Genomic DNA, 57,671 nt, shown 5'->3' with positions numbered 1-57,671 from the left:
CTTCACCTGGCGCACCGAGCAGGACTACGATGCGCGCTGGGTCCGCCGGGAGTACGACCTGCAGCAGTTGGCGTCGGCCGACCTGGTGATGTCGTATTGGATGGGACCTGCCATCGCCCACACGTTGGTGTCGTTCGGATTCGAGGACGGTCGGCAGCTGGTGTTCTCGCTGGAGATCCGCAAAGAGCAGGGCGAGTCGTTCTCCGCGCTGGGCGGCTTCTTCCGCAAGTTCGAAATGACCCTGGTGGCGTCCGAAGAAACCGACATCATCCGCACGCGCACCAATGCGCGCGGTGAGGATGTCTATCTGTACCGGCTGCATGGCCTGAGCCAGGCCCAGCTGCGTACCTTGTTCGCCGCCTACATCGACGAGGCGCGCACGCTCGATGCGGCGCCGGCGTTCTACAACACCTTGACCAGCAACTGCACCACGATCGTATTTGATCTGGCACGGCATATCGCCCCCGGGCTGCCGCTGGACTACCGCCTGCTGCTGTCCGGGTATCTGGACCGGTACGCATTCGATCAAGGCGCGTTGACGCCGGGGCATTCGTTCAAAGCGCTCCGCGAGCGTGCACGGATCACTGATCGCGCGCTGCAGCCGGCGTCTGACAGGGATTTCTCCAGATGGATCCGCCGTGGCGTGCCCGGCACCGCCCAGGAAGGTGAACAATGATCGACATGAGGGCGCCGGTTTACTGGCCGAAGAGGGTACGCCTGCTGCTCGCTGCCGCCGTGCTGCTTCTGGGCAGTGGCTGCGCGATGGTAACGGTCAAGCAGGTGGCCAACACCGATTACCTGTCCAGCAAGCGCTCGGATGTGCTGACCACCGGCAAGCTCAGTGCGGCATCACAGGAAACACTGAGCGTGGTGGGGCTGGATGCCAGCCAGTGTGGCAAGGACGTAGTGGTCTGCCGCAGGACGTTGCTGGATACCGATGGCATCAGTGCCGAACAGCGCATGTCGGCGTTGTCCGAATTGTGGGTGCAGACGGCGCTGGCCCTCAGTCCGAAACCCAAGCATGCAGACAAGGAGCCGATGAGCGACGCGGCGGTGGATGCGTGGCTGGAGGCGGCGCGCTACGCGTATGCGTACCTGTTCTTCAGTGGCCGCGCGCCCTCTGATCGTGCCTTCGAGGATCGTCAGACGCAGGTGCGCGACTACTACAACTATGCCGCTGAGCAGACGGCGTCGGTGGTGTTCCGTCGGGCACGCGCGTCCGCGCTGGAAGGCGAAGACTACAACGCGCCGGTGGCCGGCGAGCGCTGGACGATCACCTCCGACTACGATCGCCTGTCGATGCCCAGCATGCCCACCCGGCTGGTGTCGGCGGCAACGATCAGCTTCGTTGGCCTGCGCAGCACCTACCGCCGTGATGGGTTCGGTGCCGAGCTGGTGGTGGTGATGGACCCACCCCGGTTGAGCACCCCCTTGCCGGAGGCAGACGCGCCGGTGGATGCGGCCGCGCCCGCCAGGAAGCACGAAGTGCCGCAGTACAGTGAAATGTCCTCGATCAACGCCACCGCGCTGCTGCGCTTCAAGGGCGACTCGCTGGACGACGTGCTGAAGACCAGCCAGGTATTGCTGGATGTGTATTCCCCGGAAGCGACCGAGCGGGTCGACCTGCACGGGCAGCAGGTGCCGCTGGCCGGCAACTTCACTGCGGCGTATGGGCTGTGGCTTGCACAGAGCGGGTTCGCCACGCAGGCGCTGCGCACCTTGTTCGGCTTGGCCGAAGGCATCAAGGAGCCGCACATCTACCTGATGCAACCCTGGGACCCGAACCGCCGCATCATCTTCATGCTGCATGGATTGGGCAGCAGTCCGGAAGCGTGGGTGAACGTGGCCAACGAAATCATGGGCGAAGAGGAGCTGCGTCGCGAATTCCAGGTGTGGCAGGTGTATTACCCGACCAATGCGCCGATTGCGCTGAACCGGTACGAGATCTCGCGCGCGTTCAACAGCACCCTGAAACACTTCGATCCCAGCGGGCAGACGCGTGCGTCGAAGGACCAGGTATTCATCGGCCACAGCATGGGCGGCGTACTGGGACGGCTGATGGTCAGCGCATCCGGCGATGCGTTGTGGAACGACCTGATGGCACGCTACGACCTGAAAGGCGAGCGCCTGCAGCGGGTGAAGACGAAGCTGGGCCCGCTGCTGCAGTTCCAGCCGCAGCCGAACGTGGAGCGGGCGATCTTCATCGCGGCCCCGCACAAGGGAACGGACATCGCGGGCAACCGGGTGGGGCGCCTGATCGGTCGTCTGGTGCGTCTGCCGTTGACGATCCTGGGTTCGTTCGAGGATGCATTCAATACCCTGCAGCAGGCCGATGCGCAACGTAGTGGGAGTGAAAAGCTGCGCGTGCCCAACAGCATCGACAACCTGAAATCCACCGATCCCTTCGTCATGGCAGCCGGCTCGCTGCCGATCCAGCCCGGGCTGAAGTATCACTCGATCATTGCCCAGCGCAAGCCAGAAGTGCCGCTGCTGCAGTCCGATGACGGACTGGTGCCGTACTGGAGTTCCCACCTGGAGGGCGCCGTGTCGGAGAAGGTGATCATCTCCGGCCACAGCGTGCAGGAGACGCCGCAGGCCGTGCTGGAAATCCGCCGCATCCTGCGCGAAGACGTGGACGAGGTGGGTGCAAGGCCGTGAGCTGGAGTCTGGGGGATGACGTCCGCTGGTCGTCACAGGCCCTGGGGGCGCTTCACCGTATGCGGTAGCTGCCTTGGCTCAGGCCACACGCGCGCGGGACGCAGGCGCGCAGTTCAGTGTTGAGAGAACCGGGACGGGTGCCGCTGCAGTTCACACCTGTCTGGGCTGAAAGCTCGAAGGCACCCGCGTGACGCTCGGCACTTTGAGCGTAGCATCGTCTGTCATCGACGCTGACGCTGTAGGACACTGCGCCGGCTACTGAGCTTTTCACGTTCATTGATCCGATGGCGAAGAACGGCTGCCCCGGTGCTGCACTCCCAGAGGGAGCGGCGGTACGTGCATAGTCTGTCCAGTTGTCCTGGCTTGATGCAGGCTCGTCGAACGCGCGCTCGATTTCTTCGATGGTGGCCGGAGTGCCCTCTCGCGTTTCGGAAGATACGCACGACCAAGCGGCTATGGCATTTTCACCTCCCAGTATTCCCCGCCCCGTGCTGGGTCGCATCCCGCTCTCAAGGCACAGCGCTTCATGGTAGGTCTTTGTGGCAGCAGGCTGATCGCTGAAGTCTATGGAAAACTTATTGCCAGAGAGACGGCGCAGCTTTTGTTCCAGACGGATCTTCCCTCCGTTGAAGTCAGAGTGCTCGGATGTACGAAGTATGACGTCGCCATTTGCACGGTGTTGCACAATGCGGTCGATGTAACCGGCCATTGGCAGCGGGGTCAGAGCGGCTGAGAAAAGGAGCGCGGTGGCAAGCATGGCGTTGTCCTCTGTGCTGGACTCGCATGTTTGCGGTTTACCGAAGCGTCGCACGTGGCTGACGTCTCAGAATGCAGCGAAGCTATCGAAAAGCAATCGGGCGTTGTTCTGCTATATCCGCAGAGGTGCAACGCGCGGTCGGAAACGATCGCTATTGGTGGGTGACGACCGTTCGTTGTTACAGAGCCGCCACCCACCAACGGCGTGACAACCCACCGTCGTCACCGACCCTGATCGCATGCGATCAGATGCGCCGCGCGACCACCGTGGCCAGCAGCGCCAGCAGCAGGGTCACCGCGAAGCACAGCAGGTAGCCTAGTGTTTCGCGACCATTGATGAAGGCGGCGAACAGTGCGCCGGACAACGCCAGCGTGGTCGCCACCGCGATGCCTTCGCTGAGCTGCAGCGCCGAGCTGTTCGCGCCCTGTTCGTGACGCGGTGACATCGACAGCGTGAGGACCGACAGACTGGGGTAGATCAGGCCCATGCCGAGCCCGGTCAGTGACCAGCCTGCCAAGGCCAGCAGCAGGGGCACGCCCTGTTGCAGGGTCAGCGAGGTGAGCAGCAGGCCGCCGCCCATCATCCACGAACCGGCCTGCACCAGATGCGCACGGGTCCAGCCAAAACGTTGATGTCCCTGCAGCCATGAGCCGGAGAACCAGCCCAACGCCCCCATGCTGAGTGCAGCGCCTGCCCACAGGGGGGAAAGGTCACGTTCGCGTTGCAACAACAGCGGCAGGAAGGCTTCCGCGGCGAAGAACGCAGACGCGGCGATACCGCGTAGCGCGATCACACTGGGCAAGCCGCGCCGCAGCGCCAAGGTGCCAGTAGGCAGCAGGTGGCGGCTGCATACCACCAGCCCGACCAGTGCGCTGGTCATCAACACAAGCGCGGTGACGCCCTGCTGCTGACCGCCCAGGTACAACAGAAGGGCGGCCAGCGCCGCGCCCACGGCCCACCGCACGACCGGGCGCGCAACGACGTCGGTGCGAATGTCCTGTGCACTGGCGCGCAGCGCGGGCACCAGCAACCAGGCAGCCGGCAGCGCGAGCACCGGAACCGCCAGGAATACCCAGCGCCACCCGGCGTACTGCACGATGAGGCCGCTCAGCCCCGGGCCTACCAGCGATGGGACCACCCAGCCCGCAGAGAAGGCGGCGAAGACTTTCGGCCGCAGCGGCTCGGGGAAGGTGCGCGCGACCAGCACGTACAGCGATACCGATACCGCGCCGATGCCCACGCCCTGCAGCAGGCGTCCGGCCACCAGAACCCCCATGCGCGGGGCGAGGCCGGCGACGATCAGACCGATGACGAAGAACGCGAGACCCAGCCACAGTGGCCGCGATGGTCCGCGTTGGTCGCACAGGCGACCCGCCACGGTCATCCCGATCACGCTGGTCGCCAACGCGCCGCCGAAGGCCAACGCGTACAGGCGCAGACCATCCAGTGCGAACGCGACGGTAGGCATGGCCGCGGCAACGGCCAGCGCTTCGAACGCCACCAGCGCCACCAGTGCGACCATGCCGACCGTCGTGGCGCGATAGCGTGGCGAGAGGATGGATGCCTTATCCACCAGGGCCAGAGAAGAGACGTCGGAGTTCATGTCAGGGCTTGTAATGGGAATGCGGAGGCGGCAGCATCCGCCCTCAACCATGGTTGAGGTCAAGAGATGGCGATGCAGGAGCTTAGTGTAGGCGAGGTCGCCAAGCGCAGCGGCGTGGCGGTGTCGGCGCTGCACTTCTACGAGCGCAAGGGGCTGATCCGCAGCCTGCGCAACGCAGGAAACCAGCGGCGTTACCCGCGCGATGTACTGCGGCGCTTGGCAGTGATCCGGGTGGCACAGCGGGTAGGCATGCCACTGGAAGCAATCGGTGCGGCGTTGGCAGAGCTGCCTGAAGGACGCACACCCACCAAGGCGGAGTGGGCGCGCATGTCCGCGCGCTGGCGCAGCGAACTGGATGAGCGCATCCACCTGCTGCAGTTCCTTCGCGATCAGCTGACCGGCTGCATCGGCTGCGGCTGCCTGTCGCTGAAACGCTGCTGGCTGGCCAACCCCGGCGATGTGCTGGCAGAACAGGGCGAAGGGCCGCAGCGCTGGGACTGAGGACAGCCCTCGGGCTGCTGCTCGCCGCTGGTTCGGTAGAGCCGACTTCAGTCGGCTGCTGCTCGCTGCTGGTTGGGTAGAGCCGACTTCAGTCGGCTGCTGTCCGCTGTTGGTTTGGTAGAGCCGACTTCAGTCGGCTCCGCCTGCGCTAGTCGACTGAAGTCGACTCTACCGGGCATCCTTGGCCTGTTCGATCAGTCGACTGAAGTCGACTCTACCGGGCATCCCCGGGCATCCCCGAGATCCCGTGGACCCCGGACACCCCGGACATCCCATGCCTTCTGGACCTGTTCGGTCCGTCGCCCGCAGCTCACCAGACCGTGAGCGTCTGCCCGCTCTGGATGCCTTCCACCGCCCGTTGGTAGGCCAGCGCGACCCGGCTGGCAGCCGCCGGTTCGAAGCCCGGGAAGTACGGCGCGTAGGCAACTGCGGATTCTTGCAACACCGTAGGACTCACCACATTGATGCGCAGTCCGCGCGCCACCAGTTCGCATGCTGCCGCACGCACGAAGCCTTCCAGGCCAGCGTTCACCGCCGTCGCATTGCTGCCATCGCTGATCGGCTGGGCGCTCACTATGCCGCTGGTGAGGGTGATCGAACCCCCTGCGCGCAGGTGATGCTGCGCGGCCAATGCCAGACGCACCTGGCCAAGCAGCTTGTCCTGCAGTCCGCTGTTGAACTGGGCAGCCGTCATGTCCTGCAGGGGGCCGAAGTGCAACTGGCCGGTGGTGGCGATCACCGCGTCGAGCAGGCCGGTCTGCTGGAACAGGGCGTGCACGCTGGCATCGTCGGTCAGATCCACGCGGTGATCGCCACTTCGACGTCCTGCGGTGACAACGTCATGGTGCTGGCCCAGATGCTGGGCTACCGCCTGCCCCAACGTCCCAGAGGCACCAACGATCAGGATCTTCATGCAGATACTCCTTCAGTAAGTGAGGCCAGTCTGGCGCGGCGATCAGCTTTGGATAAGGGGCGTATGATTCGCTCATTCCTAACCTGGAGTTAGTAATGGACAGGCTCCGCTGCATGCAGGCCTTTGTCGCCGTGGCCGACCTCGGCAGCTTCGCGCGCGCGGCCGAACAGTTGGACGTGTCCGCCGTGATGGTCGGCAAGTACGTCCAGCAGCTGGAGGCGCATCTGGGTACGGCGCTGCTGCAACGGAACACCCGACGTCAGCGTTTGACGGAGGCCGGCACCGCGTATCTGGCCGGATGCCGGCAGGTGCTCGAGCAGGTGCAGCACGCCGAAGCGAGTGTCGCGGGCCTGCAATTGCAGCCACGTGGGCTGCTACGGATCAGTGCGCCCAGCACGTGGGGCAGCTGCGTGCTTGCGCCGGCGCTGGCTTCGTTGCTGGAAGCGCAGCCGCTGGTGAATATCGAGTTGGACCTCAGCAATCGCACTGTCGACTTGATCGAGGACGGCTTCGACGCGGCGATCCGGGTAGGCCCGCTGCCGTCCCGCGAGGTGGTGGCGCGCCCCTTGCCGCCCTACGCGATGAGCCTGTGCGCGTCGCCGGACTACCTGCGGCGGAAAGGGACGCCGCGTGATCCAGCGGACCTCGCCCAGCATGAGTGCCTGAGCCATCTGTCCTGGCGCGGGGGCCATGGATGGCAGATGGCGAACGGCGATCCGGTGGACTGGGAGCCGCGTGCACGGCTGAGCAGCAACGACGGCCAGGCACTGCGGCAGGCTGCGCTGGCCGGTGCCGGGTTGGTATTGCAGCCGACCGCGTTGCTGGGCGAAGACATCGCGGCGGGAAGGCTGGTCACCGTGCTGGCCGATCACGTGCCGGCCGCACGGCCGATGCACCTGATCTACCTGCCGGACCGCCGCCCTCGGCCACGCCTGCAGTGTTTCGTTGATTTCCTGATGGAGCGGTTTCCGGTGACGCCCGAGGTACGGTAGAGAAGACTTCAGTCGGCTGCGCCAACACCAGCCGAACCCCGGTAGAGCCGACTTCAGTCGGCTGCGCCAACGCCAGCCGAACCCCGGTAGAGCCGACTTCAGTCGGCTGCGCCAACACCAGCCGACTGAAGTCGGCTCTACCCGTGGTGGGGCAGCCGACTGAAGTCGGCTCTACCTGTGGGGCGGCAGCTGAAGCTCGGCCGGCGGCCGTCACTACCGGGGGTCAATCGTTGGCGGCGGACAGTTCGCGGCCACGTGTCTGTGCGGCAGCCAGCGCCGTTGCGACCAGCGCTTCAAAGCCGCCTGCCTGGAAGCTTTCGATTGCCGCCTGGGTGGTACCCCCCGGCGAGGTGACGCGACGGCGCAGCTCACCGGGTGCCTCGCCGGCTTCGTCCAGCATGCGCGATGCACCGAGCAGCGTCTGCTGCACCAGCGTGCGTGCCGCTTCCGCGGGCAGGCCCTGTGCAATGCCGGCGGCTTCCATCGCCTCGGCCAACAGGAAAACGTATGCCGGCCCGCTGCCGGATACAGCCGTCACCGAATCCATCAGCGCCTCGTCGTCCACCCAGACCGTGCCGCCTGCGCTGGCCAGGATGCGGTCGGCCTGCGTACGTTGCGCGTCGGTGACCGCTGGCGTGGCGAACAGTCCGGTGACACCGGCCCCCAGCAGGGCCGGGGTATTGGGCATGGCGCGCACCACGGCCACGTCTCCGCCCAGCCAGCGGTCCAGTTGGGTGCTGGTGATGCCGGCGGCGATGGACACCAGCAGCGGCTTCGTTGCTGCGGCAAGCGGCTGCAGCGATGCGCATACATCGCGCAGCACCTGTGGCTTGACCGCCAGCAGCCACGTGCCCGCCTGCGCCGCGGCTTCGCTGGCACCTGCATAGGTCTTGACGCCGAACTCGGCCGTCAACGCTTCGCGCAGCGCAGTCACCGGCTCGGCCACGTGGATCTGGGCCGGTGCCGTGCCCTGGCGCACCAGCCCGGCAATCAGGCTGCGCGCCATGTTGCCGCCGCCGATGAAGGCAATGGAGGTATCGGTCATCTGGATCTTCCTTTCAATTCATGCGGGGCGCGGGCGGGCGCCAAAGAGTGCGGTGCCGATGCGGACCATGGTCGAGCCTTCCGCGATGGCCTCGGCGTAGTCGCCGCTCATGCCCATGGACAGGGTGTCTGCGCCGGGATGAAGGTCGGCAAGCGCCTGCTGCGCCTGATACATGCGCCTGAACGCCTGCTGCCGACGCGCGGCATCGGGCCATGGCGCCGGGATGGCCATCAGGCCGCGCAGGCGCAGGGTCGGCTCGGTCGAAATCGCCGCGGCCAGCGCATCCACTGCCTCCAGCGCGCATCCGTGCTTGCTGTCTTCGTCATCCACGTTCACCTGGATCAGGACATTCAACGGCGGCAAGGTGGCGGGACGGTGGCGGGCGAGCGCCTGCACGAGCTTCAACCGGTCTACGCTCTGCACCCAGTCGAAGGCGCGCGCAACCGCGTCGGCCTTGTTCGACTGCAGGTGGCCGATCAGGTGCCATTCCAGTGCCAGGCCTTGCAGCGCCTCGATCTTTGCCAGGGCCTCCTGCACGTAGTTTTCGCCGAACCCGCGCTGGCCTTGGGCGGCCAACGCGGCGATGGCGTCGGCCGGGTGGGTCTTGGACACCGCCAGCAGGGACGGGGTTGGCCGCCCGGCGGCCTGGGCCGCGTTCTGCAGGTTGCTCAGTATTCCGGGCAGGGGACTTTGCACGTAACGCGTTCCGGTCTGACAGAACGCTATACTGACGCCCGGGGAAAGATCCTTCCAGTCCAAGCCGTTATTGGGGAGTAGCCGCTCATGGATATCGCCGAGCTGTTGGCGTTTTCCGTAAAGAACAAAGCATCCGACCTGCACCTGTCCGCAGGCCTGCCGCCGATGATCCGTGTCGACGGCGATGTCCGTCGCATCAACATTCCTGCGCTGGACCACAAGCAGGTGCATGCGCTTGTCTACGACATCATGTCGGACAAGCAGCGTCGCGATTACGAAGAGTTCCTCGAGGTCGATTTCTCGTTCGAGATTCCGTCGCTCGCGCGCTTCCGCGTCAATGCCTTCAACCAGAACCGTGGCGCGGGTGCGGTGTTCCGTACCATTCCGTCCGAGGTGCTGACCCTGGAGGACCTGGCCTGCCCACCGCTGTTCCGCGAGGTCATCCAGCAGCCGCAGGGGCTGATCCTGGTGACCGGGCCGACCGGCTCGGGCAAGTCGACGACGCTCGCCGCGATGATCGACTACATCAACAAGAACGAGTACGGACACATCCTCACCGTCGAGGATCCGATCGAGTTCGTGCACACCTCGCAGAAGTGCCTGATCAACCAGCGCGAAGTGCACCGCGATACGCACGGCTTCAACGAAGCGCTGCGTTCGGCGCTGCGCGAAGATCCGGACATCATCCTGGTCGGCGAGCTCCGCGATCTGGAAACCATCCGCCTGGCGCTGACCGCGGCGGAAACCGGCCACCTGGTGTTCGGTACGCTGCACACCAGTTCGGCGGCCAAGACCATCGACCGTATCGTCGACGTGTTCCCCGCCGGCGAAAAGCCGATGGTGCGCTCCATGCTGTCGGAGTCGCTGCGTGCGGTCATCTCGCAGGCGCTGCTGAAGAAGGTCGGCGGTGGACGCACGGCGGCCTGGGAAATCATGGTCGGCACGCCCGCCATCCGCAACCTGATCCGCGAGGACAAGGTGGCGCAGATGTACTCGGCCATCCAGACCGGTCAGCAGTACGGCATGATGACCCTGGACCAGCATCTGCAGGATCTGGTCAAGCGCAGCCTGATCACGCGCAACCAAGCCAAAGAGTACGCCAAGGACAAGCGCCTGTTCGAGTAAGGCGCGGCAACGGCAGGGCGGGGCGCGTCCAACCGGCGCGCATCGCACGCCGATGCATCGCGCCTACCGCCCCGCCATCTGGAGTCCGCCGTGAACAGTGCCGCCACCAATACCATCGATTTCACTTCCTTCCTCAAGCTGATGGCGCACCAGCGCGCCTCAGACCTTTTCATCACGGCCGGCATGCCGCCGGCGATCAAGGTCAACGGCAAGATCTCGCCGATCACCCAGACCCCGCTGACGCCGCAGCAGAGCCGCGATCTGGTGTTGAACGTGATGACGCCGGCGCAGCGCGAAGAGTTCGAGAAGACGCACGAATGTAATTTCGCCATCGGCCTGTCCGGTGTCGGCCGCTTCCGTGTCAGTTGCTTCTACCAGCGCAACCAGGTCGGCATGGTGCTGCGCCGGATTGAAACGCGCATCCCCACCGTTGATGAGCTGGCGCTGCCGCCGATCATCAAGACGCTGGCGATGACCAAGCGCGGCATCATCCTGTTCGTCGGTGCGACCGGTACCGGCAAGTCGACCTCGCTGGCGGCGATGATCGGCTACCGCAACCACAACTCGACCGGCCATATCATCACCATCGAGGATCCGATCGAGTTCGTGCACCGCCACGAAGGCTGCATCATCACCCAGCGCGAGGTCGGCATCGATACGGACAGCTGGGAAGCGGCGTTGAAGAACACCCTGCGCCAGGCACCGGACGTGATCATGATCGGCGAGGTGCGCACCCGCGAAGGCATGGACCATGCGATTGCCTTCGCTGAGACCGGCCATCTGGTGCTGTGCACGCTGCATGCGAACAACGCCAACCAGGCGATGGACCGCATCATCAACTTCTTCCCCGAAGATCGCCGCAACCAGCTGCTGATGGATTTGTCGCTGAACATCAAGGGCGTGGTCGCGCAGCAGCTGATTCCCTCGCCGGACGGACGCTCGCGCAAGGTCGCCATGGAGATCATGCTCGGTACGCCGCTGGTGCAGGATTACATCCGCGAAGGCGAGATCCACAAGCTCAAGGAAGTCATGAAGGAGTCCACCCAGCTGGGCATGAAGACCTTCGACCAGAGCTTGTTCGAGCTGTACCAGGCGGGCGAGATCAGCTACGAAGACGCGCTGCGGTATGCCGATTCGCAGAACGAAGTGCGCCTGCGCATCAAGCTGAGCCAGGGCGGCGATGCCCGCACACTGTCGCAGGGCCTGGACGGTGTGGAGATTTCCGAAGTCCGCTGACCACGACGGCACGCCCGTCCTGCTAGAACCGACGGGTAGAGCCGACTTCAGTCGGCTGCTCCACCTGCCCTGGTAGAGCCGACTTCAGTCGGCACCTGCTCTGGTAGAGCCGACTTCAGTCGGCTGTCGGTGAAGCAGCCGACTGAAGTCGGCTCTACCAAGCGATAAAGCACAGCGATAAAACACAGCAGCGAAGCAAAGCAGCGAAGCAAAGCAGTGAAGCAAAGCAGCGAAGCAAAGCGGTGAAGCAAAGCAGTGAAGCAAAGCAGTGAAGCAAAGCAGTGAAGCAAAGCGGTGAAGCAAAGCGGTGAAGCAAAGCGGTGAAGCAAAGCAGCGAAGCAAAGCAGTGAAGCAAAGCAGTGAAGCGCCGCGATGTAGCAAAGCGATGAAGCGCACCGACGAAGCAACGCAGCGAAGCAACGCGATCAAGCACACCGCCACAGGCCACCGCTGTTGCTTTCATGAGCCCGGCTCATCACCGCCAGCGCCGCAGGGGATCCAATCGTCGACACCGCACGGCGTACGGTGGGCTTCCTTTGTTGATTCCGGCATCGCCGGCAGGAGCATTTCCATGGAGTCCCGTGAACTCGGCCGCAGTGGCCTGCACGTTTCCGCGATCGGTCTGGGCTGCATGGGCCTGAGCTTCGGGTATGGCCCCGCCACCGAACGCGCGCAGGCCGCCTCACTGCTGCATGCGGCGGTGGACCAGGGGGTGACGTTCTTCGACACCGCCGAAGCCTACGGTCCATTCGAGAACGAAGCGCTGTTGGGCGAGGCCTTGGCGCCGTACCGCGAGAAAGTGGTGATCGCCACCAAGTTCGGTTTCAAGGAAGGCCGCGCCGGCGCCGGACTGGACAGTCGCCCTGAACGCATCCGCGCGGTGGCCGAGGCCAGCCTGAAGCGCTTGCGTACCGATCGCATTGATCTGTTCTACCAGCATCGCGTTGATCCCAACGTGCCGATCGAAGATGTGGCCGGGACCGTGCGTGATTTGATCGCCGAAGGCAAGGTGCAGCATTTTGGTCTGTCCGAAGCCGCTGCCGCGACCGTACGACGCGCCCATGCGGTGCAGCCGGTAACCGCGGTCCAGAGCGAGTACTCGCTGTGGTGGCGGCAGCCGGAAGCAGAACTGCTGCCTGTGCTGGAAGAGCTGGGAATCGGCTTCGTACCGTTTAGCCCGCTGGGCAAGGGCTTCCTGACCGGCGCGATTTCGGCCGATACCACGTTCGATGCCAGTGATTTCCGGAATTCGGTGCCGCGCTTCGCAGCCGATGCGCGCGCGGCGAACCAAGCCCTGGTGGATCGCATCGGTACGATCGCCGCTGATACCGGCGCAACGCCGGCGCAGGTGGCACTGGCGTGGTTGCTGGCGCAGGCGCCGTGGATCGTGCCGATTCCGGGAACGACCAAGCTGCCCAGGCTGCAGGAAAACCTCGGCGCGGCGTCGCTGACGTTGGACGGTGCGGCGCTGGCGCACATCGAAGCGGCGCTGGCCGAGATCGCGATCGTGGGTGAGCGCTACAGTGCGGCGCAGGCCCAGTTGGTAGGGCGATAGCGCGGAGCCCTGCTCGACGGCATCGGGTCCGGCAGGGTGATGTCTGCTACAAGCCGCGCGTTGCGCTCGCAGCGCAGGGCGCGGCGCTAGCGGGCTTCGCGCAGTGCATCGAGGACGATGCGCAGGGCCACCGAGGCCTGGCGACGCGAGGGATAGTAGGCGTAGTACCCATCGAAATCCGGGCACCAGTCTTCCAGCACCGACAGCAGCTGGCCGCTGTCGACTGCGACTCGTGCGAGGTCACAGGGCAGCCAGGCCAGGCCCCCGTCCGCCAGCGCGGCCCGCAACATCAGTGCGCTGTTGTTGAACGTCCACTGGCCGCTTACGCGGACGTTGATTTCTTCGCCATCGCGCTCGAACTCCCATGGCATCAAGCCGCCATGCGTGGGCAGGCGCAGGTTGATGCAATTGTGCGCGGCGAGATCCTGCGGATGCATCGGGATGACATGGTGACGGAAGTACGCCGGCGTGCCGACCACGCACATGCGCAGCGGTGGGCTGATCGGCACGGCGATCATGTCCTTGGCCACCTGGTCCCCCAGCCGGATGCCGATGTCATGCCGCTGGGCGACGATATCGCTCAGCCCGTAATCCACGGTCAGTTCCACCTTCAGATCCGGGTAGTCGAGCAGTACGCGCTGCAGCCGCGGCCATACCACGTGCTCGGCGGCATGGCCGGCGGCACTGATGCGGATGGTCCCCGCGGGTCGGTCGCGGTATTCGGCCAGCGCGGTCAGCTCTTCTTCGATTTCAGCCAGCCGCGGCGACAGGGTGTCCAGCAGCCGTTGCCCGGCTTCGGTCGTCGACACGCTGCGCGTCGTGCGGGTCAGCAGGCGCACGCCGAGTCGCTGTTCCAGCGCACGCAGGGTATGGCTGAGCGCGGACTGCGATACGCCCAGCTGGGCAGCGGCGCGGGTGAAGCTGCCCTCCCGGGCAACATGGACGAACGCTTGCAGATCGTTGAGATTCTCGCGCGGCATGCGCGCATCATCGCGCGCTGGGTCACGGTGGGCAATGATTGATGAGCGGCGTTTCTGGATGCATCCGCTCAGGCTGCTGCAATGGCGGCCCCAGCGAGGCGTAGGCTGGCGTTTCCAACCGTTTCCAAGGAATACACGATGTCCCTGCTACTGACCGCTGCGATGGCCATGGCCACGACCGCTGGCACGCCGGAAGGCGCATCCATCGCGGTCAACCCCGCCGGCAGCAAGGCATCTGCGGCCGGCCCCGCAGACTACTTCACGGGCACCGTTCGGATCGATGCGCCGTTCCAAGGCAGCGAGCCTGCGCGCGTTGGCGGGGCGACGGTGACCTTCGAGCCCGGTGCGCGTACGGCCTGGCATACCCATCCGCTGGGGCAGACGCTGATCGTCACCACCGGTACGGGTTGGGTGCAGGAGTGGGGCAAGCCCCGGCAACCCCTGCGTCCGGGCGACACGGTGTGGATCCCGCCGGGCGTGAAGCACTGGCATGGCGCTCGCGCTGATGCAGCGATGAGCCACATCGCCATCGCAGAGTCGCTCGATGGCAGTCCTGTAACGTGGCTCGAGCAGGTGACCGACGGGCAGTATCGCGACGAGTAAGGCACCGACAGCCGCTTGCCGCTGGACTGTCGTTGACGGCCGCTGCGCTCGCCGAGCGTGGCGCGCGTTGCCGGGTGCGGTGTGACCGCAGCGTGTCGCAGCGGGCGCGAGGAAGCCCGTCGAAGAGGGTGCGTCATGGCGCGATCGTTGTCGGATGAATCAACGCGTAGCCTTTGCACACAGGAGGGCATCCCCGCCTCCGGCGCGCTGGACGGGCCTGATGGAACGCCTCTTGGGCACGTCTCTGTCGGCGACCACGCCGGACACTGCGTCAAGCGTCTGCAGTGCGCTGCACGCCGGGGTCTCTGCCGCATCGACGCGGACGCTCATGGGGATCATCTTCGATCCAGCCGAGCCACGTTGGTGAAGCGGTTACGAAGGAGTCGCAGAGATGAACGTCATCACCCGCCTCGATGCCCGCCACGAAGCCTTGCAGAAGGGGTTCAATCTTCGATGGCCACCCAGCCTGGCGGAGGGGGCAGACGATATCCGCATATGCACCACGCCGGAGGAGGTACTCGCAGCAGCCAACGCCGCGCTCGCGGCAGGGCATCGCATCACCGTGCGCAGCGGCGGGCATTGCTATGAAGGCCTGGTGGCGAACAAGCTGGCAGGCGAGTCCCTGTCCATCATCGACCTGGGTGAAATGAAGGGGATGCAGTACGACGAGGAGCAACAGGTCACCTCCCCCTGGAACGAGGGTGCGGACCGTTACCGCTTCAAGATCCTTACCGGCAACCAGAACTGGGACGGCTACGTTTCCCTGTTCAAGCAGGCAGGGCGGACCCTCCCGGGCGGTTCGTGTTATTCCGTTGGCGTGGGGGGGCATATCAGTGGCGGTGGCTATGGCATGTTGTCACGCCTGCACGGGTTGACCGTGGATTGGGTGACAGGGGTGGATGTGCTCGTGCCGAACGCGCAGGGCACAGCGCTGGTGCCTTGGCACGTGCGTGCAGACAGTCGGTCTGACATTCAGCGTGATCTTTTCACGGCCTGCTGCGGTGCCGGCGGTGGCAACTTCGGCATCATCATCGCGTACTACTTCGACGACCTGCCGAAGGCTCCCCGCAAGGCGTACTGGTTGCCCTTGGTCTATCCATGGTCGTCGTTGAAGGGGCGCTTCACTGGCTTCCTGCAGGCGTACTGGACGTGGTTCGAAGCGCATGATGCGGATGCGACGAATCCCATCCAGGGGCGTGGCAACGGCGGGCTGTTCACGGTGCTGAAACTCAACCACATCGACGCCTCGGACAACGTCGTGCTGGGCATCCAGTTCACCGGCCCGCAGGGGGGCGTGGGCGGGGAGAATGATGCCCCGCTGCTGGATTTCATCAGCACGATGAACGCGGCAGCGGGCATCCCCGCAACGCGGTGCGCGGAATTCATCATGCCGAACATTCCGCCTTTGGCGCGGAGCGGCCCGCATCACCGCGACGTGATGCAACTGGAGGCCGACGATGCCATGGATTGGATCTACCTGACCCAGACCGTGAATGGTTCGGGCGCCAACCACCGTGGCAAGTACAAATCGGTGTACCAGAACGCGCAGTTCTCGCCCGCGATGTGCGATGCGCTGTGGACGCATCTGACGACCGCGACGAGCGAACGTCGGTTCCGGCAGACGCTGGTGCAGATCGATTCCTACGGGGGAGCGATCAACCGCAACGGCATCGGCGCGACGGCTGTTGCGCAACGCGCATCGCTGCTGAAAACCCAGTTCCAGTCTTATTGGGGGGACTGCGCTGATGATGCGGCGCACCTTGGATGGATGCGGACGATCTACGCTGCGGTCCATCAGGGAAAACCATCCCGCCCCGCGTTTGATGGCTGTTACATCAACTACCCCGACATCGACATGCGGTATGACGACGCTGGGCAGGAGGACGAGGACTGGCTGAACCTCTATTACGGGTGGAATACCGAACTGATCGAGAAGCTCGTCTCACTCAAGGCAAAGGTCGACCCGACCAACATCTTCCGCCACGCCCTTTCCATTCCCCTGCCTCTGCCTGGGAAGTGACCAACGCTGGCCGTCATCCCGGAACACGGACGACCAGAAGTCGTCACTGCCCTCATTCCATGCCGAGCTTTTTCAGCTTGTAGCGCAGCGCACGGAAGGTGATGCCCAGCTGGGCGGCCGTGCGCGTCTTGTTCCAGCGGTTCTCCTCCAGTGCGCGCTGGATGGCGGTGCGTTCCATCTGTTCGATGTAAGAGGGCAGGGCGGCGTTGCCGGCCGGCAGGTCGACCACCGCCTCCACCACCGGCCCGGCAGCGGCACCGGGCGCGCGCGTGGCCGCCTGGGGCAGGCGCAGGTCGGCGGCACCGATGCTGTCGCTCTCGGCGAGCGCCAGCGCACGTTCCAGGATGTTCTCCAGCTCGCGCACATTGCCGGGAAAGCTGTAATGCGCCAAGGCATCCAGAGCGGACGGCGCAAGCAGGGGAATGGCGCAGCCGTGATTACGCGCCAGCCGAGCCAGGATCGAGGCAGCCAGCTCGGTCAGGTCTTCGTGGCGCTCGCGCAGCGGCGGCACGCGCAGCTCGATCACGTTGATGCGGTAATACAGATCGTGGCGGAAGCGGCCTTCATCCACCAGGTGGGCCAGGTCTTTATGCGTGGCCGACAGGATGCGCACGTCGACCGGGATTTCCGCCGATGCGCCGACAGGGCGCACCGACTTTTCCTGGATCGCGCGCAGCAGCTTGACCTGCATCTGCAGCGGCAGCTCGGCCACTTCGTCGAGGAACAGCGTGCCGCCGTGCGCGGCCTGGAACAGCCCCGGCTTGTCGGCATGCGCGCCGGTGAAACTGCCTTTCTTGTGGCCGAAGAACTCGCTTTCCATCAGCTCCGATGGAATGGCGCCGCAGTTCACCGGAATGAACGGTCCTGCGGCGCGCGCGCCTTGTTCGTGGATGGTGCGCGCGACCAGCTCCTTGCCGACGCCGGATTCTCCAAGGATGTACACCGGCGCCTGGCTGCGGGCCACTTTGCCCAGCGTAGCGCGCAGGGTCTCCATCGGCTGCGAACGACCGAGCAGGCGGCTGCTCTGCTCGCCCGGAGTCACCGCACGTGGGCGTTCGGCGTTGTTGAGTTCCAGCGCATGCTTGACCAGCCCGCGCAGCACGGAAATGTCGACAGGCTTGCTGACGAAATCAAAAGCACCGGCCTTCAGCGCTTCCACGGCCAGGTCCATGCTGCCGAACGCGGTGATCATCGCCACCGGCGTGCGCGGGTAATGCTGTGCGATCTCGGTCACCAGCTCGATCCCATTGCCATCGGGCAAGCGCATGTCGGTGATGCACAGGTCATACGGATTGCTGGCCAGCAACTCGCGGGCCTCTGCCAAGTTGGCCGCGGTGTTGATGCGCAGGCCCATGCGGCCCAGCGTCAACACCAGCAGTTCACGGATGTCGCGTTCGTCATCGACGACAAGTGCGCTACGGGTTTCGTTCATGTGGAGAAAGATAGCCGAGGGGGACGATAGCGACAAATCATTGACGCGTGTGCGGCGCGATCATGGCCTGACCAATGCGTGCGGCGCGGGCAGGATCACCCGGAAGCAGGCCCCGCCCGCAGGCACCGGGACGTACTCCAGGCGCGCCTGGTTGGCGCGGCAGAGTTCGCGCGCGATGTACAGGCCCAGGCCGGTGCCATGCTCGGACGTGGTGAAGAACGGGTTGAACAGCTGTGCCGCCACCGCATCGGGAATGCCGGGGCCGCGGTCCATCACATCCACCACCGGGCCGCTTTCCTGGCGCGCCACGCGCAGCCGGATACGGGCGGGCTGCTCGCCGATCCGGCCGTACTTCAGCGCATTGTGGACCAGGGCGGTCAGGATCTGGTGCAGGTGGCGCGGGTCCACCTGGGCCGCGACGGAGGTGTCGGAAATGATCGATTCCACGCTGTCGGTTTCCAGCGACAGGCCCTGCTTGTACTCCAGTACGAAGCGGCGCACGAAGGCCGCCAGGTCCACGTTTTCCGGATTGGCGCGTTCGCGGCGGGCCAGTCCCAGCACGCTCTCCACGATGCCATTGGTGCGCTGGCACTGCTGGTGGATGATCTGCAGCAGCCGGCGGTCGCTTTCGCTGAAGTTGCCGTCTTCTTCTTCCAGCAGCTGCACGGCGTAGTTGATGGCGGCCAGTGGGTTGCGGATTTCATGGGCAAGGCTGGCCGAGAAGCGCCCCATCGCAGACAGCGTGAGGGATTCGGCCCGCCGCGATACCACGCTGGTGTCGTCCAGGAAGATCAGGGTCAGGTCGCTGCCGCTGCGCAGGCGGGCGAAGCGTGGCTGTACCTCCGGCTGGTCCGGTGACAGCTGCAGCGGCGCCTCTTCCTGGTTCCAGCCATTGCGCCAGCGCTGCAGGCGGCGTGACAGCTCAGGCGCCGCACGGCCCAAGCCCGCTCGGCCACCGTCACTGTCGCCGCCGCTGTCGCCCAGCAGGGTCGACGCCGCCTCATTGGCCAGCGTGATGCGGTTCTGCCCGTCCACCACCAGTACGCCGGTGCGCATGCGGCGGATGATCAGCTCGTTGATCTGGAACAGGTCGGCGACCTCGTCACCGCGCTGGTTGGCCAACTGTTGGTTGCGCCGTGCACGGTGGGCGACCTCCGAGCTGATGAAGGCCAGCGCCAGGTAGCTGGTCGTGAACATGGCCAGCTCGGCCAGCGTGCGGGTGGGGGCGCCGCCCTCCAGCAGCTTCCACAGGTATTCGGCCACGGTGGCCACGCTCGCACCCAACGCCAGGGAAAGCCCGAGCGACAACGGCAGCATGGTGGCGGCGGCGGCGATGTTGAACAGCAGTGACATCGAGATGCCGGCGCTGGCACCCGGCAAGGCATGGGCCAGCAACGAGGCGGCGAGGATGTCCAGGGTCACGCCGGCGAGCACGATGGGCCGCAGCCAGCGCTCGCTGCGGCCGAGCAGCAGCATCAGCACGGACAGCAGCCAGTAGCCGCCGGACACGTAAGCGGCCAGCGTCGGGTGGTGCGCCTCGCCCAACAACCCGGCCATCGGGCTGAACATCAGGCCAGCGATCGCCGTGGCGATCAGCAGGCGATACAAGGCGAAGAAATACAGTTCGCGCCGAGGGATGGACTCGATGCGGTCGATCAATGAGGCGGTGGGTGCCACGCCAAAACTCCCCTTCTGGCTGCCGCGCAGTATAGGCACGGTTGTCGTCCCTCCGTGCCGTTCGGGTGGGTCAGCGTGCGCGCAGGCACTGGGCGGGTCCACGGGCACAGCGCGGGGGACCACCACAAATGCCTGAAATCGCAGCAGAAAACGGTCGCATGCTGGATTTTGCGTCGCCGTCTTTGCGCCACGCGCCGGGGTCAGCCACAATAGCGGGCCCGCCGCTGTTCGTGCCGGTGCTCCTGCGAGGGAGCCTTGGAGATGCGTGCGGTCGTTCCTATTCCCACGGTGACGCATGAATTTCCACGAATACCAGTCAAAACAGCTGCTTGCCGAGTACGGCATTCCCGTCCCGGCCGGCAAGGTCGCGGCTACCCCGGACGAAGCAGTCGCAGCAGCGACCTCGCTGGGTCAGGGCCCCTGGATGGTCAAGGCGCAGATCCACGCTGGCGGCCGAGGCAAGGCTGGCGGCGTCAAGTTCTGCAAGACCACCGACGACGTGAAGGCCGCTGCGGCCAAGATGCTCGGCACCAAGATGGCCACCTACCAGACCGCAGGCGTCGAGCTGCCGGTCAACCTGGTTCTGGTGACCACCGCCGGTGAGATCGTCAAGGAGCTGTACCTCTCGGTGCTGGTCGACCGTGGCACCAAGACCATCACCTACATCGCTTCTTCGGAAGGCGGCGTGGAAATCGAGCAGGTCGCTGCCGAAACGCCTGAGCTGATCCATTCGCTCAACGTCGACTTCGTCGAGGGCGTGCAGGGTTACCACGGCCGTGATTTCGGCTTCAAGCTCGGCCTCACCGCCAAGCAGGCCGGCCAGTTCGCCAGCATCATGGTGAACCTGTACAAGCTGTTCAACGAAAAGGATCTGGCGCTGGTTGAAATCAACCCGCTGGCCATCCTGGACGACGGCAACCTGTACGCGCTGGACGGCAAGTTCGACAGCGACGACAACGCCGCGTTCCGTCAGAAGGCCCTGGTCGCCATGCGCGACAAGACGCAGGAAGACGAAACCGAAGTGACCGCTTCGGAGCTGGACATCAACTACGTCACCATGGACGGCAACATCGGCTGCATGGTCAACGGCGCAGGCCTGGCGATGGCCACCATGGACGTCATCAAGCTCAACGGCGGCGAGCCGGCGAACTTCCTGGACGTGGGCGGCGGTGCGAACAAGCAGCGCGTCATCGAAGCGTTCAAGCTGATCCTGTCCTCGGACAAGGTCGAAGGCATCTTCGTCAACATCTTCGGCGGGATCGTCCGCTGCGACATGATCGCCGAGGGCATCATCGCGGCAGTCAAGGAAGTGGGCGTCAAGGTCCCGGTCGTGGTGCGTCTGGAAGGCACCAACGTGGAAGAAGGCAAGCAGCTGCTGCGTGACAGCGGCATGGCCATCATCCCGGCTGACAACATCAACGACGGCGCCAAGAAGGTCGTTGAAGCTGTCAAGAACGCCGCCTGATTCGACACCGAAGGAAATCCAATGTCAGTTTTGATCAACAAGAACACCAAGGTGATCGTGCAGGGCTTTACCGGCCAGCAGGGCACCTTCCACGCGACCCAGATGATCGAGTACGGCACCCAGGTCGTCGGCGGCGTGACCCCGGGCAAGGGTGGCACCACCCACATCGACCTGCCGGTGTTCAACACCGTGGCCGATGCCGTGCAGAACACCGGCGCCGATGCGTCGGTGATCTACGTGCCGCCGCCGTATGCGGCTGACGCGATCCTGGAAGCGGCTGCGGCCGGCATCAAGGTCATCGTGTGCATCACCGAAGGCATTCCGGTGCTGGACATGCTGCGCGTCAAGAACGTGCTGACCCGTGCCCATCCGGACACCGTGCTGGTCGGTCCGAACTGCCCGGGTGTCATCACCCCCGGCGAGTGCAAGATCGGCATCATGCCGGGCCACATCCACATGCCGGGCAAGATCGGCATCGTGTCCCGTTCGGGCACCCTGACCTATGAAGCGGTCAAGCAGACCACGGAAGTCGGCCTGGGCCAGTCCACCTGCATCGGCATCGGCGGTGACCCGATCAACGGCCTGAACTTCGTCGACTGCCTCAAGCTGTTCAACGAAGATCCGCAGACCCTGGGCATCATCATGGTCGGCGAAATCGGCGGCGACGCCGAAGAAGCGGGCGCTGAGTACATCAAGCAGTTCGTGAAGAAGCCGGTCGTCGGCTTCATCGCCGGCGCGTCGGCACCGGCCGGCAAGCGCATGGGCCATGCCGGTGCGATCGCATCGGGCGGCAAGGGCACGGCGGAAGGCAAGTTCGCGGCGATGGAAGCGGCGGGCGTGGTCACGGTCCGTTCGCCGGGCGATCTGGGCGCGGCCATCGCCAAGCTGGTCAAGTAAGATCGCTGTCGGCCCCGGCCGGCATGATCGGTAGCGCCGGGCCCCGCTCGGCGACTGCCAGCGAAAACAGAAAGCCGCCTTCGGGCGGCTTTCTGCGTATGGGCGCAGCGCTCCGGCAGGACGGCAGCACGCCAGCACGGCAGGTAGCGCCGAGCCATGCTCGGCGGAGGGCGTCCGCAAGGTTGCAGCAGGATCGCCCGCCATGGCTCGGCGCTACAATGGCGGCATAGCAACCACAGGCTGGAATCTTCATGGCTTCGATCCGCATCGCGATGGCGCAGTTTGATTTTCCGGTCGGCGCGGTCGCCGCCAACACCGATCGCATCATCGAAATGATCGAGCAGGCGCGCGACGACCACGGTGCCGACCTGGTGGTGTTCCCGGAACTGGCCATCAGTGGCTATCCACCGGAAGACCTGTTGCTGCGCCCCGGCTTCCTGCGCCACTGTGAGCAGGCGATGGAACGCATCGCGGCATCGTGCAAGGGCATTACTGCGGTAGTGGGTTGGCCGCAGCCGGCCGGGCCGGTGGTGTACAACGCCGCCAGCGTGCTCCGCGATGGCATCGTGGAAAAAACGTACCGCAAGCGCGAGCTGCCCAACTACGCCGTGTTCGACGAGCGCCGCTATTTCGACATCGATCCGGACGGCCCCAGCTGCGTATTCGAGGTCAACGGCGTGCCGGTGGGCGTGCTGATCTGCGAAGACCTGTGGTTCGCCGAACCGCTGGCCGATACCGTGCGCAGTGGGGCGCAGCTGGTGGTGGTGCCCAATGCCTCACCTTACGAGCGCGGCAAGCACGCGCAGCGCGATGCTGTGCTGGCGGCGCGCACGCGGGAAAGCGGTGCGGCGATCGCCTACCTCAACGTGGTCGGCGGCCAGGATGCGCTGGTGTTCGACGGCGCATCGGTGGTGGCCGATGCCGATGGCACAGTCCACCCGGCGGCCGCTGCGTTCACCGAGCAGTGGCTGGTCGTGGAATACGAGAGCGAGCAGCGCCGGTTCCTGCCGCTGCTGTGGATGGACGACGGCGATGAAAGCATGGACGCGCTGGCTTGGCGCGCGGTGACCCGTGGGTTGCAGGATTACTGCGCCAAGAACGGCTTCCAGAAAGTCTGGTTGGGCCTTTCCGGCGGCATTGATTCGGCGCTGGTACTGGCGATGGCCGTGGATGCACTGGGGGCAGAGAATGTCACCGCCGTTCGGCTGCCATCGCGCTACACCGCAGGGCTATCCAATGACCTGGCCGCCGAGCAATGCGAGACGCTGGGAGTGAAGCTGGAGCAGGTGTCGATCGAGCCGGCGTTCAAGGGCCTGATGGAGGCGTTGGCGCCGATGTTCGAAGGCACCACGCCCGACATCACCGAAGAGAACCTGCAGAGCCGCAGCCGGGGGGTGATCCTGATGGCGCTGGCGAACAAGTTCGGCGGGCTGCTGCTCACCACGGGAAACAAGAGCGAGTATGCCGTGGGCTACGCGACCATCTACGGCGACATGTGCGGTGGCTACGCGCCGTTGAAAGACCTGTACAAGACAGAAGTGTTCGGCTTGGCGAAGTGGCGCAACACCGTGGGGGGCGCGCCGGTCATTCCGCCTGCGGTGATCAGCCGGCCGCCATCGGCCGAGCTGCGCGACAACCAGACCGATCAGGACTCGTTGCCGGCGTACGACGTGCTCGATGGCATCCTGTACCGGTTCGTGGACCAGGAACAGTCACGCGAAGAAATCATTGCGGCCGGCTACGCCACCGAGGTCGTGGACCGGGTGCTGCGGTTGGTGCGCATCAGCGAGTGGAAGCGTCATCAGGCCGCGCCGGGACCGAAGGTGTCGCGACGCGCGTTCGGGCGCGAGCGGCGTTACCCGATCACCAACGGCTATACGGGCTGAGCGCTGTCGGCCAGCGTGCATCGGTGCGCGCGTGCGCGGGAAATGGCAGTGGCGGGCTGCGACGTTGATTAACGTTCACGAGACCTTCCCTCGTCTCTACCGAACGGATGCGCCTCTCTAACTGCTCCCTCCCGCCGCCCTCGTTCTCCCTTGCCGAGCGCAGCACCGATGCGGCCATCGGTGCTGCCAAAGCGTTACGCCGCATCGGCGATGCGGTAATCACCGTGTTGAACCAAGTGGCGCCCAACCGCGTGTTGCATGGGCTCAAGCACGTGGTCACTGGCGCACTGCTGTTGTCGCGAATTTACAACGCAGCGGCCAGCCCGCTCCGCCATGGCGGTCGTTATCAGACCGAGGCCAATTACCTTTTTGATCTCGATGTTCCTGAACTGCGCGCTTGCCTGGGGCGGACCGGTGCCGGTCAGCTTCCCGCTGAACGCCGTGTAGCCCAATGCCAGATGGAGTCTACGCTGCGTACCTGCGCGGGGGGGGCGGATCTCGGCTGCGTGGATGTAGCGGAAAGAACGCTGGAGAGGGGCAGGCAGCAGGCAGTAAAAAGAGCAGCCGATAACCTTCAGGCTGACATTGAGTCGAGAAGCAACGAGCTCGTCCGTGATGAACAGCTCACAGCGCCCCACGCATTGCAGAAGGCAGAAGAGGAAACACGGCAGCGTTTTCAGGACTCGGACGAATACGGCACCTCGATGTCAGCACTGTACACGGCGCTGAGCAAGCAGACCCGACGTGATCTGACCGATACCGCCGTTCGCTATTCCGCCGACGAGGTGCAGCTACTCATCGGCGATCCGCTGCAGGGCCGGCGCTTCTGGAAGGCGGCCATAGCGCCGGCTGTGCAACTGGGGCGCGCTCTGGCTGAGGCAGGAGGGCGGGTCTTCATCCAGCGTCCCGAGCTGGTGGACAAACAATGGCATGCGGATTTCCTGCAGGACGTCGCTGTCCGGTACCCGCAGGCGGGGCAGGCGAAATTGACGCGTGAGCAGGCGACGCAGGTATTGCAGGAACTTGCCTTCTGGCTCAATGACCGCGACCCAGGGCATCCCGGCAGTTGATGCCCTGGCAAGGCGCCCGGTGTTACGCCTGTCAGCCGCGCTACCGACGGGAAATCGACGCAGACAAAGGAGGTGGCGCAGATGAGGATTTACGAAAGTATTGTATTTGCGCTGGGCCTGGGAGCTGCAGTGCAGGGGCGCCGTTCAGCGGAGGGCGACCAGCACACGCGCCCGTTGATGGGGCTCACCCTTTCCGACATCTGCAATGAGGGTCGTCACTGGCAGGTGCCGGCCAATGCCGGCGACAGGTCTGGCCCGATTGCCCTACCGTTGCGGGATGATGACAGGCAGCTGCATGGCTGCCTGCAACGGCGCCAGGCGTACGCGCTACCCGATTCCCGTGCCGAGGCGTTGTGTCTGCAGGAGCAGGCCGTAGCGGCCTGTAAAGCGGGAGACGATCCGTCGTGCCTGCGCGCTCTTGGCCGACACGCCAAGCGCGCGCTGGAGCAGCGGGTACACCGCCATGCGCCGGGCCCCCGCCCCGCCGCGGTGGCTCTTACGTTGCCCGACCTGCAGGACGTGATCCAGCACAACGCCCGAACTACCGGTGAGTATCAGCAGATTCTGCAGAGGCTGGAATCGGCCTATTTCGATCTGATCGAATCCGATCCAGCTGCCGTGCCGCCGGGTATGGCGGGTGGTGATCTGTTGGCGCGCGTGCGACAGCTTGACAGGGTCGAGCCGATCGGCAGCCGTGCCATGGAGCGTTTCGACTGGGCGCTGCGTGCTGCAGGGGCAGCCCTGCATCCTCTGTTGCAGCGCATCGGCCATGACCTGGTCGACGCTCGCCCTGAACATTACGCCAGCGCGCTGGGTCCGGAACTGGACGAGTGGCTCAACCTTTCGCTGCCGCAGGCTGATGGAAGGGCGATCAGTGACCTTCAGCGCGATCACGTCACCGGCTTGTTGGCCGCTTGGTTGAACCGGCACTGACGACAGCGGCAGGACGCTGAGGCGGATTCATCATCACTTGAGAGAAGGACATCGACATGGAAATTCCAGCAGCTCCCGTGCTTGCCGCCCCCTGCACCATGGCGCGGGGAGGGCGTGATCATGGATCAACACCGTTCCGTGGGCAGCAGCGACTCGTGCCAGCTTGGGTCGGCAACGTCGCCGCCGGGGTGGGAAGGGCACTGCAGGGGGTGTGTGATCTGATGACACCCCGGCGCGTGCTGCATAACGCTGCGCCATGGCTCACGATTGGCTTCGTTCTGTCCGCCGTAGCCAATGCACAGGCGCGCGGCTCCAGGCACATCGCCCCTCCCTTCAGTCCGGATATCGCCGGACATCCGCAATGGGACCGTATTGATTCACTGCGAAGCAGTGGCTGGGGGGGCGCGGATGCCGAGTTCCTTCACCTCGACGAAGATCCCGCATTTGCAGTGGAGCAGGAGCATGGCAGCGGCTCGCGCCCAACCGCGCTGGAGACGATGTTTGATCAGAACGTGCTGCGCGGCTTGCAGGGGTGCATGAAATATCTCGGTGATGCAGTGGAAACGGGCAAGGCCGGGCGCCATAGCCATGTCATGGCACACTGCCTTGTTGCCGAGGCGATGGAGGTGTGCGGCCAATCCGGTGATAGCGCGTGCCTGGACGTGGTCGACCGCACGGTACAGACCCTGCAGCCGGCTGTGGCGGGCGATGAAGAGGCGGGACAGGATGAAGGTGCCGAGGAACTCTTCAACGAACTGCATCCAAAAGCTGCTGCAGATCCCGTCTACCACAAGGCGCTGGGCGGGCTTCGCCACGCGCTGAGGGAGCGGCTGGGTGAGTCGTTCACGCAGATGAGGCGGCCCTGCACCGACCAGGACCTTTACGCGCTGGTGGAGCAGTCTGACCATCGAGAGGCGTTGCGTGGTGCTTGCAGCCAAGCCGGTCTGCAGCTGCGCTCAGTGGTTCATCGGCTGGCTGCGCAGGCCTATCAGCTGCAGCCGCAGCGTTTGGATGACTCCGCGCTCGGGGCTGTTGAAAACGCGTTGGATCAACGGTACCCGGTGGACAGCGTAGTGCCCATCACCAAGGGCCAGCTGAGGTTCGTGCTGGCCGAGCTCGCACAACGGCTCAATGAGCGCCATGCCGCCGGAGCAGGGAGCGCATCGTGAGCACTCGCGAGGTGCAGGGATGGTCCTCTCGACAACCTGTCCGGGCGCTTGCGTCGTACGGCGGGTGCCCGATGATGCGCGATCACCTGCGTTACTGCAGTTCGGCGCGGCGCTGCGCGGGGTAAGCAACGCGGCAGCGCCGCTGGGTAGGACGGTGATGGGCGCATTGGATGTGCTGGCGCCGGGTCGCCTGCTGCACAATGCGGCGACGTAGTGGACCATCGTCGTCACAGTGCTGATGCGTGGGAGCAGGGCAGAGGGCGGCGTACAGGCCCTGCACGCGGACGCCGTCGGTGCCGATCCTGCCGTCTTGTACACGTCACTGCAGCCCGCACTCGCAGCGTGCATCAGCGAACTCGGTGCGGGTTCGCACGAGAGATCGTTTGTCGTCGCACACTGTCTGGGGGCTCAGGGGGAGCGTAATGCGGACCTTTCCGACAAGCAGGTCACGCGCATGCTGCAGGAACTGGCGCACTTTCTGAATCGGAAGCACGGCCTCGGCTGAGAGTTCCGCACTGACCTGCAAAAAAAACGCCCCGCGAAAGCGGGGCGTTTGTCTGACCGGTATACCGTTGCGACCTACTTGCGGTTCATCGTCGCATTGCGCTGGCCGGTGGTGGCCGACTTCTCACCCGCGAACGGGTTGAGCTTGCGGACCATCCACGGGTAGTTCGGCCACTCGTTCTTCAGCCACGGATGATCCGGAGCGTTCAGCTCCAGAACGCGACGGGCGTCGTCGGCCAGGACCTTGTTGCCTGCGTGGGTGTAGGCATCTGCCAGCACCGCCACCGCGTCGTACTGGTAGGCACTCTGCGGATAGGTCTCCAGCAGATAGGTGGCACGGCCTGCGGCCGACAGCCACGCCTCGCGACGCAGGTAGTACAGCGCATTGTCCAGCTCGTGCTGGGCGAATACGTCGCGCAGGTCGATCATGCGCTTGCGCGCATCCGCGGCGTAGCGGCTGTTCGGATAGCGGTCAACGACGATGTTGAAGTCCGCAAAAGCCTGACGCGGCGTGGACAGATCGCGGCGGCTTGCATCGAGCGACCATACGCGGCGGAGGAAAACCGTATCGCGATTACTGTTGGCCAAGCCACGCAGGTAGTACAGATACGACACGTTGCGGTGGGTCGGGTAGGTCCGGATGAAGCGATCGACGCTGGACACCGCGTCATCGTTCTTGCCGGCCTTGTACTGGGCGTAGGCGGTTTCGATCATCGCCTGCTCGGTATAGGGACCGTACGGATACTGGGCCACCAGGCGGCGGAAGCTGGCCTCGGCGCCGCTCCAGTTGCCGCCTTCCATCAGGCCGTGGCCCTTCTGGTACAACGTCTCGACCGGCAGGCCATCATCAGGGTTATCGCCCTTGGTGCCGCGGTTGCAGCCGGTGGCGGCGATCACCAGGACCAGCAGCAGGGCGGTCAGGCGGACGGGCGCGAAGAACGGGGAAGAGCGTCGGATCATGGTGTCAAGGCGGGACGCGGCTGGAATACGAAGGGTCGATGATAGCCTAGTGTCCTGTCCAGCGACTGAAACAGGTCGCCGGGATCCCCGATTTCGTCTTGAAAAGTTGCCGCCATGTCCGATTCCTCTGCTGAACAGGCCCGCCAGGCCACCGTCCCCGATACCGCTGCAGGCCGCCGCTTCGATGCGGTGCTGGCCGAGCTGTTTCCGGAATACTCCCGCTCCAAGCTGACCGAATGGATCAAATCCGGCGATGTGCTGCTGGACGGGGTCACCGTGCGCGGACGCGACCCGGTCCGTGGCGGTGAGGTCGCCACCCTGAATGCTGTGCTGGAAACCCAGACCCACGCCGAGCCGGAAGACATCCCGCTGGATGTGCTGTTCGAGGATGAGCACCTGCTGGTGATCAACAAGCCGGTGGGCCTGGTGGTACACCCGGGTGCCGGCAATTCCAGCGGCACGCTGGTCAACGCACTGCTGTACCGCGATGCGTCGGTGTCGGCGCTGCCGCGCGCTGGCATCGTGCATCGCCTGGATAAAGACACCAGTGGCGTGATGGTCATCGCCCGCACCATCCAGGCGCAGACCGCCCTCGTGGAGCAGTTGTCCGAGCGCCAGGTGCACCGCCAGTACCTGGCCGTCGTGGTGGGGGCGCTGGTGGCCGGTGGCACGGCCGACGCGCCGATCGATCGCCATCCCCGTGACCGCCTGAAAATGGGCGTGCGCGAAGACGGCAAGGAAGCGATCACCCACTACCGCCTGCGCGAGCGGTTCCGCGCGCACACCGCGCTGGAATGTCGTCTGGAGACGGGCCGTACCCACCAGATCCGCGTGCATATGGCGCATCTGCGCCACGCGATCGTCGGTGACCAGTTGTACGGCGGTGCGTTGAAGCTGCCGAAGGGCGCCAGTGACGAGCTCGTCGCTGCGCTGCGCGGATTCAAGCGGCAGGCACTGCATGCCGAGACACTGGAATTCAACCACCCGATCACCGGGGAGCCGGTGCGAAACACCGCCCCCGCGCCGGCGGACATGCTGCAGCTGATGAAAGCCCTGCACGACGACAGCAAGGCCTTCGCCGAACGCGAGCGGAACCGCTGGTGAGTGCGGGTGCGCTGCCGCTGCTGACGCCGGATTGGCCAGCCCCGGCCGGCGTGCACGCGTTGACTACGCGGCGGTACGGAGCGGGGGTGTCGCAGCCTCCGTTCGACCAGTTGAATCTGGGCAATCGACACACCGCTGACGGCGACATTCCCGCCAGCGTGGAGTCCAATCGTCGCCTGTTGCAGGAGGGGCTTGGGCTGCCTTCCACGCCGCACTGGCTGCGGCAGGTCCATGGCACGACGGTGCTGCGCTTTGATGCAGCGCCTGCGGAGGGTGGCGGCGAACCGGTCGCCGATGCCGCGGTGACATCGGTCCCCGGTGTCGTGCTGGCCATCCTGACCGCCGACTGCCTGCCGCTGGTACTGGCTGCGCGCGATGGCAGGGAGGTGGGCGCTGCCCACGCAGGGTGGCGGGGGCTGGCTGACGGGATGTTGGAGCAGACGGTCGCGGCGATGGAGACGGCACCGGCCGATCTGGTGGCATGGCTGGGTCCGGCAGCGGGCCCGGCGGAGTATGAAATCGGCGAGGACGTCTACCGGGCGTTCGTCGGGCACGATGCCGCGGCGGGCGCTGCCTTCGCGGCGACGCGGGCGGGGCATTGGAAGGTCGACCTGTACGCACTTGCGCGGCAGCGGCTGCAGGCGGCTGGCATGAACGCAGCCGATGTCCACGGTGGCACGCTGTCAACGATCGCAGATCCGGGATTTTTCTCGCACCGGCGAGACCGCCGTACCGGGCGTATGGCCACGCTGGTGTGGATGGCGTAGCGCCGAGCCGTGCTCGGCGGCGTGTGTCCGCCCACGGCCCGCTGCGCCCGCCGACCATGGGTCGGCGCTACCGATGTCCGATGCTCTGGTAGCGCCGAGCCGTGCTCGGCGGAATGTGTCCGGCCACGGCCCGCTGCGCTCGCCGACCATGGATCGGCGCTACCGATGTTGGATGCTCTGGTAGCGCCGAGCCGTGCTCGGCGGAATGTGTCCGGCCACGTCCCGCTGCGCTCGCCGACCATGGGTCGGCGCTACCGGTGGCGGACGCCCTGGTAGCGCCGAGCCGTGCTCGGCGGCGTGTGTCCGGCAACGGCCTGCTGCGCTCGCCCACCGTGGGTCGCCGCTACCGATGTCGGATGCTCTGGTAGCGCCGCGCCGTGCTCGGCGGAATGTGTCCGGCCACGGCCCGCTGCGCTCGCCGACCAGGGGTCGGCGCTACCGTTGTCCGATGCTCTGGTAGCGCCGAGCCGTGCTCGGCGGCGTGTGTCCGGCAACGGCCCGCTGCGCTCGCCGACCGTGGGTCGGCGCTACCGGTGGCGGACGCTCTGGTAGCGCCGCGCCGTGCTCGGCGGCGTGTGTCCGGCCACGGCCCGCTGCGCTCGCCGACCATGGGTCGGCGCTACCGATGTCCGATGCTCTGGTAGCGCCGAGCCGTGCTCGGCGGCGTGTGTCCGGCCACGGCCCGCTGCGCTCGCCGACCGTGGAACGGCGCTACCGGTTCAGGCTTCCAAGGCCTGCAGGAAGCTCTGCCGCCAGTGATTGATGTCATACGTGCGCAGATGCTCCATCATCGCGTGCCAGCGCTCCTGGCGGCGTTTCAGCGGCATCGTGGCAGCGGTGGCGATGGCATCGGCCACGCCGTCCAGATCATGCGGATTGACCAGCAGCGCCTGCTTCATCTCATCGGCCGCACCGGCCAGCAGGGACAACACCAGCACCCCCGGGTTCTCCGGATCCTGCGAGGCCACGTATTCCTTGGCGACCAGGTTCATGCCATCGCGGAGCGGGGTCACCAGTCCCACGGCCGCCGCCCGGTAGAAGCCGGTCAGCGTGGAATGGGTGAAGTTCTGGTTGACGTAGCGCAGGGGCGTCCAGTCCGGTGCGGCGTGGCCCCCGTTGATGTGTCCGGCGATCTGCTCCAGCTGGCTGCGCAGGTGGCGGTACTCGGTGACGTCGCCGCGTGAGACGGGCGCGATCTGCAGATAGGTCAAGCTGCCATGCTGGTCAGCGTGGCGTTCCAGATAACGCTCGAATCCCTGGAAGCGCTCCGGCAGGCCCTTGGAGTAGTCCAGCCGGTCCACGCCGATCGCCAGCTGCCGGTTGCGCAGGCTGTTGCGCAGGTCCTTGACCGCGGTCTTGTTGGCGGCCGCCTTGGCCTGCTGGGCGATACGTTCGGTATCGATGCCGATGGGAAAGGCCGCCGCGCGGAAGTGCCGACCATCCGGGGCTTCCAGTTGGCCATCGCCGAGCACGCGCCCCCCGCCGAACAATCGCAGATAGGTCTGGAACCGATCCGCATCGCGCTGGGTCTGGAAGCCCACCAGGTCGCAGGCGTACAGCGAGGAAAACAGGCGTAGATGGTCCGGCATCGCCTGCAGCAGATCGGCCGACGGCATCGGCACGTGCAGGAAGAAGCCGATCCGGCAGCCGATGCCGCGCTCGCGCAGCATGGCCGCGAGCGGGATCAGGTGGTAGTCGTGGATCCAGACGATGTCGTCCTCGCGCAGCAGCGGCGCGAGTTTGCTGGCGAACAGCTCGTTGACACGGTGGTAGGTCTCGCGCGTGCCCCGGTCGTAGTCCACCAGGTCCAGGCGGAAGTGCAGCAGCGGCCACAACGTGCGGTTCGCGAAGCCGTTGTAGTAGCCATCCACGTCGCGCTTGTTGAGGTCCATGGTGACGTAGCGGATGTCACCCTCCACCTGTTCGTGCAGCGCGCCGCTGTTTTCCTTGACCGACTTGCCACTCCAGCCGAACCACACACCGCCGCGCTCCTTCAGCGCGGCGAGCAGGCCGACCGCCAGGCCGCCGGGCCGGGTATCGCCGGGGATCGCAACCCGATTGGAAACAACGACGAGCCGACTCACGAGGCCTCCTGCCAGGAACGCGACAAGCGCATCGCCGCGGTGATCAGTCCCACGTGCGAATACGTCTGCGGGAAGTTGCCCCAGGCCTCACCGGTCTCGAAGGACAGATCTTCGGACAGCAGGCCCAGATGGTTGCGGCGCGACAACAGGACCTCGAACATCGCGCGTGCTTCGTCCATGCGACCGATCGCGGCGAGTGCGTCGATGTACCAGAACGTGCAGATGGTGAAACTGGTCTCCGGCTCGCCGAAATCGTCCGGCGCGACGTAGCGGTACAGCGCATCGCCATGCTTCAGGTCGCGGCCGATGGCTTCGACGGTGGCGACGAAGCGCGCATCTTTCGCTTCGATGAAACCGATGTCCGCGAGCAGCAGCAACGAGGCATCCAGGCGGTGGCCGCCGAAGGCATCGGTGAAGTGGCCGAGTTCTTCACTCCACGACTCGCGCATGATGCGCTGGTGGATGGTATCGGCGCGACCGCGCCAGTAGTCTGCGCGGTCGTCGAGCTTCAGGCGCACGGCGATCTTGCACAGGCGATCACAGGCGGCCCAGCACATCGCCGCGGTGTACGTATGCACTTCGGTGCGGCCACGGAACTCCCACAGGCCGGCATCGGGAACGTCGTGCAGCAGGAACGCCTGTTCGCCCAGCGGCTCCAGGCGCGCGAACGCATGCTCATCACCAGGGTCCTGCAGGCGACGGTCGAAGAACAGCTGGGTCGAGGCCAGCACCACGCTGCCGTACACATCATGCTGGCGCTGCACCCAGGCCAGATTGCCGCGGCGCACCGGGCCCATGCCACGGTAGCCGGACAACGAAGGCACTTCGTGCTCGTCCAGCGTGGCCTCGAATCCGATGCCGTACAACGGCTGCAAGGTGCCGTCGGCGGTGGCGAGATTGAAGATGTAGCCGAGGAACTGCTCCATGGTGCGGGTAGCACCCAGGCGGTTGAGCGAACGCACCACGAAGGCCGCATCGCGCAGCCAGCAGTAGCGGTAATCCCAGTTGCGGATGCTGCCGGGTGCTTCCGGGATGGACGTCGTCATGGCGGCGATGATCGCGCCGCTGTCCTCGTACTGGCACAACTTCAGCGTGATCGCGCTGCGGATCACCGCGTCCTGCCACTCCAGCGGAATGGAAAGATAGCGGACCCACTCGCGCCAGTAATCCCGCGTGCGCTGGAAGGCTTCCTGCACATAGCCGCTGAGTGAGCGGTTCAGGGATTCGTCCACGCCCAGCACCAGGTGGACGGGATGGTTGAGGACGAAGGGCAGGCTCTCGCGCACGAAGCGGATGGGCACATCGGTGGTCAGGCGCAACACGTGGTCAGGCAGGACCCAGCGCACGTGGTTGCTGCCCCAGGTGGAGTCCGGCACGCGCTGGCCCCAGTCTGCCAAGGGCCGCGCCAATACGCGGATGCGCGGGCTGCCCGAGATCGGGCGCACCTGGCGGATAAGGCTGACGGGCCGGTAGAAGCGGTCGTTCTGGCGCCAGCGCGGGGCGAAGTCGATGATCTCGATCGCGCCGCCGTGGGTATCGCGCAACACTGTCCGCAGGATCGCGGTGTTGCTGAAATACTCCTGCTCGGTGCTGTCCAGGTCCTCCAGTTCAACGGTGAAGTCACCGCCTTCCTGTTGGTTGGGGCTGAGCAGGGCACAGAAGGTGGGGTCACCGTCGAAGGTAGGGAGGCAACTCCAGACAACGCGGGCTTGGCGGTCGATCAACGCACCAAAACTGCCGTTGCCGACAACGCCGAGGTTCAGATCAGGGTGGGTCATGGGCGGAACATCTCGTCTGCAGCCGTGGGGGCCGGCCTACCAGGCATTCTCACGCAACCATGCGTGCACGCTGCGTATGTCCTTGAGCTGGAACACCGCCATGCTGGGGTCGCGTTCACCTACCAGCACGCTCCAGCCATGCAGGCTGTTGGCGGCTTCGAAGCCGTGTTCGTCTGTCAGGTCGTCGCCCAGGAACACCGGCAGGCGCCCACGGAAGGGCAGGTACTGCATCATCCGGCGTACTGCGCGGCCCTTGTCGCTGCCGACCGGGACGAACTCGACAACATGGTCGCCGGGTTGCAGCCGATAGCCTGCGTTGCCGCGGATATGACGGTCGGCGAACGCGCGGACCTGCTCCGCCGCGTGCGGTGCGGCACGCCAGTGCAGGGCCATGCTCGGACCCTTGTCTTCCACCAGCACACCAGGGTGGCCATGGGCAAAACGCATGGCCTGCTGATGCAGTGCATGCAGCCACTCGGTGGTGCTTTCATCTTCGGTCGTGTCGTGGACGGTGCCGGAGGCGTCGCGGAGCTGATGGCCATGCAGGCCCGCGGCGGGCAGGTGCATGGGGGCGAACAGCGCATCGAGCTGGGCCAGCGGGCGGCCGCTGACCAGGGCGACGGCGCCCTCGAGTCGGTCACTGATGCGACCGATGGCCTCTCGCACTCCGGGCAACAACGTCACCGCGTCGGGGCTGTCTGCGAATTCGATCAAGGTGCCATCGACGTCGAGGAACAACGCGCAGGCGTCGTCCAGCAACGGTGGCGGCGGACGTAGGGGAAGGTCGTTTGCCATGCCGGGCACGATGCCAGCGCCGGTGTGAGCGCCAGGTCATCGCGGTGTAAAGCGCGGGGTCGGATCGCCTTCGCTGTGCGCAGGCGATCCGACCCCGGCGTCCGGCCTCAGAAGGTGTAACGCACCCGCCCATAGAAGTACGCGCCGTTGCTGCCGATCGGTGACAACACGTCGTAGGGCAGGTTGCCGTAGTAGTAGATGTCTTCGTTGGACAGATCGGGATAGTTGTCAGTCAGGTTCTGGCCACCGATCGCCACGCTCCACTGCGGGGTGATGCGGTATTCCGCTTCCGCGTCCAGCTGCCACTCGGCCTGGTAGGTCTGGGTGGGCTCGAAGCCGCCGCCGAAGTTGAACACCCGCGTGGCGCTGCCATGCCGGCTGACACGGCTGGTCAGTGACCAGCGATCATTGCTCCACGAGGCAGAAAACTGCGCACGCGTACGCGGGGTTGCATCGGTGAGGGTGTTGCTTTCCTCCACGCCGAACAACACATACGCTGGATCCAGCGCTTGCAGCGCCGCAGGGGTCGGCAGCACGTTCTTGAGCTCGGTCTTGGCGTATGCCCAGGTGCCGGTCAGCTGCAGCTGGCCATTGCCCACGGCATGCCGCCAGTTGGCGACCAGTTCGGCACCCCGGGTGCGGGTATCGGCGGCGTTGACGAAGAAGCTGGCGCTTTCAAGGCCGGCGACGCCGTACTGCTGCTGCACGAATGCTGTCAGCGCATCGCCGGTGATCGCTTCGGACAGCGCAATGCGGTCATCGATGTCGATCTGGAACAGATCCAGTGACACGTCGAAGTTCTCACCGATGCGGCTGGTGAAACCCAGGCTGGTATTGAGCGACTTCTCCGGCTTCAGGTCGCTGGCGCCGAGGCCGCGGGCGATCGGATTGTTCACCGACAGCAGCCGTCCCTGCACCAGTTGGCCTGCGGCGTTATAGCCGGTGGAGGTGGACTCGTAGCCGATCTGTGCCAGCGACGGTGCCCGGTAGTTGTTCGAGACCGAGCCGCGTACGGCGAAGGCGGGAGTGAACTCGTAGCGCAGGCCGAGCTTGCCGGTCAGCTCGCCGCCGAAATCATCGTGATGCTCGTAGCGCGCCGCGACATCACTGGAAAGGTGCTCGCCGAACTGGCTGGAGACGCTGGCGTAGACGCTGGCGACGTCGCGGGCGAGGTCGGCTGCGTCCTGTGGGGTCAGGCCGCCGCCCGCCTGCGAGCCGGTGGGCCGGTCGGTGAACGGGCCGGCCGCATAGCTTGCTGGATCGCCCGGGCGCGTTTCATAGCGCTCATGGCGGGCTTCGGCGCCCACGCCCACGCTGTGGGTGATGTCCTCGCCCTGCTGGAAAACCCGGCCAAGGTCGAGGTTGGCCACGGTCTGCGCGTACTGGTAATCGGCGGTCTTGAAGCGCGTCGGGCTGGTCGGGCCCAGCGATGCGTTCAAGGTGTTGCGCATGCGGTAGGTGAAGTCGTTCTGGCCGAAGTCCAGGCTGGCGTCATAGGTCCATTCGCCCCACTGCCCACGGGCACCGGCCACCGCCTGCACGTCGCGGTTCTCGCCTTCGGAGATCGGGCGGTAGCCGTTGGGATAGAGCTCCTTCCAGTTCGCTTCGCCGTCGGGGTAGCGGAAGTAGTTGGCGCCTTCGCTGTCGCGCTGGTTGTAGGTGCCGAAGGCGTAGAACGTACTGGTTTCGCCAAACGGGATCTCCGTGTTCAACCAGGCGTTGAGGTCCTTGCTGGCGCCGTCGCCCAGGACGTAATTGCGCTGGCCCCGCAGCGCCAGGTTGGCATCGGTCTGGTCCCATGGCGGGATCTGGTCGAAGCCGGCGCGATTGGTGGCTTCGCGGTTCTTGTACTCCACGCCGACGCGCAGGAAGCCGCCGTCGTCGCTGAGTGCGGTGCCGACGTTGGCGCTGAAATTGCCGGTCTGGCCATCGGTCAGGGTGCGGCCGATCGGCTTGAGGTCGGTGTGGTGTGCGCCGAAGCTGGCCTCGATGGCGCCACCTTCCGGCGTGTTGTCCAGGATCACGTTGATGACACCCGCCACCGCGTCCGATCCGTACAGCGCGCCGGCACCATCGCGCAGCACTTCGATGCGCTTGATCGCGCTGACCGGGATGGCGTTGAAGTCCACCGGTGTGGTGCCGCGGCCGATCTTGCTGCCGGTGCTGACCAGCGCGCTGTGATGGCGGCGCTTGCCGTTGACCAACACCAGCACCTGGTCCGGCGACAGGCCACGCAACTGCGCAGCGCGCACGTGATCGGCACCGCCCGAGTTGGACTGGCGCGGGAAGTTGAACGAGGGCAGCAACGATTGCAGCGCGCTGCCGAGCTCGCCATTGATCACGCCGGCCTTGCGGATGTCTTCTGCCGTGAGCACGTCCACCGGCGAAATGGACTCCAGCACGGTGCGGTCCGATGCGCGGGTGCCGGTCACGATCACCGTGTCCAGGTTGGTGGCGTCCTGCGCGGTGGCCAGCAGGGGGAACAGCGCGAACGCGATGGCGAAGCCCAAGGGCGACGCGGTCAGGCGGTGGGACATGGAAACTCCGGTTGCGGGCACGACATGGGGAAGGGGCAGGATGGTTTCAGTTACATCCATCCGGATATAGCGATATATTATCTTGGCGTGATGGGAGATGCGACGCAAGTCCCTCTTTTTCATCGCATCAGCTGATGCCGCATTGGCATGTAGGTGGTTGCAGTTGCAACCTGTGGGGCTGTGTAGGCTGTGCCGTTGCGTGTCGTCCGCCGAGCAGACTTCGGCGTTACCGTGGGGTTCTGGAGAGTGTTGAAGATGAAGCGTTTTGCCGTACTGATTGCCTTGGCGTTGGCGACCACCGGGTGCACCACTTTGTCGGCGGGCACGCCGGCGACATCGTCTGCCACCGCGACCCTGCAGGGCGATGCCGCGCGTCCGGCCAACGCCAACGGGTGGGTCCGCAGCGAGCTGTACTTCGGCGTAGGTGAGGAACGCGGTGCAGGTGAGCGTGAGCAGGCCAACACCATCAGTGACGCGCAGTGGCGCGCGTTCCTGGACAAAGAGGTGACGCCGCGCTTCCCTGATGGCTTGACCGTGTTCGATGCGTACGGTCAGTGGCTGTTCCGCGGTGACCCGGAACCCAATCGCCTGCGTACCAAGGTGCTCGTGGTGCTGCACGAAGACAGCCCGCAGCGCCGTGCCGACATTGAAGCGATCCGTCTGGCGTGGAAAACCGCGACCAAGCACCAGTCCGTGCTGTGGTCGCGCCAGCCGGTGGAAGTGTCCTTCTGAACGCGCTGCGCTATGGGCTGCTGATCGCCGTGCTGGGCTGTTCCGGTGGGGTGGACGAGGTCCTTGCACAGGACCGCGAATCGATCCGCTTCGACGTCGCACCGGGTGTGCCCGTCGAGGCGACGGTGCGCGACGAGGGAGGTGTCGAGGTGCGCATCGGCAGCGCGGGTGCGATCCAACAGGTGGCGGGCGTGGCCGACGCGGATGGCAAGGCGCGGCTGGACCATGAGGATGTCGACTTCGACGGTCGCCTGGATCTCGTGGTGCGGGCGAGCGTGGGGCAGGTCAACGAAGCGGTGGCGGTCTACCGCTATGACGCGGCCAGTGGGCGGTTGCAGACGCTGCGCGTGCCGTCCGGCACGCAGGCCAACTGCGATGGGTTGTGGTCGCTCACGGTGGATGTGTCCAGCCGGACGCTGGTCAGTACCTGCCGTGGCGGGCCCATGTGGTACACCGACCTTTATCGCTACGCGGGCGACGCGCTGTACCTGTATCGCGTCGAGCGGATGATGATGCTGGAGACGCCAGCGCTTGAGGCGGTGTTGGACGTCGACGTCGCCGAAGACGCTGGCCCGCTGGCGGTCTGGAGCACCTTGGCGGCCGACGGTCGGGTGCTGGAGCACGCCGTTGCCGGTGGCCTGGCAGTGCCCGCGCATGGCGTGCCCCTGAAGGGCGTGACGGCGCGTGTTGTCGCATCACGCCAACCGCTGTATGCCGCACCGGGAGATACGAGCACGCGCCGCTATCTGGTTGCCGGCGACCGCGTTGAGCTGTTGGACGAGCGCGATAGCTGGCTGCAGGTGCGCTACCGCAATCCATCCAAGGGACCGGTGCTGGGCTGGGTGCCCGTCGCTTTGCCATGACCGGCGGCATGCCTACGGCGGTGTCACCGGAGGGGGCTTAGACTCCGGCGTTCCCCCTCCAGGAAGCCAAGGCCATGAGCAAGCGCGTCGCCGATATCGTTGTTGAGACCCTGCAGCAGGCGGGCGTACGACGCTGCTACGGCATTGTCGGCGACACCTTGAACCATGTCACCACGGCAATCCATGGCAGCGAGATCGACTGGGTGCACGTACGCCACGAAGAGGTGGCCGCGTTTGCCGCCGGTGCCGACTCACTGATCAGTGGCGAGTTGACCGCGTGCGCGGGGTCGTGCGGGCCCGGCAGCCTGCACTTCATCAACGGCGTGTTCGAGAACAATCGCAATCGCGCGCCCATGGTCCTGATCGCCAGCCAGATCGTTACCAGCGAACTGGGCATGGAGTTTCCGCAGGAGGTCGATTTCAAGGCGGTGTATGCCAGTTGCAGCGTGTTCTGCGAACAGGTGTACAGCGCCGAACAGGCGCGCCGCGTGGTGACCCTGGCGTGCCAGGCGGCGATCAGCCGACGTGGCGTGGCGGTGGTGATCCTGCCATCCGACATCAGCGAACAGGCGGTCAAGCACGATCCGCCGTTCGCGGTGCATCGCGCGCAACCGGTGCTGCGTCCGTCGGACGAAGAGCTGCTGCGTATCGCCGAGCTGATCGGCCTGGGCAAGCGCATCGGCATCTATGCCGGTGCCGGCTGCGAGGGCGCGCATGCGCCGCTGCTGGAGCTGGCGAGGCGGCTCAATGCGCCCATCGCCCACACATCGCGGGCCAAGGATTTCGTCGAGCCTGAAAATCCCTTCAACATGGGCATGACCGGCATCTTCGGCATCGAATCGGGGTTCCACACGGTGATGGAATGCGACACGTTGCTGCTGCTCGGCGCGGACTTCGCGTGGGGCCAGTACTATCCGGACAAGGCCACCATCATCCAGGTCGACCGCGATGGCAGCCATCTGGGCCGGCGCCATCCGGTGGACCTCGGTGTGGTCGGCGACATCCGGCCTACGCTGGAGGCGTTGCTGCCGATGCTGCCGCCGCGCGAAGACAGCGACTTCCTGGATGAGTGCATCAGCCACCGCGACAAGGCCCTGGCCAAGCGCGCCGCGGAGGAAGCGCCGGGTGAAGGGGGCCTGATCCACCCGCAGTACCTGACCGCGCTGCTGGACCAGCACGCGGCCGACGATGCGCTGTTCACCGGCGACTGTGGCTCGCCGATGGTGTGGCTGCTGCGCCATATCCGCGTCAACGGCCGCCGGCGTACGCTGACCAGTCTGCTGCATGGCACGATGGCCAACGCCATGCCGCAGGCGCTGGGACTGCAGAAGGCCTTCCCCGGCCGGCAGGTGGTCGCCCTGTGTGGCGACGGCGGCCTGACGATGCTGATGGGCGATCTGTTGACCGCGGTGCAGGAAAACCTGCCGATCAAGATCGTGGTGTTCAACAACGGCTCGCTCAACTTCGTAGAGCTGGAGCAGAAGGTAGAGGGCCTGTTGGACTACTACACCGAGTTGAAGAATCCGGATTTCGGCAAGCTCGCCGAGGTGATCGGTTTCCATGGCCGCACCGTGACCCGCAGCGAAGAGCTGGCGCTGGCCGTGCAGGACCTGCTGGCACACCCCGGTCCGGCATTGCTCGATGTACACACCACGCCCACCGAGCTGGTGATGCCGCCGCAGGTCGAGGCCGGGCAGGTGGTGGGCACCGCGCGCTACATGGCCAAGGCGGTGCTGGCCGGGCGTATCGGTGAGGTCAAGGACCTGCTGGCGGACAATTTCCTGAAGCGCTGAGGCAGCTGGCGCCGGAGCCCTCCCGAGAGGGGAGGGCTCTGCGCCCGGGTGCAGGAAGGTGCGGCCCGTGGCCGCGGTGATGCCCGGGTCGGGATGTTTCAGCACGAACCATCATTGGCATCCGGGCTTCGCGAGGCCTACCATCGGCGGTCCCCACACCCCCCCACCGCCCCCACATGTCCGTTCCTGCTCCTGCCGCTTCGCGGCGCTGGTTCGTCGCCGGCGATCTCAATGGTTTCTTCGGCCTGGTGGTCGACAATCTGTCCATCCTCGGTTTCATCGCCATGGCGTTGGTGGGGATGTTCCAGTTCCCGGCCGAGGTGGTGTTCACCCGCATGTTCCCGGGCACCGCCTTTGGTGTGCTGGTCGGCAACGTCCTGTACACCGTCATGGCGCGGCGGCTGGCAGCGCGCACCGGGCGCGACGATGTCACCGCGATGCCGCTCGGGCTCGACGCGCCGACCAGCATCGGCATGGCACTGCTGGTACTGGGGCCGGCCTTCGTGGCCTTCAAGGCGCAGGGCATGGACCCGAACGCCGCAGCGATTGCTACCTGGCAACTGGGCATGGCCTCGCTGGTCATCATGGGCCTGCTCAAGCTGGTGCTCTCGTTCTTCGGCGAAGCGGTGACCCGCGCATTGCCGCGGGCCGCGTTGCTGGGCTCCATCGCAGGCATCGCGCTGGTGCTGATGGGCCTGTTGCCGCTGCTCGAAACGCTGCGCTCGCCCTTGGTCGGCTTCGTCACCCTGGGCCTGCTGCTGTATGTGCTGATCGCCAAGGGCAAGCTGCCGGTGCGCGGGCCTGGCGTACTGCTGGCCTTCGTCTTTGGCACCGCGCTGTATTACGGACTGGGCATGGCGGGGCTGGGTGCGCCCGGCTTCCAGATACCGGTGTGGGCAGCGCCGCAGATCGTGCTGCCGCTGCCGACGCTGGGCTTCCTCGACGGCATGCCGACGGCGATGACCTATCTGCCGCTGCTGTTGCCGTTCGGGTTGTTGATGGTGGTCGGTGGCATCAACGTGTCCGAGAGCGCGCGCGCTGCCGGTGATGACTACCGCACGCGTGACATCCTGCTGGTGGAAGCCGTCGCGACGCTGGTCGCGGGTGTCTGTGGCGGCGTTGCACAGACCACGCCGTATATCGGCCAGCCGGCGTACAAGCACATGGGCGCGCGTAGCGGTTACACCCTGCTGACGGGGCTGTTCATCGGAATCGGCGGCATGCTGGGCATCGTATCGGGGCTGGTGCAGTGGCTGCCGCTGGCGGTGCTGGCACCGATCATCGTCTACGTGGGCATCGACATCACCACCCAGGCCTTCCAGGCCACGCCGAAACAGCACGCCGGTGCGATGGTGCTGGGTTTCCTGCCATCGGCGGCCTACCTGTTGGCGATCAAGGCGCCAGGCTGGATCGCGCCGGAGCAGTTGGTGGCCATGCTGACCAAGGTGGATGGGCATGGGCTGCCCGAGCTGGCGGTGATCTTCGCGCTGGGCAATGGCTTCATCATCACCTCGATGCTGTGGATCGCCACGGTGGCGGCGATGGTCGACGGGCACCTGCGCCGGGCCTGTGGCTTCCTGCTGGTGGCTGCAGGGCTGACCCTGTTCGGGCTGATCCATTCGGTGGATCCCCGCGGTGGCATCTACCTGCCGTGGGACCTGCAGGGCCTGGCGCGCATCATCAGCTGGCAGTTCGCCGGGGCCTACGTTGCGCTGGCCGTGCTGCTGGCCCTGCTATCGCTGCAGAAGCAGCCCGTCCCCCGCCAATGACGACCGCATCCCGCCCCCGGTAGCGCCGAGCCACGTTCGGCGAGCGCAGCGGCAGGCGCCGACAGCCAGCGGCCGTCTTTACCGTGTCATTCCGCCCCCGGTAGCGCCGAGCCATGCTCGGCGAGCGCAGCGGCAGGCGCCGACAGCCAGCGGCCGTCTTTACCGTGTCATTCCGCCCCCGGTAGGGCCGAGCCATGCTCGGCGAGCGCAGCGGCAGGCGCCGACAGCCAGCGGCCGTCTTTACCGTGTCATTCCGCCCCCGGTAGCGCCGAGCCATGCTCGGCGAGCGCAGCGGCAGGCGCCGACAGCCAGCGGCCGTCTTTACCGTGTCATTCCGCCCCCGGTAGCGCCGAGCCACGCTCGGCGAGCGCAGCGGCAGGCGCCGACAGCCAGCGGCCGTCACTACCGTTTCATTCCGGCGCGTCCAGCTCCGGGTAATGGCGGAAGATGCCATTGGTGTTGAAGGCCAGGCGCCGCTCGGATTTCAGATACGCGGCAATGCCCGGTCGCTTCTCCACGCGGTCCTTCAGCGCTGCAAGCAGCGGCAACGAAGGCCACAGCGTGCGCATCCGCTGCGGGAACATGTAGTCCAGCCCGCTCAGCAGCTGGAAGAGCGACAGGTCGACGTAAGAGTGCTCGCGCAGCGGGTGCCGTCCGCCGTTCTCCTTGATCACGTTTTCGAAGTAGTCGAGGAACTTGGGCATCCGTTCTCCGCGCATCGAAGCTGCCCGCGCCTTCGCTTCGGCTTTCTGGTCTTCGTAGTACGCCGACGCCGCGATGGGGTGGTGGGTGTCATGTACCTCGGCGACCAGGTCGGCAATGGTCAGCTGAAGCTGCACGGCCTGCGTGCGTCGCGATGCGGCATGCGGCACCAGGTCCAGCGTGGGGCCGAGGAAATCCAGGATGGCGGCCACCTGTGCGATCACCTGCCGGCCGGCCTTGAGGAAGGGAGGGGCAAACGGGCGGCCCCCCTCGGCCTTGCCGGCGAGGAATGCGTCCATCACCTCATCCCCGTGTTCGCGCGCCATGTCGGTGTAACCGGCGCCGGCATCCTCCAACGCCAATCGGACGAACTCGCCACGCCCCTGGATCCCGGTCCAGTAATAAAGCTCGTAATGCATGTCGGTCCCGTGTCATGAAGGCGACGCCAGTATGTGACGCGGAAGGGCAGGGAACGGTGAGCATGGCCTGCACACCCTGTTTCCTCCGTCTGGCCGATGATCTCAGATGCCCTTGAAACCGGCGGCAGCAGCCGCATCTGGTGGGTAGTGCCGGCGTGGCCGGCTTCTCATGATCGAGGATCTGACATGCGGATGGACAAGCTCACCTCGCGTTTCCAGCAAGCGCTGGCGGACGCGCAGTCGCTGGCCGTAGGCCGCGATAATTCCATCGTTGAACCGGTGCACGTGTTCAGCGCCCTGTTCGACCAGGCCGGTGGCAGTACCCGGCCCCTGCTGTCCCAGGCGGGCGTCAATGTGACCGTGTTGCGTGAGCGCTTGGACGAGGCGCTGGCGGCATTGCCGAAGGTTTCCGGGCAGGCCGGTAACCTGTCCATCGGCAACGACCTCAACCGGCTGCTCAACCACACCGACAAGCTGGCACAGCAGCAGGGCGATGCCTTCATCGCCAGCGAATGGTTCGTGCTGGCGGCGCTGGAAGATGGCGGCACCTTGGGCATGGCGCTACGCGCTGCCGGTGCTGACAAGGCGCGCCTGCAGGCGGCCATCGACAAGCTGCGCGGCGGCGAGAAGGTGCAGTCGGAAAGCGCAGAGGAACAGCGCCAGGCGCTGGAGAAGTACACCATCGACCTGACCGCGCGCGCTGAGAGCGGAAAGCTCGATCCGGTGATCGGCCGTGATGAGGAGATCCGACGCACCATCCAGGTGCTGCAGCGACGCACCAAGAACAATCCGGTGCTCATTGGCGAGCCCGGCGTGGGCAAGACCGCCATCGTCGAGGGCTTGGCCCAACGCATCATCAACGATGAGGTGCCCGAAGGCCTGCGTGGCAAGCGGGTGCTGTCGCTGGACATGGGCGCGCTGATCGCCGGTGCGAAGTTCCGCGGTGAATTCGAAGAACGCCTGAAAGGCGTGCTCAATGATCTCGCCAAGAGCGAAGGGCAGGTCATCCTGTTCATCGACGAGCTGCACACGATGGTCGGCGCAGGCAAGGCCGACGGGGCGATGGACGCCGGCAACATGCTCAAGCCGGCGCTTGCGCGCGGCGAACTGCACTGCGTCGGCGCCACCACGCTGGATGAGTACCGCAAGTACATCGAGAAAGACGCCGCGCTGGAGCGTCGTTTCCAGAAGGTGCTGGTGGGTGAGCCGTCGGTGGAGGACACCATCGCCATCCTGCGCGGCCTGAAGGAAAAGTACGCGGTCCACCATGGCGTGGAGATAACCGATCCGGCGATCGTCGCGGCCGCCACGTTGTCGCACCGCTACATCAGTGACCGGCAGCTGCCGGACAAGGCCATCGACTTGATGGACGAGGCCGCCTCGCGCATCCGCATGGAGATCGATTCCAAGCCGGAAGAGCTGGACCGACTGGAGCGCCGGTTGATCCAGCTGAAGATCCAGCGCGAGATGCTGAAGAAAGAAAAGGATGAGGCCTCCCGGCAGCGCTTGGCGGACCTCGAGAGCGACATCGACGCGCTGGAGCGTGATTTCTCGGACCTCAACGAAGTCTGGAAGTCGGAGAAGGCGGCGCTGCAGGGCGCAACCCGGATCAAAGAGCAGATCGAGCAGGCACGGCTGGAGCTGGAGTCGGCGCAGCGCCGGCAGGATTTTGGTCGCATGAGCGAAATCCAGTACGGCCAGTTGCCGCAACTGGAGAAGCAGCTCGCTGCCGCGCAGGAGGCGGAGAACACCGAGTTCAAGCTGGTGCAGGACCGCGTTACGGCCGAGGAAATCGCAGAGGTGGTTTCCCGCTGGACCGGTATCCCGGTCAACCGCATGCTGGAAGGCGAGCGCGAGAAACTGCTGCGGATGGAAGACGAACTGCACCGGCGTGTGGTGGGGCAGGAAGAGGCCATCAAGGTCGTGTCCGATGCGGTGCGGCGCTCGCGTGCGGGTCTGTCCGATCCTGACCGACCGAGTGGCTCGTTCCTGTTCCTCGGCCCCACCGGCGTGGGCAAGACCGAGCTGTGCAAGGCCCTTGCCGAGTTCCTGTTCGACAGTACCGATGCGATGATCCGCATCGACATGAGCGAGTTCATGGAGAAACACAGCGTCGCCCGCCTGGTCGGTGCGCCTCCCGGTTACGTCGGTTACGAAGAGGGTGGCTACCTGACCGAAGCCGTGCGTCGTCGTCCGTATTCGATCATCCTGCTGGACGAAGTGGAAAAAGCGCATCCGGATGTATTCAACATCCTGCTGCAGGTACTCGACGATGGCCGGCTGACCGATGGCCAGGGCCGCACCGTGGACTTCCGCAATACGGTCATCGTGATGACGTCCAACCTGGGTTCGCACCAGATCCAGGACATGAGTGGCGATGATTCGCCGGAGGCCTACACCCAGATGAAGGCCGCGGTGATGGGCGTGGTGCAGGCGCATTTCCGCCCGGAGTTCATCAACCGGCTGGACGACATCGTGGTGTTCCACCCGTTGGACAAGCAGCAGATCAAGCAGATCGCGCGGATCCAGATGCGTGGCCTGGAATCGCGGCTGGCCGAGCGCGGCTTGAAGCTGCAGGTCAGCGATGCTGCATTCGAATCACTGGGTACGGCGGGCTTCGATCCCGTCTACGGGGCACGGCCGTTGAAGCGCGCGATCCAGTCGCAGCTGGAGAACCCCCTGGCGCAGAAAATACTGTCAGGTGAGTTCAGTAGCGGCGACACGATTGGCGTGGAGGCCGAGAACGGCAGGTTGCGTTTCAGCGTGCGTTGATCATGCGCTGCAGCGGCCAGGGTCTATCTGGCCGCTGCAGCTGAGGTCAGAGGAAACGAATCTGCTGGTCGGCAGGTCGTGCCATGGCCATGCCGGGGGTGCAGTTGAAGGCTGTGCTGAACTCCCGCATGTTCGACGGCGCACCATCGGCGCGCACAGGTTCAGGCGGATGATTGTCGATGGCGCGATCAAGCTCAGCCCGCTGCGGGGTTGAAATGGCTCGACGTGCCATCGCGTAGGCGATGAAGAATCGCTGCTCGCGGGTCTTGCCATCGATCATCGGATCCGGCGTCCCCGCCGTCGCCTGCCGCATTGCCTGCAATGCGATGGAGAGCCCACCCAGGTCCGCCAGGTTCTCATCAAGGGTCAACTCACCGTCCACCGCTTCACCGTCACCCTCGTAACCGCTGAACTGCCGGGCAAGCCGGTCTGCGCGTGCGTCGAACTGCTGCCGGCTGTAGGGCGTAAGCCAATCGCCTTCGTGACCACGCTCGTCGAAGGAGGTGCCGACCGTGTCGAATCCGTGGGCGATTTCGTGGCCGATGATCGCGCCGATGCCTCCGTAGTTGAGGGCGGCGTCGGCGTTGGCGTCATGGAAGGGAGGCTGCAGCAGTGCGGCCGGGATCGCGATCAGGTTCAGCGAGACGTCCTGGTAGGCGTTCACTGTCTGCGGCGTCAGCTTCCAATGGTGGTGATCGGCGGGCTGGCCCAACTGGGCCCCATTGCGACGCTGGGCATGTGCCCGCACGGCCTGCATGTTTTCCAGGAACGAGTTGCGCCCGGTGCCGACATCGCTCCAAACCGGCCATTGGCTGGGATGGCCGACCTCGATGCGCTGCGTGTTCGCTTTCTGCATCGCCCTTTCGCGGGTCTCAGCGTCCATCCAGTCACACTGGGCGATCCTGTTTTTCAGCGCAGAGGTCAGCTGCTGGGTAATGGTCTGCAATGAACGTGCAGTATCAGCGGGAAACGCAACCTGCGCGTAGGCCGGGCCCATCGCGTCCCCTGCTGCCTGCTGGATCATGCCGAGTATCCGCGCAAAGCGGGGCACGCGGGATCTGCGGCCCTTGATCACCCCGCCATGAAACGCATCATGGGTGTCGACGAAGGCGGTGGACAGACACGGAGCCGCGTCGTCGGTGGCATGGAAGCGCAGGTAGGCCCTCCAGGTCTCCAGTGGCATGTCCTTGAGCAGGGTATCGAGCTTCTGGAAGAAGGTCGGCATGCCCAGTGAGAAGGTGGCAGGTGGCTGCAGACCCTGGGCGTGGAAGAAGCGCCGCCAATCAAGGTTGGGTGTCTGTTGTCGAGCCTGCTCGGGGGTGACGATGTTGTGGAACACGGAGATATCGGTAGCCAGTTTGGAGAAAGGTACCGAAGCCGCCGCCAGCTCACGCTCGATCAGTAGGATTTCCGGCGCCAGCCTGTCGGCGTCACTGCGGGGCATACCGGAAAGCACAAGCGTTTCCACCACGTGCGCGCGGTATGCATCGATGAGGCGTCCTTTTTGCGGGTCGTCGTACCACTCGCTGCTGGGGAGGCCCAGACCGGATTGCGCGAAATACCCGATGTTGGTCGCCGGGTCTTCGAAGTCGGGACGCACGGTAAAGGTGAACAATGGATTGGCGTCACGCCGGGATGCATCGAACAGGTACTCGATGAGCGCGTCTGTGTCCCCTACCGCTTCGATGGCATCCAGCGCAGGTTGCAGAGGCCGGCGGTCGGCCACCTCGATACCCACTTCATCCATGCCTGTTGCCCACAGGTCACCGATCACCTTGGCTGGCTTGTCCGGCGTCCGCTCGATGGCCATCTGTTCGGCCAACTGCTGGCAGACCAGCAGTGCATTGGTGCGCAGGTGATCGAGCGTGCCCAACTGGGTTCTACTGGGCTGCAGCGTGGTCGTCTCTTCCCACCGCCGGTTGACGTGTGCACCAAGCGAAACGCAGGGGGAAATGCCCGGTTCCAGGTCACTGACATTGAAGCGCATCGGCGGCAGCAGCCGCTGCGGATCGAGCCTATAACGCGGGAGGGGCGGATACGTGACCGGGGCCGGCGCTTCGGCCGCATCGTCGGCGGTGACCGGGTCGCGGTGGAGCAGATAGCCGGCCGTGGCTGCTGCCGCCCAGAAGGCGGTCACGCCGGCAGCCGTCACTGCAGCCGTCACTACAGCCGGAGCGCACTGCCGGGGGTGGCGCAGGCAGGTGGCCAGCGCGGCGTCAGTGGCGAGGTTGACGACGGCCGTCGGAGCACTGCCCAGCAGCGGGTCGTGCGCGGCAGCCCGCGCTGCGGCCGCCCTCATGTCATGCAGCTCGATGCCGGTGTCCATCGCCTGCGCGGCGGGTGGCCACCCGGACGCGGGGCGAGGTGGCGGATGCGCCGCCTGCGTGGCCGGTGCAGGACGGTGGGCGAGTGCGGGCAGCGCGGTGCTCAACAGCAGCATAAGCGCCAACTGGTTGCTCGCCCCCTGCAGATTGAGTCCCGGCGGTTGTCGACCATAGCGCTGTTGGCATGTCGCAATGTGGGAGGGCGCAGCCAAACCGCGATGTTTGCGCTGGAAAGCGCCCTGCTGCTGACGGGCCTGCGTGGCATTGATGGGCATGGGTACGCTCAGCTGTTCAGTGTCGTGGGGGGCACGCCAGCGGCATCGGCGTTCCATTCAAGGTGGCGCACGCCATCCAGCAGCGCGTTGGCGAAGTCCACCGCCATCGCAGGATTGACGCGGTGCAGGCGATCCCGTTCGCTGTGGATCATCGTGGGCGGTGCATTAGGGTGCGCATCGCGCAGCGCCTTGTACTGGTGATAAGCGCTGGCCGCTGCCTGGTAGCGTGTCTTCAGAATGCGCGCCTCCTCTGCGGGCAGCGGGGCCGTGCCGCTGTTCTGCGCCTGCCAGGCGCGCCAATCCACTTCGGCATCACGCGCCTGCCATGTCTTGCGAGCGTCCTCCAATTGTCTCCACAGCGCGGCATCTGCGGCGCTCACCTGGGTAACGGCGAGGCAGGGGATGGAGGCGTTCTGGAATGCGATATTGTCCGATGTGATCCACGGGCTGTGATCGGGGGACGCAGGTACGAAGCCCTGCGTGGCCAGGCGCTGTTCGAGCTGCTCACGCGCCTGCTGCTCCACCGGACTGACCGCCGGCGCACGCAGGTACATCGTGGGTTTGCCCAGATGCGGCGAGCCAGCCAGCCCATCGGTGCCGGTCAGCGCATAGCCGTGCCCGCCGCGACCGGTCATGTCCACGTTGATGACGAAGGTCGGGCAGTCGTCCCGCTGCAGGCATTCGTCCACGTACGCGCGCGCACCCAGGAAGCCGAGTTCTTCGTTGGAGGTGACCAGCAATTCGACCTGGGTGCCGGCGAGGGACGGGTCCTCTTTCACCTGGCGGGCGATGTGCAGCAGCGTCGCAACGCCGGATGCATTGTCGTAGGCCCCTTCCGAGCCCCGGGAGCGTCCGATCATATCGCCATGGGCAACCAGCAGCAGCCGCTTCGCAGGGGGGGCCGCAGCGGCCGTCGGCAACGTCACCTGCAGATTGAAGGCTTCGCTGCCATCGGCAATGCCCAGATGCTGCAGTCCATGCAGAACGTACGGCACCCGCGTCACCGGTCCGGCGTCACGCTCCAGCAGACGGGCGATAGCCTCCAGCCTCCGTCCATTGGCCTCTTTCCAGCGCTGCTGGATGTCGTCTGCGGTGCCCTGCCGTCCACTGGGGACGCTGGCGGTGCTGGCCACGATGAATTCCATGTCGTCCTGGAACGCGGCCACGCTGGGCGTATACAGATCGGCAAGCACGTCGGCCAGCTCAAGCAGCGTGCTGTCGGCGGGCAAGGCCGCCGCGTCTGCGCCTGCTAGTGGCCAGCCGTCCTGCACCGACGGCGTCGACGGTGCGACCGTGCGCGCCACCATCTGCTGCAGCTGGGACAGCGTGGCCGGTGGCAAAGAGTGCAGCAGCGCGTTGATGGCCTCGGCGCGGCAGGCACGGTCACCCCCGCAATCGCGCGCGACCTGCAGCAGTGCCGCTTCCATCGGCGAGGAGGTGCCATCGGCCGATACCACGCTGGCCTGTTGTACCGTCTGCTGCACTTGGTCGCGGATAGGGACGCTGGGCGAGGGCAGATGCGGAGGCACGGGCCGCGGCGGCCGCCCGAAGTCCCATGTCTCACGGGAAGGCTGGAAGCCGCTCTGTGCATTGAGGTAAACCAGCCCGCCGAAAAAGCCCAGCGTGCCCAGCATCGTGGCGGCCGCGCAGGTGCGGGGCGCCAGCACGCACGCGCCCAGCGCGGCATTGCCGATTGACCTGATGCCGCCGCACCCTGCTGGCGGGGCAGTACCTGGTACCGTGGTGTACTCCGGTATGGCCTGCGCCGCAGGCACCAGGGCGGTGAGCAGCAAGGCGGCGGTGAGAAGCTGCGCCGGATGGTTGCCCACGCGCAGGGCAGGGCCATGCTGGCCCCATGCGGCGTGCTTGCGGGATTCGCGAGAGGCGGGCGCGGCGCCGTGGTGGCGGTTCTGGAATGCGCCCTGTGTGCGTCGTGCCGCACTGACCTGGTCGACAGGCATCGTGTCTGATCCTTTCCTGGACAAGGCTGCAGGTTGGCGTGCGCCACGCCGGTGCAGATAGGGGCGAATGCGACCTGATGATGCAGATGCGCATTTTTTGTCAGGCTCGGTCATGCTGCCATTGCGCAAGATCGGGCACGCGCCTGGGCCGTATCCCCTGCATCCTGCACGCAGCCTTCCAACGGGAACCCGACATGAGCCACCTCGCCCAGCTGCGCCAGCGCCACGGAATCGACCGCGTGATCGAACATCTCCAAGCCTGCCTGCGCGCCGGCACGCCCTTGCCGGAGCTGGAAACGCTGGCGTCGATCGCTCATCAATCGCCGTTCCACTTCCACCGCCTGTACCGCGCGTTGACCGGGGAAACGCCGGGGCGCACCGTGGCGCGCCTGCGGCTGCTGCAGGTACTTCAGTTGCTGGCGCTGGCGGAAAGCCGCATCACGGATGTCGCCCTGAGCGTGGGCTACGAAAGCCCGCAGGCCCTGGCACGTGCCTGCCGCCAGGCACTGCAGGCGACCCCCAGCGCACTCCGCGACGATGCGGTGCTGCGCGGCGATTGGCAGCAGCGGCTTTCGCTGCCGGCCGGCGACGCGGTCGATGACCGGGTTCCGTTGCAGGTACGGGTGACGGCGCTGGATCCGTTCGATGTCGTGGTGCTGCGCATGCGCGGTGCGTTCGACGATCTGGACCAGGCCTTCGGTCGGATCCATGCGTGGGCTGCGGGGGAAGGGCTTGCCGAGCAGTTGCAGCAGCTGGCGGGCATCGCACTGAACGACCACCGTGATGTGCCGCCGGATGCGTGCCTGTTCGACTGCGCGATGGGCTTCGGTCCGCTGCAGGGGCAGGTGCCTGCACCGTTGCGGGTGATGACACTCGGCGGTGGCGACCACGCCGTGCTGCGGCACGTGGGCAGTTACGCAGGACTGGAAACGGCCACTGACGTGCTGCTGCGCCACTGGCTGCCCGACAGCGGACGCGCGCTGCGCGATGCGCCGTTGTATTACCAGTACCTGGACGACCCGGAAGAAGTGCCCGAAGCGATCCTGCGTGCGGACATCTGCATCCCGCTGCAGTGACGCGGTAGAGCCGACTTCATTCGGCTTCCATCACGCCGGACGGTAGAGCCGACTTCAGTCGGCTTGCATCCCGCCGGCACGGTAGAGCCGACTTCAGTCGGCTTGCATCCCCGCAGCCGACTGAAGTCGGCTCTACCTTCAAGCCAGCCGACTGAAGTCGGCTCTACCCCCACGGCAGGCCGCCGCGGCGGCTCACACCACCGGGATGGGGTGTGGCTGGCCCATGGTGCGATAGGGCGGCGTGGACATGATCATCTCGGCCAGCGAATACGCCAGTTCGCGCTCGGCCATCACCGTTCCGTCGGCACCGTGTTCCAGCAGGTGACGTACTTCCGCATCGCTGTGGGCGCGAGCGAGCAGGGTCAGGCCGGGGTTGATCGCGCGCAGCTTGGCCAATGCCTCGCCGGCTTCCAGGGGCTGCGGAATGGCCAGCACCGCGATCTTGGCGCGGTCCGGATGGGCTTCGGCCAGCACCTTGTCCGCTGCAGCGCTGCCCCGGATTGCGGCGATGCCGGCCGCATGTGCGCTTTCCACGTGCTCCTTGTTGTCATCGATCACCAACACCGGCACGCCCTTGTCGCGCAGTACGGCGGCCAGCTCGCTGCCCACCCGGCCGTAACCGATCACGATGGCGTGGTCATGCAGGTCGCGTGAGGGGCCGGCGGCCTCTTCTGCCTCGGCGATGGCCGGTTGCAGGGCCAGTTGGCGGGCCTGCCAGCGGTCCAGCAGACCGAATACCAGCGGGTTCAGCATGATCGACACCAACGCACCGGCCAGCACCAGTGATTGCCCGGTCTCCGGCAGGATCTGCAGTGCAACGCCCAGGCCGGCGATGATGAAGGCGAACTCGCCGATCTGCGCCAGACTGGCCGAGATGGTCAGTGCCGTACTGGTCGGATGGCCGAACGCACGCACGATGAAGAATGCGGCGGCCGACTTGCCGAACATGATGATCAGCACCGTCGCCAGCACCTGCCACGGGTGTTCGACGATGATCATCGGGTTGAACAGCATGCCCACCGAGACGAAGAACAGCACGGCGAACGCATCGCGTAGCGGCAGTGAATCGGTAGCGGCCTTGTGGCTGAGCTCGGACTCGTTCAACAGCATGCCGGCGAAGAACGCGCCGAGCGCGAAGGACACGCCGAACAGCATGGCCGAACCAAATGCCACACCGAGCGCGATGGCCAGCACGGCCAAGGTGAACAGCTCGCGCGAGCCGGTGCCGGCGGTACGCTCAAGGATCCACGGAATGACCCGCCGACCGACCACCAGCATCACCGCCACGAACAGCCCCAACTGCACGAACGTCCAGCCGATGTCGGCCAGCACGCTGCCGATGCTGTGGTTTTCCTTCGCCGCATCCGGACCGAACACGCCGGCCAGCACCGGCATCATCACCAAGGCCAGCACGCAGGCCAGATCCTCGACGATCAGCCAACCTACTGCGATCTTGCCGCGCAGGCTTTCCAGCAGACGGCGCTCTTCCATCGCCCGCAGCAGCACCACGGTACTGGCGGTGGCCAGCGAGAAGCCGAACACGATGCCATGGATGGCGGGCCACCCCATCAAGCTGGCCACACCCCAGCCGAGCAGGGTGGCCACCAGGATCTGGCCGATCGCACCGGGAATGGCGATGGCTTTGACGGCCATCAGGTCCTTCAGCGAGAAGTGCAGGCCGACGCCGAACATCAGCAGCATCACGCCCAGTTCGGCCAACTGGTTGGCCAGTGCCTGGTCGGCGACAAAGCCGGGAGTGAAGGGCCCAACGCAGATGCCAGCAACCAGATACCCGACCAGTGGAGACAAACGCAGCTTGTTGGCCAGCGCGCCGAAGATGAAGGCGAGCCCGAGGCCAACGGCGACGATGTTGATCAGGTCGGTGTCATGGTGCATCAGGTCTCGCAGGCAAATCGGGGGATGTCCCGATTTTCACCGATGGGGGCCGATACAGCAAACGCCGGGCAGTGCCCGGCGTTTGCTGAAGTCGACGCTGGTGATGCCGGGCGACGGCATGCTGCCTGTTACCAGGTGTAACGGATGCGCCCGTACACGTACGCGCCATTGAAGCCGAACGGCGAATAGTTGCTGTACGGCAGCATGCCCCAGGTGGAGTTCTGCAGGTCGACGGTGCGGTCGGGGTATTCGTCCAGCAGGTTGTCGGCCCCCAGGGTCAGGGTCCAGTTGTCGCTGGGCTTGTAGCTGGCCGATGCATCCAGCACCCATTTCGCGTCATAGGTCTGGTCGCGGGTGGCGGTGGCGGAGTTGCGCACGGTGAAGCTGCCGTAACGCGTGGCGGCCAGGCCCAGCTCCCAGTGATCCGAACGCCACGTACCGCTGACGATCGATTTGTCGCGCGGGAAGCTGTCTTCGATACGGCCGATCTCATCGCGGCCGATCAGCGCCTGGGTGATGCCCAGCGCCTGGAAGGTGGCCGGTGAGGCATCGAACTTCTGCACTTCCGTGTCGTTGTAGCTGTAGGCCGCGGTCAGTTCCAGGCTGCTGGCGGTGAACGGCACGGTGTAACTGGCCACCGCATCGACACCGCGCGTGCGGGTGTCCAGGCCGTTGGTGAAGTACGAGAACGCCGTCACCTGCGGCAGGCCAAGGCCGGTCAGCAGGTCGGCGACCGCCGTGTTGCCGGTGGTGGTGATGTTGGACGACAACGCGATACGGTCATCGATCTCGATCTGGTACGCATCCACGGTCAGGTACAGGCGATCCACCGGCTGCAGCACCAGGCCGACGCTATAGGAGGTGGAAGTCTCGGCCTTCAGGGGTGCCGAACCCAGTGCCTGCGCGGCGGCGCTGCCCGCGGGGAAGGTGCCACGCTCGACGAAGTTGCCGTTGACGATGGTGCTGGTCACGGCCTGGTAGCTCTGCTGGGCCAGCGACGGGGCGCGGAAGCCACTGGACGCGGTAGCACGCAGGGCCACCTTGTCGGTGAACGCGTAGCGCGCCGACAGCTTGCCGGAGAACTTGTCGCCGAAGTCCGAGTAGTCCTCGTAGCGGCCGGTGACGCCGGCGGAGAACTTGTCGGTCAGGTCCGCTTCCAGCCCCGCATAGACCGCGTAGTTGTGGCGGTCTTCGTCCACGGCGTTGATCGGCGTGAAGCCGCCGAAGCCCTGCGCACCGCTGCCGGTGTACGAGTTCAGCTCGCCCTGGCGCTGTTCCCAGGTTTCGCGACGGTACTCACCACCGAACGACAGGGTGACCGGATACGCCAGGCCCCAGTCCAGCGACTTGGTGAAGTCCGCGTTGAAGATGTCCTGCGTGTACTTCAGCGTGCCGTCGTAGAAGGAACTCGGGCTGGTCGCCCCCAGGCTGTAGTTGATGCTGTTGCGGGTGTGGAAATCGAGCGTGTTCTCGCCATGGTTGGCGCTCAGGTCCCAGGTCCAGCCACTTTCCGTGCTGCCCTTCACGCCGGCAACGACCGAACGGTCCTTGGAGTACTGGTTGATCTGCGGCACATAGCCGTCCGGGTAGACCTGGGCCAGCAGGGCGGTCTGTCCCAGGTGGTTGGGCGAGCGGTAGAACGCGAACGAGGTGATGTCGCGGTTGCTGAGCATCGCGTTGGCGTAGCCGGTGACGTTGTCACTGAACGCGAAGCTGGCGTTGGCCGACACCGCCGAGGCATCGACCTGCGGATCGCCGACCACGAAGGTCTTCTCACCGATGTCGGGGAAGTTGCCAGTGTTCGGGGTGGTGCCCTGGTAGGGCCCGGCGCGGTTGCTTTCGTCCTGCTGGCTGTACTGGCCGGCCACGTGCACCTGACCGCGACCGTCGCCGAAGGTGAAGCCGGCATCGCCGGACAGCTGGTCCTTATTGCCATCGCCCGCCGCGTACTGGCCGTGGTCGATGGCCAGGCTGCCGCCCGTGCCACTGCCCTTGAGCACGATGTTGATCACACCGGCGATCGCATCCGACCCGTACTGGGCCGACGCACCGTCACGCAGCACTTCTACCCGCTCGATGGCACCGATCGGGATGGCATTGATGTCCACCGCCGACGAGCCGCGGCCGATGCTGCCGTTGACGTTGATCATTGCCGAGGTGTGCCGGCGCTTGCCGTCCACCAGCACCAGCACCTGATCCGGCGAGAGGCCGCGCAGCTGGGCGGGACGGATGCCGCTGGTGCCGTCGGTGAGCGCCGGGCGGGGGAAGTTCAGCGAGGGCAGGGCGCGCGACAGCGCAGTGGCCAGCTCGGAGGTGCCGGTGGACTGCAGGGCCTCGGGGGTGATGATGTCGATCGGCGACTGCGATTCGGCGACGGTACGGTCGGCCACGCGGGTGCCGGTAACGATCACCGTGTCGAGGGTGTTGGCGGTCTGTGCGGCGGCGGCGAAGCTGGAGGCGGCGAGCACCACGGCGATGGCGGCGGCGAGCGGGCGGGTCTTGCGGGTCATCTGGACGTGGCTCCGGTTGGGGGCGGCGGCACCGGGCGACATCTCGGGGAGCGGGACGGCGTGTTGCGGCGCGCAATCAAGCAATTAACGACAATTTAATCCCCTGTCAAATGACGGTAACGTCAAAAACTATTGCAAATGCAACGGTTTAGCGGTTCTGGCAGGAGTGGGGGAGAGGGGCCCGGGAGCCGTGTGACACCCTCCGTGGGAGAGAGAGAGGCGCCCTTGGCGTGCCCCCGGGATACGTCAAGTATTCGTTAACGTTAGAATTGCGTCGCAGGAAAGGTGCTCACCAGCACATTCCATTCCGTTATATGGACCTCCCCCAATGATCTCCCTCCGTAATTTCGCCTTGCGCCGCGGCGAGCGGCTGCTGTTGTCCAACGTCGACCTGACCCTGCATGCCGGTTACCGGGTGGGCGTGGTGGGCCGCAACGGCGCTGGCAAGTCCAGTCTGTTCGCAGCCGTGCAGGGCGAACTGGAAGCTGACAAAGGCGATGTCGAGCTGCCTGGCCGGGTGCGCATCGCCAGCGTGGCGCAGGAAACCCCGTCGTTGCCCGACCCCGCACTGAGCTTCGTGCTGGGCGGCGACGTGGCGGTTGCTGCGGTACTGGCCGAAGAAGCCGCCGCCACCGCGCGTGAAGACTGGGAAGCGGTGGCCGAGGCGCACACGAAGATGGCTGAAGTCAGCGCTTACGACGCCGAAGCGCGCGCTGGCAAGCTGCTGCACGGCCTGGGCTTTCCCGCTGAAACGCACCACCGTGCGGTGTCCTCGTTCTCCGGCGGCTGGCGCGTGCGCCTGAACCTTGCGCGCGCGCTGATGATGCCCAGCGACCT

Annotated in this window: 43 protein-coding genes (2 of these 43 cut by a window edge); 24 read left to right on the top strand and 19 right to left on the bottom strand. The window is 65.6% G+C overall.

The window, feature by feature from the left end; genetic code table 11:
• Positions 1-676: the 3' portion of a DUF4105 domain-containing protein gene (locus IFT58_RS12570; RefSeq protein WP_192080980.1), read on the top strand. 302 nt of this gene lie to the left of the window's left edge; the window shows 676 of its 978 coding nt (coding positions 303-978); its start codon lies beyond the left edge, outside the window; its stop codon occupies positions 674-676.
• Positions 677-681: 5 nt separating this feature from the next.
• On the top strand, positions 682-2,658 hold the full coding sequence (locus IFT58_RS12565) for an alpha/beta hydrolase (RefSeq protein WP_192081060.1): 1,977 nt from the start codon (positions 682-684) through the stop codon (positions 2,656-2,658).
• A 52-nt stretch (positions 2,659-2,710) separates the two neighbouring features.
• Here the strand turns inward: IFT58_RS12565 and IFT58_RS12560 are convergent, their stop codons facing one another.
• Together IFT58_RS12560 and IFT58_RS12555 are read right to left on the bottom strand one after the other, a co-directional pair.
• On the bottom strand, positions 2,711-3,415 hold the full coding sequence (locus IFT58_RS12560; RefSeq protein WP_192095291.1) for a hypothetical protein: 705 nt from the start codon (positions 3,413-3,415) through the stop codon (positions 2,711-2,713).
• Positions 3,416-3,659: 244 nt separating this feature from the next.
• On the bottom strand, positions 3,660-5,018 hold the full coding sequence (locus IFT58_RS12555) for an MFS transporter (RefSeq protein WP_192095289.1): 1,359 nt from the start codon (positions 5,016-5,018) through the stop codon (positions 3,660-3,662).
• 66 nt (positions 5,019-5,084) lie between these two features.
• On the opposite strand from IFT58_RS12555, the gene soxR reads away from it, so the two are divergent.
• Positions 5,085-5,519, top strand: coding sequence for a redox-sensitive transcriptional activator SoxR (gene soxR, locus IFT58_RS12550; protein ID WP_192080983.1), 435 nt, complete (start codon positions 5,085-5,087; stop codon positions 5,517-5,519).
• 310 nt (positions 5,520-5,829) lie between these two features.
• On the opposite strand, the gene IFT58_RS12545 is transcribed toward soxR, so the two are convergent.
• Positions 5,830-6,432, bottom strand: a complete 603-nt coding sequence (locus IFT58_RS12545) for a short chain dehydrogenase (RefSeq protein ID WP_192095287.1) — start codon at positions 6,430-6,432, stop codon at positions 5,830-5,832.
• 95 nt (positions 6,433-6,527) lie between these two features.
• Between IFT58_RS12545 and IFT58_RS12540 the strand changes: the two genes are divergently transcribed.
• Positions 6,528-7,424, top strand: a complete 897-nt coding sequence (locus tag IFT58_RS12540; RefSeq protein ID WP_192095285.1) for a LysR family transcriptional regulator — start codon at positions 6,528-6,530, stop codon at positions 7,422-7,424.
• A gap of 223 nt (positions 7,425-7,647) precedes the next feature.
• On the opposite strand, the gene proC is transcribed toward IFT58_RS12540, so the two are convergent.
• Positions 7,648-8,469 (bottom strand): pyrroline-5-carboxylate reductase, encoded by an 822-nt coding sequence (proC, locus tag IFT58_RS12535; protein WP_192095283.1) that lies wholly within the window; start codon positions 8,467-8,469, stop codon positions 7,648-7,650.
• 18 nt (positions 8,470-8,487) lie between these two features.
• A complete protein-coding gene (locus tag IFT58_RS12530; protein WP_342029564.1) occupies positions 8,488-9,144 on the bottom strand; it encodes a YggS family pyridoxal phosphate-dependent enzyme in 657 nt (218 codons plus the stop codon).
• A 108-nt stretch (positions 9,145-9,252) separates the two neighbouring features.
• Here IFT58_RS12530 and IFT58_RS12525 point away from each other — a divergent pair, with 108 nt between their 5' ends.
• Positions 9,253-10,290, top strand: coding sequence for a type IV pilus twitching motility protein PilT (locus IFT58_RS12525; RefSeq protein WP_188324779.1), 1,038 nt, complete (start codon positions 9,253-9,255; stop codon positions 10,288-10,290).
• 90 nt (positions 10,291-10,380) lie between these two features.
• Positions 10,381-11,526, top strand: coding sequence for a PilT/PilU family type 4a pilus ATPase (locus IFT58_RS12520; RefSeq protein ID WP_188324778.1), 1,146 nt, complete (start codon positions 10,381-10,383; stop codon positions 11,524-11,526).
• A 154-nt stretch (positions 11,527-11,680) separates the two neighbouring features.
• Here the strand turns inward: IFT58_RS12520 and IFT58_RS12515 are convergent, their stop codons facing one another.
• Positions 11,681-11,989: a hypothetical protein gene (locus IFT58_RS12515; RefSeq protein WP_192095280.1), complete on the bottom strand. Its 309-nt coding sequence runs from the start codon at positions 11,987-11,989 to the stop codon at positions 11,681-11,683.
• Between the two features lie 108 nt (positions 11,990-12,097).
• On the opposite strand from IFT58_RS12515, the gene IFT58_RS12510 reads away from it, so the two are divergent.
• Complete coding sequence (locus IFT58_RS12510) at positions 12,098-13,081, top strand: aldo/keto reductase (RefSeq protein WP_192095278.1); 984 nt, start codon at positions 12,098-12,100, stop codon at positions 13,079-13,081.
• Positions 13,082-13,167: 86 nt separating this feature from the next.
• Here the strand turns inward: IFT58_RS12510 and IFT58_RS12505 are convergent, their stop codons facing one another.
• Complete coding sequence (locus tag IFT58_RS12505) at positions 13,168-14,061, bottom strand: LysR family transcriptional regulator (protein ID WP_192095276.1); 894 nt, start codon at positions 14,059-14,061, stop codon at positions 13,168-13,170.
• A 162-nt stretch (positions 14,062-14,223) separates the two neighbouring features.
• Here IFT58_RS12505 and IFT58_RS12500 point away from each other — a divergent pair, with 162 nt between their 5' ends.
• Positions 14,224-14,664, top strand: a complete 441-nt coding sequence (locus IFT58_RS12500; protein ID WP_249405101.1) for a cupin domain-containing protein — start codon at positions 14,224-14,226, stop codon at positions 14,662-14,664.
• A 391-nt stretch (positions 14,665-15,055) separates the two neighbouring features.
• A complete protein-coding gene (locus IFT58_RS12495) occupies positions 15,056-16,684 on the top strand; it encodes an FAD-binding protein (protein WP_192095274.1) in 1,629 nt (542 codons plus the stop codon).
• Between the two features lie 52 nt (positions 16,685-16,736).
• On the opposite strand, the gene IFT58_RS12490 is transcribed toward IFT58_RS12495, so the two are convergent.
• Together IFT58_RS12490 and IFT58_RS12485 are read right to left on the bottom strand one after the other, a co-directional pair.
• Positions 16,737-18,116, bottom strand: a complete 1,380-nt coding sequence (locus tag IFT58_RS12490; RefSeq protein WP_188324774.1) for a sigma-54 dependent transcriptional regulator — start codon at positions 18,114-18,116, stop codon at positions 16,737-16,739.
• A gap of 60 nt (positions 18,117-18,176) precedes the next feature.
• Positions 18,177-19,793 (bottom strand): ATP-binding protein, encoded by a 1,617-nt coding sequence (locus IFT58_RS12485; RefSeq protein ID WP_192081061.1) that lies wholly within the window; start codon positions 19,791-19,793, stop codon positions 18,177-18,179.
• A 295-nt stretch (positions 19,794-20,088) separates the two neighbouring features.
• Between IFT58_RS12485 and sucC the strand changes: the two genes are divergently transcribed.
• From sucC to IFT58_RS12455, 6 genes are all read left to right on the top strand, one after another.
• Entirely contained in the window at positions 20,089-21,258 is a 1,170-nt protein-coding gene (sucC, locus tag IFT58_RS12480) for an ADP-forming succinate--CoA ligase subunit beta (protein ID WP_057506903.1), read from the top strand.
• A 21-nt stretch (positions 21,259-21,279) separates the two neighbouring features.
• The gene (sucD, locus tag IFT58_RS12475) at positions 21,280-22,155 is read left to right on the top strand and encodes a succinate--CoA ligase subunit alpha (RefSeq protein ID WP_188324773.1); all 876 of its coding nucleotides are present in this window, start codon (positions 21,280-21,282) and stop codon (positions 22,153-22,155) included.
• Between the two features lie 251 nt (positions 22,156-22,406).
• Positions 22,407-24,041, top strand: a complete 1,635-nt coding sequence (locus IFT58_RS12470; RefSeq protein ID WP_192095272.1) for an NAD+ synthase — start codon at positions 22,407-22,409, stop codon at positions 24,039-24,041.
• Positions 24,042-24,148: 107 nt separating this feature from the next.
• Positions 24,149-25,111 (top strand): hypothetical protein, encoded by a 963-nt coding sequence (locus IFT58_RS12465; RefSeq protein ID WP_192095270.1) that lies wholly within the window; start codon positions 24,149-24,151, stop codon positions 25,109-25,111.
• Positions 25,112-25,192: 81 nt separating this feature from the next.
• On the top strand, positions 25,193-26,044 hold the full coding sequence (locus IFT58_RS12460) for a hypothetical protein (protein WP_192095269.1): 852 nt from the start codon (positions 25,193-25,195) through the stop codon (positions 26,042-26,044).
• A gap of 56 nt (positions 26,045-26,100) precedes the next feature.
• Positions 26,101-27,213: a hypothetical protein gene (locus IFT58_RS12455; protein ID WP_192095268.1), complete on the top strand. Its 1,113-nt coding sequence runs from the start codon at positions 26,101-26,103 to the stop codon at positions 27,211-27,213.
• A gap of 579 nt (positions 27,214-27,792) precedes the next feature.
• Here the strand turns inward: IFT58_RS12455 and IFT58_RS12450 are convergent.
• Positions 27,793-28,677 carry an outer membrane protein assembly factor BamD gene (locus IFT58_RS12450; protein ID WP_192080997.1) on the bottom strand — a complete coding sequence of 295 codons (885 nt, stop codon included), beginning with the start codon at positions 28,675-28,677 and terminating at the stop codon, positions 27,793-27,795.
• 114 nt (positions 28,678-28,791) lie between these two features.
• Between IFT58_RS12450 and rluD the strand changes: the two genes are divergently transcribed.
• Positions 28,792-29,781, top strand: coding sequence for a 23S rRNA pseudouridine(1911/1915/1917) synthase RluD (gene rluD / locus IFT58_RS12445; RefSeq protein WP_188324766.1), 990 nt, complete (start codon positions 28,792-28,794; stop codon positions 29,779-29,781).
• Entirely contained in the window at positions 29,778-30,548 is a 771-nt protein-coding gene (pgeF, locus tag IFT58_RS12440) for a peptidoglycan editing factor PgeF (protein WP_192095267.1), read from the top strand. The genes rluD and pgeF overlap by 4 nt, the downstream gene beginning before the upstream one ends.
• 719 nt (positions 30,549-31,267) lie before the next feature.
• Here pgeF and otsA read toward each other — a convergent pair.
• From otsA to IFT58_RS12420, 4 genes are all read right to left on the bottom strand, one after another.
• Positions 31,268-32,632, bottom strand: a complete 1,365-nt coding sequence (gene otsA, locus IFT58_RS12435; RefSeq protein WP_188324764.1) for an alpha,alpha-trehalose-phosphate synthase (UDP-forming) — start codon at positions 32,630-32,632, stop codon at positions 31,268-31,270.
• Positions 32,629-34,410 carry a glycoside hydrolase family 15 protein gene (locus IFT58_RS12430; RefSeq protein WP_192080999.1) on the bottom strand — a complete coding sequence of 594 codons (1,782 nt, stop codon included), beginning with the start codon at positions 34,408-34,410 and terminating at the stop codon, positions 32,629-32,631. Before IFT58_RS12430 ends, otsA begins: the two co-directional genes overlap by 4 nt.
• Before the next feature lie 36 nt (positions 34,411-34,446).
• Complete coding sequence (otsB, locus tag IFT58_RS12425) at positions 34,447-35,205, bottom strand: trehalose-phosphatase (RefSeq protein WP_192095265.1); 759 nt, start codon at positions 35,203-35,205, stop codon at positions 34,447-34,449.
• 107 nt (positions 35,206-35,312) lie between these two features.
• The gene (locus IFT58_RS12420) at positions 35,313-37,742 is read right to left on the bottom strand and encodes a TonB-dependent receptor (RefSeq protein WP_192095262.1); all 2,430 of its coding nucleotides are present in this window, start codon (positions 37,740-37,742) and stop codon (positions 35,313-35,315) included.
• A 255-nt stretch (positions 37,743-37,997) separates the two neighbouring features.
• Here IFT58_RS12420 and IFT58_RS12415 point away from each other — a divergent pair, with 255 nt between their 5' ends.
• The 4 genes from IFT58_RS12415 to IFT58_RS12400 all read left to right on the top strand — a co-directional run bounded on the left by IFT58_RS12415 (position 37,998) and on the right by IFT58_RS12400 (position 42,899).
• On the top strand, positions 37,998-38,474 hold the full coding sequence (locus IFT58_RS12415) for a DUF3574 domain-containing protein (RefSeq protein ID WP_192095261.1): 477 nt from the start codon (positions 37,998-38,000) through the stop codon (positions 38,472-38,474).
• The gene (locus IFT58_RS12410) at positions 38,441-39,337 is read left to right on the top strand and encodes an SH3 domain-containing protein (RefSeq protein WP_342029562.1); all 897 of its coding nucleotides are present in this window, start codon (positions 38,441-38,443) and stop codon (positions 39,335-39,337) included. Before IFT58_RS12415 ends, IFT58_RS12410 begins: the two co-directional genes overlap by 34 nt.
• 74 nt (positions 39,338-39,411) lie before the next feature.
• Positions 39,412-41,130, top strand: coding sequence for a thiamine pyrophosphate-dependent enzyme (locus IFT58_RS12405; protein WP_188324759.1), 1,719 nt, complete (start codon positions 39,412-39,414; stop codon positions 41,128-41,130).
• A 176-nt stretch (positions 41,131-41,306) separates the two neighbouring features.
• Positions 41,307-42,899 (top strand): hypothetical protein, encoded by a 1,593-nt coding sequence (locus IFT58_RS12400; protein WP_192095260.1) that lies wholly within the window; start codon positions 41,307-41,309, stop codon positions 42,897-42,899.
• Between the two features lie 410 nt (positions 42,900-43,309).
• On the opposite strand, the gene IFT58_RS12395 is transcribed toward IFT58_RS12400, so the two are convergent.
• On the bottom strand, positions 43,310-44,020 hold the full coding sequence (locus tag IFT58_RS12395; protein ID WP_192081004.1) for a glutathione S-transferase: 711 nt from the start codon (positions 44,018-44,020) through the stop codon (positions 43,310-43,312).
• A 186-nt stretch (positions 44,021-44,206) separates the two neighbouring features.
• Here IFT58_RS12395 and clpB point away from each other — a divergent pair, with 186 nt between their 5' ends.
• Entirely contained in the window at positions 44,207-46,792 is a 2,586-nt protein-coding gene (gene clpB / locus IFT58_RS12390; protein WP_192095258.1) for an ATP-dependent chaperone ClpB, read from the top strand.
• Positions 46,793-46,838: 46 nt separating this feature from the next.
• On the opposite strand, the gene IFT58_RS12385 is transcribed toward clpB, so the two are convergent.
• A complete protein-coding gene (locus IFT58_RS12385; protein ID WP_192095256.1) occupies positions 46,839-49,391 on the bottom strand; it encodes a M13 family metallopeptidase in 2,553 nt (850 codons plus the stop codon).
• Positions 49,392-49,399: 8 nt separating this feature from the next.
• A complete protein-coding gene (locus IFT58_RS12380) occupies positions 49,400-51,352 on the bottom strand; it encodes a M20/M25/M40 family metallo-hydrolase (RefSeq protein WP_192095255.1) in 1,953 nt (650 codons plus the stop codon).
• Between the two features lie 194 nt (positions 51,353-51,546).
• Between IFT58_RS12380 and IFT58_RS12375 the strand changes: the two genes are divergently transcribed.
• Positions 51,547-52,428, top strand: coding sequence for an AraC family transcriptional regulator (locus tag IFT58_RS12375; RefSeq protein ID WP_192095254.1), 882 nt, complete (start codon positions 51,547-51,549; stop codon positions 52,426-52,428).
• 192 nt (positions 52,429-52,620) lie between these two features.
• Here IFT58_RS12375 and ybaL read toward each other — a convergent pair whose 3' ends face one another.
• Positions 52,621-54,324 (bottom strand): YbaL family putative K(+) efflux transporter, encoded by a 1,704-nt coding sequence (gene ybaL / locus IFT58_RS12370; protein ID WP_188324752.1) that lies wholly within the window; start codon positions 54,322-54,324, stop codon positions 52,621-52,623.
• 128 nt (positions 54,325-54,452) lie between these two features.
• Positions 54,453-56,834 (bottom strand): TonB-dependent receptor, encoded by a 2,382-nt coding sequence (locus tag IFT58_RS12365; protein ID WP_192095252.1) that lies wholly within the window; start codon positions 56,832-56,834, stop codon positions 54,453-54,455.
• 328 nt (positions 56,835-57,162) lie between these two features.
• On the opposite strand from IFT58_RS12365, the gene IFT58_RS12360 reads away from it, so the two are divergent.
• Positions 57,163-57,671 carry the beginning of an ATP-binding cassette domain-containing protein gene (locus IFT58_RS12360; RefSeq protein WP_192081009.1) on the top strand. 1,354 nt of this gene lie beyond the right edge of the window, so the window shows 509 of its 1,863 coding nt (coding positions 1-509); it begins with the start codon at positions 57,163-57,165; the stop codon falls past the right edge of the window.

It is taken from the genome of Stenotrophomonas sp. CFBP 13718 (assembly GCF_014842145.1).
GTDB lineage: Bacteria > Pseudomonadota > Gammaproteobacteria > Xanthomonadales > Xanthomonadaceae > Stenotrophomonas.
This window is presented reverse-complemented; position numbering and strand designations above follow the sequence as displayed.

What these genes read in the sequence shown, in the direction of transcription:
- sucC (WP_057506903.1), top strand. Translation starts at nt 20,089, where the DNA reads ATGAATTTCCACGAATACCAGTCAAAACAGCTGCTTGCCGAGTACGGC.
- IFT58_RS12555 (WP_192095289.1), bottom strand. Translation starts at nt 5,018, where the DNA reads ATGAACTCCGACGTCTCTTCTCTGGCCCTGGTGGATAAGGCATCCATC.
- IFT58_RS12405 (WP_188324759.1), top strand. Translation starts at nt 39,412, where the DNA reads ATGAGCAAGCGCGTCGCCGATATCGTTGTTGAGACCCTGCAGCAGGCG.
- IFT58_RS12395 (WP_192081004.1), bottom strand. Translation starts at nt 44,020, where the DNA reads ATGCATTACGAGCTTTATTACTGGACCGGGATCCAGGGGCGTGGCGAG.
- IFT58_RS12420 (WP_192095262.1), bottom strand. Translation starts at nt 37,742, where the DNA reads ATGTCCCACCGCCTGACCGCGTCGCCCTTGGGCTTCGCCATCGCGTTC.
- IFT58_RS12375 (WP_192095254.1), top strand. Translation starts at nt 51,547, where the DNA reads ATGAGCCACCTCGCCCAGCTGCGCCAGCGCCACGGAATCGACCGCGTG.
- IFT58_RS12565 (WP_192081060.1), top strand. Translation starts at nt 682, where the DNA reads ATGAGGGCGCCGGTTTACTGGCCGAAGAGGGTACGCCTGCTGCTCGCT.
- IFT58_RS12450 (WP_192080997.1), bottom strand. Translation starts at nt 28,677, where the DNA reads ATGATCCGACGCTCTTCCCCGTTCTTCGCGCCCGTCCGCCTGACCGCC.
- IFT58_RS12455 (WP_192095268.1), top strand. Translation starts at nt 26,101, where the DNA reads ATGGAAATTCCAGCAGCTCCCGTGCTTGCCGCCCCCTGCACCATGGCG.
- IFT58_RS12465 (WP_192095270.1), top strand. Translation starts at nt 24,149, where the DNA reads ATGCGCCTCTCTAACTGCTCCCTCCCGCCGCCCTCGTTCTCCCTTGCC.
- soxR (WP_192080983.1), top strand. Translation starts at nt 5,085, where the DNA reads ATGGCGATGCAGGAGCTTAGTGTAGGCGAGGTCGCCAAGCGCAGCGGC.
- otsB (WP_192095265.1), bottom strand. Translation starts at nt 35,205, where the DNA reads ATGGCAAACGACCTTCCCCTACGTCCGCCGCCACCGTTGCTGGACGAC.
- clpB (WP_192095258.1), top strand. Translation starts at nt 44,207, where the DNA reads ATGCGGATGGACAAGCTCACCTCGCGTTTCCAGCAAGCGCTGGCGGAC.
- IFT58_RS12400 (WP_192095260.1), top strand. Translation starts at nt 41,307, where the DNA reads ATGTCCGTTCCTGCTCCTGCCGCTTCGCGGCGCTGGTTCGTCGCCGGC.
- IFT58_RS12500 (WP_249405101.1), top strand. Translation starts at nt 14,224, where the DNA reads ATGGCCATGGCCACGACCGCTGGCACGCCGGAAGGCGCATCCATCGCG.
- IFT58_RS12385 (WP_192095256.1), bottom strand. Translation starts at nt 49,391, where the DNA reads ATGCCCATCAATGCCACGCAGGCCCGTCAGCAGCAGGGCGCTTTCCAG.
- IFT58_RS12495 (WP_192095274.1), top strand. Translation starts at nt 15,056, where the DNA reads ATGAACGTCATCACCCGCCTCGATGCCCGCCACGAAGCCTTGCAGAAG.
- sucD (WP_188324773.1), top strand. Translation starts at nt 21,280, where the DNA reads ATGTCAGTTTTGATCAACAAGAACACCAAGGTGATCGTGCAGGGCTTT.
- IFT58_RS12470 (WP_192095272.1), top strand. Translation starts at nt 22,407, where the DNA reads ATGGCTTCGATCCGCATCGCGATGGCGCAGTTTGATTTTCCGGTCGGC.
- IFT58_RS12415 (WP_192095261.1), top strand. Translation starts at nt 37,998, where the DNA reads ATGAAGCGTTTTGCCGTACTGATTGCCTTGGCGTTGGCGACCACCGGG.
- IFT58_RS12505 (WP_192095276.1), bottom strand. Translation starts at nt 14,061, where the DNA reads ATGCCGCGCGAGAATCTCAACGATCTGCAAGCGTTCGTCCATGTTGCC.
- proC (WP_192095283.1), bottom strand. Translation starts at nt 8,469, where the DNA reads ATGACCGATACCTCCATTGCCTTCATCGGCGGCGGCAACATGGCGCGC.
- rluD (WP_188324766.1), top strand. Translation starts at nt 28,792, where the DNA reads ATGTCCGATTCCTCTGCTGAACAGGCCCGCCAGGCCACCGTCCCCGAT.
- IFT58_RS12545 (WP_192095287.1), bottom strand. Translation starts at nt 6,432, where the DNA reads ATGAAGATCCTGATCGTTGGTGCCTCTGGGACGTTGGGGCAGGCGGTA.
- IFT58_RS12525 (WP_188324779.1), top strand. Translation starts at nt 9,253, where the DNA reads ATGGATATCGCCGAGCTGTTGGCGTTTTCCGTAAAGAACAAAGCATCC.
- IFT58_RS12515 (WP_192095280.1), bottom strand. Translation starts at nt 11,989, where the DNA reads ATGAAAGCAACAGCGGTGGCCTGTGGCGGTGTGCTTGATCGCGTTGCT.
- IFT58_RS12490 (WP_188324774.1), bottom strand. Translation starts at nt 18,116, where the DNA reads ATGAACGAAACCCGTAGCGCACTTGTCGTCGATGACGAACGCGACATC.
- IFT58_RS12560 (WP_192095291.1), bottom strand. Translation starts at nt 3,415, where the DNA reads ATGCTTGCCACCGCGCTCCTTTTCTCAGCCGCTCTGACCCCGCTGCCA.
- IFT58_RS12510 (WP_192095278.1), top strand. Translation starts at nt 12,098, where the DNA reads ATGGAGTCCCGTGAACTCGGCCGCAGTGGCCTGCACGTTTCCGCGATC.
- IFT58_RS12460 (WP_192095269.1), top strand. Translation starts at nt 25,193, where the DNA reads ATGAGGATTTACGAAAGTATTGTATTTGCGCTGGGCCTGGGAGCTGCA.
- IFT58_RS12380 (WP_192095255.1), bottom strand. Translation starts at nt 51,352, where the DNA reads ATGCCTGTCGACCAGGTCAGTGCGGCACGACGCACACAGGGCGCATTC.
- IFT58_RS12365 (WP_192095252.1), bottom strand. Translation starts at nt 56,834, where the DNA reads ATGACCCGCAAGACCCGCCCGCTCGCCGCCGCCATCGCCGTGGTGCTC.
- ybaL (WP_188324752.1), bottom strand. Translation starts at nt 54,324, where the DNA reads ATGCACCATGACACCGACCTGATCAACATCGTCGCCGTTGGCCTCGGG.
- IFT58_RS12540 (WP_192095285.1), top strand. Translation starts at nt 6,528, where the DNA reads ATGGACAGGCTCCGCTGCATGCAGGCCTTTGTCGCCGTGGCCGACCTC.
- IFT58_RS12430 (WP_192080999.1), bottom strand. Translation starts at nt 34,410, where the DNA reads ATGACCCACCCTGATCTGAACCTCGGCGTTGTCGGCAACGGCAGTTTT.